Source organism: Halorubellus salinus, assembly GCF_020567525.1.
GTDB lineage: Archaea > Halobacteriota > Halobacteria > Halobacteriales > Natrialbaceae > Halorubellus > Halorubellus salinus.
Window position 1 is genome coordinate 275732 of sequence record NZ_JAJCVI010000004.1, and the last position, 57671, is coordinate 333402.

Consider the following 57671-nt stretch of genomic DNA (forward strand, 5'->3'; position numbering starts at 1 on the left):
CGGAGTCCACCCAGTGCACGTTCACCTCCACGCCGGCGTGCAGGCCGGCGTGCTTGAGCGCCTCGTTCACGCTCATGTACGCGTCCTCGAGGTCGTACTTCCCGACGAGCGCGACGTCGACGCTTCCGTCGCGGTCGCGCGTGACGAGGTTCCGCCACGTGTTGTCGCGCTCGGGGACCGACAGCGCGCTCCCGAGGAGGTCGAGTTCCTGCATGACGTACTCGTCGAGGCCTTCCTCCTCGACCATCAGCGGGACGTGATAGATGTCCTCGACGTCCGGGTTCGAGAACACCGCCTCGGTGGGGACGTCACAGAACAACGCGATCTTCTCTTTGGTCTCGGCGTCGAGCTTGTCCTCGCAGCGCCCCACGAGGATGTCCGGCTGGAGTCCGATGGACCGGAGTTCCTTCACGGAGTGCTGGGTGGGCTTGGTCTTCTGTTCGCCGTTCTTCGAGTACGGGACGAGCGTGACGTGGGTCAGCAGGAAGTCCTCCTCGTCCTCCTCGTGCGCGAACTGTCGGAGCGCTTCGAGATAGGGCATCCCCTCGATGTCGCCGACGGTGCCGCCGATCTCGACGATGCAGACGTCCGTGCCTTCGGCGGCCTCGCGGATGCGGCGCTTGATGTCGTCCGTGATGTGGGGGATGACCTGCACGGTCTTCCCGAGGTAGTCGCCCGAGCGCTCCTTCTCGATGACGTGCTTGTACGTCTTCCCCGTGGTGACGTTGTGGTCGAACGTCATGTCCTCGTCGAGGAAGCGCTCGTAGTTCCCGAGGTCCAGGTCGACCTCGCCCCCGTCCTTCAGGACGTAGACCTCCCCGTGCTGGTAGGGGTTCATCGTGCCGGCGTCGACGTTCAGGTACGGGTCGACCTTGACCGCGGTCACGTCGAATCCGGCGTTCTTGAGGAGACGGCCTGTGCTCGCGGCGGTGATACCCTTCCCGAGCCCGGACATCACGCCACCTGTTACGAAAATGAACTTGTTCCCGAGCGTCGGGTCGTACTCGGTGTCGGACTCCTTCGGCATACCGAGTGTGCGCGAGGCCGCCCCAAAACCATTTCGGAGCACCCCCGGCGTGGCGCTCGTTGCCACGGTGGCCAAACGCCTACGTCGACGCGGGGAGACGCTCCGAACATGGACGTTCGTCCACTCCGGGACGACGAGGTCGGGGCGCTCCACGACGACTGCTGGCTCCCCTTCGGGCTCGAGATGCAGGAGCTCGACGCGCACGACGCGCTCGCCGACGACCTGGACGCGGTCCGCGACGCGAACGTCGCGTACCGCCGCGACCAGCACGCGAGCGACGACTCGCTGACCGTCGTCGCCGTCCCCGAGACGGACGCGGAGCGACGACCGCCCGAGCGCGCCGACGCGCTCGCGGCCCCCACCGTCGACGACTCGACCACCGTCGCTGCGGGGACGCTCGACGACCCGGCGCGGTTCGCGGCGTACGCGTTCGCCGAGGTCGGGTCGAGCCCGCCGGTGTTCGCGCGCGGCGACCCACTCGTGGTACTCGAGGTGTACGTCCGCCCCGAGTACCGCGGCGACGGCCTCGCGGGTCGCGTCATGGACGCCGTCGAGGCCTGGGGCGCCGACCGCGGGTGCGAGCGCGCGGAACTGCACGTCAGCGCCCGCAACGAGACCGCCCAGCGCCTCTACGAGGCACGGGGCTACGAGGTCTTCATGCAGAAGCGCCGGAAACCGCTCTGAGAGCCGGCACCGTCGAGTGGTTCCCGATGCCGTCCGTCAGTCGTCGTCCGCGACGCCGCCGCCCGACGACCCCCCGCCGTCGTCGACGTGCTCGAGCGGCGCGCTCTGCCAGTACTCGTGGGTGTCGTCCGTGCGGAAGCACGCCGCGTCGTGGTTCGCGCCGACGTCGTAGTCCGGCGGCAACTCCCGCTTGCAGGCCTCCCTGGCGTGCGGGCATCGCGTGTGGAACCGACAGCCACTCGGCGGGTTCCGCGGCGACGGCACGTCGCCCTCGAGGGTGCCGCCGCGACGCCCGTACTCCTCGACGCTCGCGCGCGGCACGCTGTCCAGGAGCGCCTGCGTGTACGGATGCTGTGGGTCCTCGAATATCTCGTCGACCGGTCCGGTCTCCACGACCTTCCCGAGGTACATCACCGCGACGCGGTCCGAGATGTGCCGGACGACGCTCAGGTCGTGTGCGACGAACAGGTACGTGAGCCCGAAGTCGTCTTGGAGGTCCTCGAGGAGGTTCAGGACCTGCGCCTGCACGCTCACGTCGAGCGCGCTCACGGGTTCGTCGAGCACGATGAACTCGGGGTCGAGCGCGAGCGCTCGCGCGATACCGATGCGCTGGCGCTGCCCGCCGGAGAACTCGTGGGGGTACCGGTCGACCTGCCGCGCCGACAGCCCGACGCGCTCCAGGAGCTCCTTCGCGCGAGCGGTGCGTTCCGCGCTGTCCGCGAGCCCGTGGATGCGGAGGCCCTCGGTGACGATCTCGCCGACCGTCATCCGCGGGTCGAGGCTCGAGAACGGGTCCTGGAAGACGATCTGGGCGTCCTGCCGGAACTGCGTTCGCTCCCGCGAGGTCATCTCGAAGACGTCGTCGCCGTCGAACCGAACCGAGCCACCGGTCGCCTCGCGGAGCGCGAGCAGCGTCTCGCTCGTCGTCGACTTCCCACAGCCGGACTCGCCGACGAGCCCGAGCGTCTCCCCGCGCTGCACGTCGAAGGACACGCCGTCGACGGCCCGTACCGCGCTGGGCTCCCGCCCGAGCAGGCGGTCGAACAGCGTGTCGTTCTCGAAGTAGTACTTCTCGAGGTCCTCGACCTCGACGAGGGCGTCGTCAGTCATCGGCGGCACCTCCCTCGGCGGGCGCGTCCGTCGCCTCGGGGTCTTCCTCGAAGTAATCGTCGGGGAGCGCGGTCGCCGGGTCGTACTCGCCGTCGGCGAGCACGCACCGCGCGGTGTGGTCGGGGTCGCCGTCGACCGGGCGTTCGGCCGGACGTTCCAGACAGGCCTCCATCGCCTTCGGGCAGCGGTCCGCGAAGTAACAGCGGTCGGGCATCTCGCTGTCGACGAGGTTCGGGACGTTCCCCTCGATGGGCTGGAGTCGCGGCGCCGGGTCCTCGACGTCCGGGATCGAGCCCAGTAACCCCTGCGTGTACGGATGCGTCGGTTGCTCGAAGACGTCCGCGAGCGATCCGCGTTCGACGACCTCGCCGGCGTACATCACGCCGACGCGGTCGCACATCCGCGCGATGACGCCGAGGTCGTGCGTGATGAGGACGACGCTCATCCCGCGGTCGCGCTGGATGTCCCGCAGCAGGTCCAGTATCTGGGCCTGGATGGTGACGTCGAGCGCCGTCGTCGGCTCGTCCGCGAACAGGACGTCGGGTTCGCCGGCGAGCGCCTGCGCGACCATCGCCCGCTGGAGCATCCCGCCCGAGAACTGGTGGGGGTACTCGTCGGCGCGCTCCACCGGGTCGGGGATACCGACCTGCTCCAAGAGTTCGATGGCGCGCTCGCGGCTCGCGTCGCTCGTGTACTCGCGGCCGGGGACGAGCGTGTCGACGATGAGCTTCCCGAGCCCGTACCCCTGGGTTCGCGAGCGCGTGCTCCGGGGGTTCGCGGACGCGCGCCGCTGCACCTCGACCGCTTCGGCGATCTGTTCGCCGACCGTCAACGACGGGTTGAAGCTGCTCATCGGGTCCTGGAAGATCATGCTGAACTTCGGGCCCCGCAGCGACCGCCGGACGCCCTTCGGGAGCCGTCGGAGGTCGACGAAGTCGCCGTCGACCGCGTCGGGCGTGCGCTCGCGGAACTCCTCGGCGAGGTCGGGTTCCCGGAGCCATACCTCGCCGTCGGTGACGCGTCCGGGCGACTCGATGAGGTCGATCGCCGACAGCGCCGTCACGGACTTCCCGGAGCCGGACTCGCCGACGATACCGAGTATCTCGTCCTCGCGGACGTCGAAGCTCACGGACTCCACGGCGTTCACCTGGCCCTCCTCCGTGAAGAACCGCGTCGTGAGGTTCTCGACGCGCAGGCGGTCGCGCTCGTGGCCGGTATCCCGGTGCGCTCGCGGGCTGGCGTCGCGCTCCCGGGTGGAGTCCCGCCCCGCGTTCGGCGTGACGTCGCGCTCGCCGGGTGATTCGCGGCTCATACGCCACCCTCCCCCTCGATACCGGGGTCGAGCGCGTCCCTGAGCCAGTCACCGACGAGGTTCAGGCCGACGACCGTGATGACGATCGCCAGCCCCGGCATCGCCGCGATCCACCACGCGGTCGACTGGTACTGGCGGCCGAGCGCGATGTCGAACCCCCAGGAGACGTTCGCCGACGAGAACCCGAGGAACGACAGCGCGCTCTCCAGGAGGATGATGGCCGCTATCTGGATGGTGCCGAGCACGAGGATGGGCGTGATGGCGTTCGGGAGGACGTGCCGGGCCAGTATCTTCGCGTCGCTCGCACCGAGTGCGCGAGCGGCCTTCACGTACGACTGCTCGCGCAAGCTGAGGGCTTCGCCGCGCGCGACCCGCGCGAACCACACCCAGTTGACGAGCGCGACGACCACGATGATGGTGCCCGGCAGCGTCGTGGTCTCTGGCATCCCCGTCGGGAGCCCGATTGCGGACCGAACCGCTTCCGAGAGCCCGCTCTGGACGAACGGGTCGGGGATGGACTGTTCGAGCGAATCCCCGAGCACGCCGATGAGCGCGATGGCGAGGACGATGGAGGGGAACGCGAGCATCACGTCCGCGCTCCGCATCAGGACGTCGTCGACCTTCCCGCGGTAGTAGCCGGCGACGAGCCCGACGCTGACGCCGACGAACATCGCGAGCGCCGTCCCGAGGAACCCGACGAGCAACGACACCCTGGCGCCGTATATCAGTCGGGAGAGGATGTCGCGGCCGTTCCCGTCGGTCCCGAGCGGGTGCGCTATCGTCGCGTTCTCGTAGACGGTCCGGTTCTCCGTGAGTATCTCGCCGTCCTCGAAGACGACGCTCCCGTTCTCCTGCACCGGGACCTCCTGGACCGTCGCCTTCGTGAAGCCGAGCGGCGGGAGGCGTGCCTCCTCTAAGTTCTGCGTGCCCGGTTTGTCTGGCGCGACCAGTGGCGCGAACACCGCCACCAGGAGCACGATGACGACGACGACGATGCCGACCTTCGCCAGGGCGTTCCGGTTCAGGCCGCGCTTCAGGCTCCGGACGGTGCGTGGCGACACCAGCCCACGCAGGCCGTCACCGAAGGGAAGCCTCGCGAACAGCCAGCCGAACAGTTCCGAGATCATACGTGGAGTAGTTCCGATATCATGCGTGGCGTAGTTCCGCGTTCATCCGTCGAACCCCACCCGCGGGTTCACGTACGAGTACAGCGTGTCGACGACGATGTTCACCACGACGAACCCGACGGAGATGACGATGAGCGACCCCTGCACCATCGGCCAGTCCCGCGAGTTGATGCTGTTGATGAGCACCTGCCCGAGTCCCGGCCAGTCGAAGACGAATTCCGTGATGACCGCGCCGCCGATAAGCGTCCCGAGCTGGAGGCCGACGACGGTGATGATGGGGATGAGCGTGTTCCGGAGGACGTGCCGGTAGCGCACGAGCGACTCCGGGAGGCCCTTCGCTCGCGACGCCCGGACGTACGTCTTCCCGAGTTCGTCGAGCATCCCGCTGCGCGTCAATCGCGTGATGAGCGCCGTGAAGTACGTCCCGAGCGTGATCGCGGGGAGCGTGATGTACCACAGCCACGTCACGAACCCGGCCCCGGCTGCCTCGAGCTCTCCCGAGAACAGGAAGGTGAGGACGGCCGGGAGGCCGATGGCGCGCTGGCTCGTCGGGAACCAGTTCAGCTGGACGGAGAGGATGATGATGAGCATCACGCCCAGCCAGAAGTTCGGCGTGCTGATGCCGGCGAGCGAGAACAGGGTCGCGCCGTAGTCCGGCGCCTCGTGGCGGTTCGTCGCGCTGACGACGCCGAGCGGGATGGCGATGATGACCGCGACGACGGTCGCCGCGACCGCGAGTTCGAGCGTCGCTGGGATGGACCGCGCGACGCGCGCGGTGACCTCGGTGCCCGTCGTCAGGGACGTGCCGAGGTCGCCGACGGGGATGCCGCTGATGAACTCCCAGTACTGGACGTGTAGCGGCTCGTCGAGCCCGAGGTCCGCGACGACCTGCCGTCTGACCTCCGGGTCGACGTCCGGCGGCAGCAGGACGTTCGCGGGGTCACCGGGCGCGATGACGCGCAGCCCGAACACGATGGTGACGACGCCCCAGACCACGAACGCGCCCTGCAACAGTCGCTTCGTCAGGAACCGAGCGAACGACATCGAGTTACTCGGCGGGGCTCATCGCGTAGGCGTCGATGCGCTCGTCCGACCGGGGCTCCCAGTCGACGCGAGAGCTGACGCCGTAGACGCTGAACTGCTGGTTGAGGAAGATCCACGGCGCTTCCTCGTGCGCGAGCGCGTTCGCCTCCTCGAGCGCGCTGATGCGTTCGTCGCCCGTCGAGTTCCCGGCGGTCTCGAGCAGCGAGTCGAACTCGTCGTTGCTCCAGGACGTCAGCGCGCCGTTCGTCGACAGGAGCGCGGTCATGACGAGCGCGCCCTCGAACGTCGCTTCGCCCCACCCGATGAGGTACCACGGCGGTTTGTCCTCGATGTTCCCGGTGAGGAGTTCGTCGACGAGCGACCCGAAGTCGCGCTGGTTGACGGTCGCAGTGACGTTCGGGAGTTCGTCGATGTAGCCCGCGACCGCTTGCGCAATCTCGAGGTCCTTCAGGTACCGGCCGACGGGCGTGTTCAGTTCGATTTCGACGCCGGCGTGCCCGGATTCCTCGACGAGGCGTTCGGCTTCGTCGGGGTCGTAGGGGTACGGGTCGACGTCGTCGTTGTGCCCGACGAACTCCGGCAGCGTCGGCTGCCCGGTCTGCGCACCGAACCCGCCGAGGACGTTCGAGACGATGCTCTCCAGGTCGATGGCGTAGTTCATCGCCTGCCGGAACTGCTTCGAGGAGAACGGTTCGACGTCGTACCGCATCGCGTTGTAGATGATGCGCGTGCTCGGCGCGGCGGCGACGCTCCCGGCGTCGCTGTTGTTGATGCGGTTGACCTCCTGCGGTGGGACGTTCACGATGACGTCGGTCTCGCCCTGGAGGAGCTGGTTGACGCGCGTACTGGACTCGCTCGCGGCCTCGAACGTGAGTTCGGAGACCTGCGCGGGGTCGTCCCAGTACTCCTCGTAGCGCGTGAGGACGACCTGTTCGTCCTGCGTGTAGCTGTCGAGCTGGAACGGCCCGGTGCCGTTCATCTGCTGGCCGATCTCGGACTTCGACCGTTCCTCGACCCAGGACTGCTGCATGATGTCGCAGTACGTCGCGAACTCGCTGAACACGATGGGGTTGAGGCCGTCGAGCTCGACGCGCACCGTCGTCTCGTCGACCGCTTCCGCGCCGCTGACGCCCGCGAGCTGGTCGCTCTGCGGGCTCGCGAACCCGACGGACTCGTCGACGATGCGGTTGATGCTGTAGGCCGCGTCCGCGGCGACGAACGTATCGCCGTTGTGGAACGTGACGTCCTCGCGCAGCTGGAACTCGGCGGCTGCTTCGCCCTCGACGCGCGACCAGTCGGTCGCGAGCGCGGGCTGGGCTGCGCCCTCGGCGTCGCGCGTGATGAGGCCCTCGTAGGCGTGCAGCATCACGACGTCCGTCGGCGTCTCGCGGTGGTCGTGTGGGTCGAGCCCGGAGGGCATGTTCCCCTGCGTGACGCTGACGGGGAAGTCCGGGAGGTCCATCCCGTCGTCGCCGTCGCCGCCGTCGCCGCCGTCGCCGCCGTCGCCGCCGTCGCCGCCGTCGCCGCCGTCGCCGCCCGTGGTGGTGTCCTCGCCGCCCTCGTCGTCGTTCCCTCCCAGGCAGCCGGCGAGTGCCGCCGCAACCGCGGTGCCGCCCGCGTACTTCAGGAAGTCGCGCCTTCGGGTGTCATTCTCTGGCATGTCCCGTACTACCGACGACACGGATATAAAACCACCGTAGGAATTGACCGGCGGCTCCGGCCTCTCCCCCGACTTTCGACGACATCTTCCCCGAACGAAAACACGAATCGTCGGTCTCGGGTGTCGCCCGCTCTCCCGGCGAGCGGTCGTGCATTCGGGCGCGCCACCCTGTTCGAGGAACCCGCAGCGGAGAAGCAGTTATGTCGCTCCGAGCGCGAATACCGTCGATGCGAACGCACACGCTGGGCGAGGGCGAACCGGCGCTCGCGGTCGTCGTCGGCCAGCACGGCGACGAACCCTGCGGCGAACTGGCGATGGAGCGACTCCTCGCCGCCGACGACCTCCAGGTCACGGGCGCGGTCCTGTTCGTCGTCGCGAACGAGCGCGCCGCCGAGGCCGGCGACCGGTTCGTGGACGTCGACCTGAACCGCGCGTACCCCGGCGACCCCGACGCCGATGCCCACGAGGTGCGGCTCGCGCACGACCTCCTCGACGTCGTCGACGACCTGCCCGTGCTCGACCTCCACTCGACGGTGTCGACGGTCGAACCGTTCGCGCTCTACCAGCGACTCACGCCCGGGACGCGACGGATGCTCGAACGCACCGGGCTCGACCGCGCGGTCGACATCCGGACCGAAGCCGGCGGGATGACCACGCACGTCGACGGCGTCGCCGTCGAATGTGGCCTCAAGGGGAGCGCGGCGGCGGTCGACAACGCGGAGCGAGTGCTCAGGAACGTGCTCGCCGCCTACGGCGTCGTCGACGGCGAGGCGGCCGTCAGCGACCCGACCGTGTTCGAGGTGACCGGGCGCGTCGACGGCACGGGCTACGAGTTCCTCGGCGAGAACTTCGTCGCCGTTCCGGCGGGCACGCCGTTCGCACGACGCGGCGACGACGAACTCGTCGCCGACGACCCGTTCTACCCGGTCCTGATGTCCACTGACGGCTACGAGGACAGCGTCGGATTCCGCGCCACGCGACGCGGCCCGCTCTCCGAGCGTCCCGACGACGACGAGCGCGACTGACGACCCGGCGACGGCGAGCGCCGGGTCCCGATCACCACGACGCTACTCGCGCCTCGCGAGCCGGCGGCCGACGGCGGCGAGGACGAGACCCACGACGAGCGCGGCGAGCCCGGCGATGGCGAGCGTCGAGTCGACGGTCCCGACGCACTCGGGGTGACAGCCCTGCGTCGGGACGCCGGCGGCGAAGACCGCGCTCGCCGGTGCGACGACGAGCCCGACGTACAGCGCGGTCCACCCGAGTTCGGTACTCGTCTTCGAGAGCAGTGACGGCATTCGACCCGACGGTTCGCGGCCGGGACTTGTGGTCGTTGCGGTCGGGACCGCGACGCCCGTCGGCACCGAAGACGGCCGCCGGCCACCCGAACCGTGATGCTCGCCGAGCGCGTCTCTTGAAGCATGCAGGATTCCATCGCGACCCGGCTGGCTGGCATCGAGGTCGGCGACCTCGTCAGGTGGAACGACCGCACCGCGCCGGAGGTCGTCGAGGACGTCAGCGCCGATCACTTCGACGTCCGGACGTCGCAGCACGACTACTATCGGTTCTACGTCGAGGAAGGCGTGGTCGAGAACCGGGGGACCGACGAGCGCGCTCGCGTCGAGTCCTTCGAGGTCGTCGGCGACGTCTGCGACGTCGACCTCTGGTAGCGCGCCACTCTGCTTTCGAGTCCGCGGCGACGACCGACGCTACGCCGTGACGCCCAGGTGCGTCGCGAGGAACTCGGCGGCGTCGACGCCGACCTTCTCGTGCTGGCCGACGAAGTGGTGGTCCGAGCCGTACTTGACGACGGACTGCTGGCAGCGCTCGGCGGCCTCGACGACGGGGATGGAGTCCGCGACCTCGTCGCGTTCGCCGTACCCGACCTGGAGGGGACAGGGAAGGTCCTCGACCACGGCCGAGGCATCCAACTCGTCGCCGAGCCGGCTCGCCGGAGCGAGGACGGCAGCAGCCTGGACGGGGACGTCGACGCTCGCGGCGGCGAGGATGGCGATCGCACCGCCGAAGCTGTACCCGTAGACGCCGACGGCGTCGTAGCGGTCGGCCGCCCACCGGAGCGCGTTCCGGGCGTCCTCGCGTTCGCCGTAGCCGTCGTCCCAGTCGCCGTAGTCGAACCGGAGGCAGTCGACGCCGTGGTCGGCGAGCGCATCGCTGGTGGCGGTGAGTCGGCGGTCGCTCCGGGCCCCACCAAGTTGCGGGTGTGGTGGGCACGCGACCACGCACGCGGTCGCGTCCGTCCCGGCGACGTCGAGGGTCGCGCGGACGTCCCGGGCACCCGGGACGAGCACGACGTCGGAGTCGGTCATGTCGACGCCATACGTCCGGTCGACCCTTGAACGCCCCGGGTCGTGCCCGGAGCCGTCGCGTGGCGGGTCCGTACGGTGCCGAGGCTGTCGCGTGGAGTCGAACCGGGTGCGGCCTCCTCTCTCCCTCATGGAGGAGGCACCCGGCCGCCCGCGTCCTGGCGACGCTGCGGTCGCAACGGAGCTGCCCCCGTTGCAGGGGGGTCTATGTGACGTCCCGCAAAATCCCCCGAGCATGGACTATCATGTTCATAGTCAACATGTAACGCGTTCTTCCTTTGTGACCGACGCATACCCATTCGAAACCTGACGCTTTTAAGGTCGTGGCTGCTAGGAAACGGGTATGGGAATCCTGTCTCGGGCATCGTACATCATCCGGTCGAAACTGAACTCGATCCTCAACCGCGCGGAGGACCCGGGGGAGACGCTCGACTACTCCTACGAGCAGATGCGCGACCAACTCCAGCAGGTCAAGAAGGGCATCGCGGACCTCACGACGCAGAAGAAGCGCCTGGAGATGCAGAAGAAGCGCCTCGAGGAGAACGTCGAGAAGCACAACGACCAGGCTCGCGAAGCCGTCAAGCAGGACCGCGAGGACCTGGCGCGCAAGGCCCTCGAGAAGAAGAAGTCGAAGATGAACCAGATCGAGGAGCTGGAGTCCCAGATCGCGGACCTCCAGAACACCCAGGACCAGCTCGTCGAGAAGAAGGAGACGTTGCAGCAGCGCATCGAGGAGTTCAAGACCAAGAAGGAGTCGATGAAGGCGCGCTACGAGGCCGCGGAGGCGAGCGCGCGCGTCAGCGAGGCGATGACGGGTGCGGGCGACGAGATGGAGGACGTCGGGCGCTCCATCGAGCGTGCAGAGGAGCGCACGAACGACATGGAGGCTCGTGCCGCTGCGATGGACGAACTCCACGACTCGGGGGCGTTCGAGGACGTCCTCAGCGACAAGGACTCCATCGACCGCGAGCTCGAGCAGGTGTCGACGGATTCGAGCGTCGACGCGGAGCTGGACACGCTCAAGGCGGAGATGGGCAAGAGCGAGCCCGCGGAGACGGAAGCCGAGACGGAGACGGAGACGGAGGCGGCCGACGGTGGGGGCGCGAGCGAGGACGCCGGCGGCGAGGTCGCGGACAGCGAGGTCGAGGCGGAACTCGAGGAACTGCAGGACGAGGAGCAGTAGCGACCCGTTCCACGGACGCGGTCCCGGGACGCGTTTCGCGGCGTCGATTGGCCGGACTGTTTTGACGGACGCGGTCGAACTGTGGAGGCATGAGCGACGACCCCGAGCAGCCGAGCGACACGATGCGCGAGCGCGCGGCGGCGAGTTCGCGGAAGCTACGGGTCCTGATGGGCGTGAACCGGTGGGTGCTCGCGTTCGCCATCGCGGGGTTCGTGTTCGCGACCGTCGTCGTCGTCGGCGTCGTGCATCCGACGGAGGCCATCCGGATGCTGCGCACCGGCGACCCCGTCGAGACGCTGTTCCAGGCGTTCGTCGGCGCCATCATCACGGGCGTGACGCTCGTGCTGACGTTGAACCAGCTCGTGCTCTCCCAGGAGCTCGGCGCGGTCGGCGATCAGCGCGAGCGCATGGAGGGCGCGATGTCGTTCCGACGGGACGCCGAGGACGTGTTGTCGTCGGCGGCGGCACCACCGGAGCCGTCGGCGTTCCTGCGGTCGCTCGTGGACGCGAGCGCGGACCGGGCGGACGCGCTCGCCGACGCGGTCGAGGACGCGGACGCGAGCGACGAGTTCGTCGACGCCGTCGACTCGTTCGCGAGGGACGTCGCGGGGAACGCGAACGCGGTCGGGGACGCGCTGGAGGGCGAGCAGTTCGGGACGTTCGACGTCATCTTCGCGGCACTGGACTACAACTACTCGTGGAAGCTGTACGCCGCACGGCGACTCCGGAACGAGTATGCCGACGAGTGCACGGACGCGGTGAACGCGGCGTTCGACGACCTCACGGCGGCCCTGGAGCTGTTCGGGCCGGCACGCGAGCACTTCAAGACGCTTTACTTCCAGTGGGAGCTCGTCGACCTGTCGCGAGCGATCCTCTACGCGGCGATCCCGGCGCTCGTGGCGTCGGTGTCGATGATCGTGTTCTTCGAGCCGGAGGCGTCGTTCCTCGCGGGGGAGACCGCGGGGTTGTCGCACGCACTGGTGGTGGTCGCGGCGGGGTCGACGGTGGCGGTGTTCCCGTTCGCCATCCTGCTCTCGTACGTCGTCCGCATCGCGACGGTGACGAAGCGCACGCTCTCCATCGGGCCGTTCATCCTCCGGGAGACCGACCGGAGCGCGGACCTGGACTGGGACAGTGCGACCATCGACGACGACGGCGACGCCTGAGTCGAGGCGGGTCGTCGCGGGCCGGTCGTCGCTCGCGCCTTTTTTCTCGCCGCGTCGGGTAGTCGACGTATGCGATTGCTGTTCGTGCACGTCGACGCGGTGGCGCTCTCCCGGGGCGACCGAGCACTCGACCAGGACGACGCGGGCGAGCGCGCGGCGACGGTACCGGCCGAGAGCGCGGTCGCGTCGGCGTCGTTCGCGGATGCGCTCGTCGCGTTCGCGACGGTCGAGTCGGGGGACGGGACGGCGGCGGGTGCGGTCCGCGCGGCGGCGGCGGACGCGGTCCGGGAGACCGCGGCGGACCTCCGGGTGGACGACGTCGTCCTGATGCCGTCGGCGCTCCTGAGCGACCGTGCGGCGCCGCCGGCGGCGGCCGCGACGGTGTGGGACGGGTTCCCCGCGGCGGTCGTGGGCGACGCGGGGACCGGGCGCGCGCCGTCGGCGGGGTTCGAGACGACGGTGGCCGGGTTCGGGTGGCGGTACGCACTGGACGTGGCGACGAAGGCGCATCCGTTCGCGACGGCCGCACGTACCGTCGACCCGGCGAGCGCGGCCGCCGTCGCGAGCGAGACGCGCGAGCGCTCCCCGACCGAAACCTCGTGGACGGTGGTCACGCCGGACGGTGGCCGTGCGGCGCCTGCGGCGTTCGTCGCCGACCACGGCCCAGCCGAGGGCGTCGTCCGCGCGATGCGTGCGGTCGTCCCGTCGCTCGACGCGCCGGCGCGGACGACGAGCGCGCCGTCGGGGGAGCGCCCGCCGGACCGCGGGGACCGCGCTCGTGCGCTCGGCGTCGCCGACCGCGACCCCCTGGACCCGGCGGCCCGGTTGCGGCCCGCCGGCGCGTTCGTCCGCGACCGGCTCGGGGACGCGGTCGCTGCCGTCGTCGAGGCGCGCGACCCGGCTCCGCAGCGCGTCGCCGGACCGCGTGCGCTCGACCTCGCCGACGACGCCGTGCGGGCGTACGCGGCGACGCTCGGCGTCGACGGGTACGGGGTGGCGCTCGCCGACCGACGGGTGCTCCCGGACGCGCTCGGCGCTGGAACGGCGCTCGCGACGCTCGCCGACGCGGGCGTGGGCGCGACCGACGCACCCGTGGCCGCGTTCGACGCGGACGCGCCGGCGCCCGCCGCGACCGGGTCGTGGTCGGCGACCGCCACCACCGCTGGCTTCCCGACGGCGGGGTCGCGCGCACCGGCGATCCATGAGACGTCCGCGACCGTCGCGGCCGCTCGCGACGCGGTCGCCGACCACGCCGCGCTCGCCGTCGCGCTCGCCGAGGCCTCCGGCCTCGACCCGCTCCCCGTCGTCACCGTCTCCCCGAGCTTCGACGGCGACGAGGCGTGGACGGACGCGCTCGCGGCACGCATCGACGCGCCCGTCCTGGTCCGCGTCGACGACGAGGCGCCCGCGGCGTGGCCGCTCCAGGTCGAGACCGCGGTCGCCACGCCAGAGGGCGACGCGCTCCGGACGGGCGTCGTTCGACTCGACGACGACGGCCTCCGGCAGTTCGCGCCCGACGTCGACCGCGTTCCCGTGGTCGTGCACGCCGCGCCCGCCGGGGCGCTCGACGCGACGCTGGCCGCCGTCTGCGACGCCAGCGCGCCCGCGATCACCGACGAGGATTCGGCCGCGGCCGCGAGCACGTCGACGCCGCTCCCGGACTGGCTCGCGCCGACGCAGGTCAGACTCGTCCCCGTCGCCGACGAGCACGTCGACCGCGCCACGGCCATCGCCGACGCGCTCGCAGCGGCCGGCGTCCGCGTCGACGTCGACGACCGCGCGCTCTCGGTCGGTGCACGCATCGGGACCGCGGAACGCGAGCGCGTTCCCCGATACGTCGTCGTCGGCGACGACGAATCCCCCGACGCCGCCCTGCCGGTGACCGACGTCGCGACCGGCCGGGAACGCGAGCGCGACGTCGACGACCTCGCCGCAGCGGTCGCGGACGCGGTCGCCGAGTCGACCGTCGACGACGCGGCGTCGACCCCACCCGCGACCGCACCTCGACCGAGGCGGCTGTCCGCGCGCCTCGCGTTCGACGACGCCGAGGAGTGAACAGCAGGCGCTGGGGAACGACCGTCCATCGAGAGCCCGGGCGACGACCGGCGGCTAATTCGAGCCGGCGCGACCCATAATCTTAATACTCCGACTTCGGATGGTTGCATCGTCATGCTCGACGGGTTCGTCACGGCTGGCCTCGGCGTGCTGCTGGCCGTGGGTGCGTGGGGACTGTACGCCGGGCGGTTCGACGCGCGCGGCGGCCGCGGGCAGCTGTTCGTCGACGACGTCGCGTACCTGACGCGCGCCGACCTCCGCGAGCCTTCGCGGCTCCTCGACCCGTCGAAGGCCGCGAACATCCTCATCGCGGCGCTCGAGACGCTCCTGCTCGTCATCGCGACCGTGACCGTCGTCGCGGTCGCCGCCCGCACGAACCCCGCGCCGTGGTTCCTCGCGGTCGCCGCCGTCGGCGTGCTCGTCGGCGGGTACCTCGTCTTCCGCGGCGTCTACGTCCGTCTCGGGTTCGCGGTCCCGGAGCCCGCGCGTACCGTGAACGCGTTCGGTGCCGGGTTCGAGCGCGTCGCCGGCACCGACGCCGCCGCGGACTTCACCGCCATCCACGACGCGATGGGGCGGACACGCGCCACCGGCGACTCCGACGCCGCGACCGCCGCCGTCCTCGCCGCGGCACGCGCCGACGTCGACGCCGACGAGTTGCGGGACTGGGCGGCCGACAGCGGCCTCGCCAGTCCCGCGTCCGTCGACGCGCGCGTCGACGACCTCGCGACCGCCGGCCTGCTCGACCCCGACGCGTTCGCGCTCGCCGACGACCGCCTCGCGACCGCCGACCCCGAAGACGTCGCCGCGGCCGCAACCACTGCAGTCGCCTGAATCGACCCGCGGGCTCGCTCGCCGTCAGCGCTCGACGGCGCCCGTGCCGGCGTGCTCGTCGAACGCGATGGCGCCGCCCTCGCGGACGGGGCCGTCGTAGGGGTCGTCGGCGAGCAGTAGCGACCCGTCGAGGTCGACGTGGTCGCACAGCGGCGCGAGGTGCGCGCCGGCGGCGATGGCGGCGTTCGATTCGACCATGCACCCGAGCATCGTCTCCAGGCCGTGCGCTCGTGCGGCGGCGAAGAGGTCGCGGGCGGCCTGCACGCCACCGCACTTCATGAGCTTGCACGTCACGATGTCCGCGCGATTCGCGATCTGTGGGACGTCGCTCGCGGTGACGCAGGACTCGTCGACCGCGATGGGGAGCGGCGACCGCTCGTAGACGTACCGGAGGCCCTCCGGGTCGGTCGCGGGGACGGGCTGTTCGACGAACTCGACGCCCGCGTCCGCGAGCCAGTCTGCCTTCCGCACCGCCTCTTTCGGGGTCCACGCCTCGTTCGCGTCCACGCGGAGGGTGGCGTCCGGCGCGCCCTCGCGGACGGCGTCGACGACGGCGCGGTCGCGGTCCGTGCCGACCTTCACCTTCAGCGTCCCGTAGCCTGCCGCCGCCGCGGCCTCGGCCTTCTCCCGGATGCGGTCGGTCGTGTCCAGCCCGATGGTGAACGACGTGTCCGGCGCGCTCGCGGGGTCGAGACCCAGATACCGGTGGAGTGGGACGTCGAGGCGCTTCGCGACGAGGTCGTGGACCGCGATGCTGACCGCGGCGCGCGCGGCCGGATTGTCGTGCACCGCGCGCTCGCATTCGGCCTCTATCCGGCGCGTCTGGAACGGGTCGACGTCCGCGACGGCGGCTTCGAGGTCGGGGAGCACCGCCTCGACGGTCGCCGCGGTCTCGCCGTAGTGGCGCGACGGCGCGGCCGCGCCCACGCCAACCACGGCGTCGCTCCCATCCTCACCAGTGGCGTCGTCGCGAACGCGAACGACGACGTTCTCCGCGACGTCCTGGCTCCCGCGGGAGATGGTGAACGTGTCCGCGAGCGGGAGGTCGACGCGCTCGACGTCGAACTCCAGGGTCATAGCACCGCCTCCAGGACGCGCTCGCGGTCGTCGTCGAACCGGACGAGGTCGCCCGCGGGCACGTCGAGCGCGGTCTCGTACGCCGCGACCGCGCTCCGGGCGTCGCCGTCGTCGTCGACGTCCACGGTGTTCAGCGCGCCGGCGACGACGTCCGCGTCGTGGACGGGCGCGGCGAGGGACTCGTAGAGGTCGACGTACGTCCCGGGCGCCTGGAGCGGGTAGTCCTCGTACCCGTGGACGACCTCGCGGCCGGCGGCGTGACAGAGCACGAGCGAGTCGGGTTGCGCGCCGTGGAGGATACCGCACGTCACGGCGGAGTACGCCGGGTGCGTGATGGACCCCTGGCCTTCGACGAACAGGACGTCGTGGTCGTCGCCGACCTCGAGCACCATCTCCTCGACCGCACCGGCGGTGAAGTCGCTGACGACGCGGTCGACGCACGTCCCCCAGCCCTCTATCATGATGCCGGTCTGGCCCGTCGGGACCACGGCGGCGTCCACCCCTCGGTCCTCGGCGGCGCGCGCGAGCTCCTCGGTGACGGTCATCTTCCCGACCGAGCAGTCCGAGCCGACCGTGAGCACGACCTCGGCGTCCACCTGGCTCGCGACGCCCTCCGCGACCCCGAGGTCCTCGGGTGGCCGGCGGACGTCGTCGATCTCGCAGTCGTGCTCGGCGGCGAGCGCGGCGAACTCGTCGTCCTCTGCGAGAAAGTAGTGGAGGCCGGAGACGACGTCGCCGCCGCGTTCGAGCGCGGCGCGGACGTCGCCGCGCCACGACTCCTCGAACCCGCCGCCGATGGGCGCGATACCCACGAGGAGCGCGTCCGCGTCCGGCGCGTCCGCCATCGACGCGACGATGGGGGCGTCCTGGACGCCCGCGACGTGGTCGCTGACGCGGTCGCCCGCGTTGTCGCGGTCGAGGACGGCGACGACGTCGTGGTCGCCGTAGCGGAGCACGCCGAGCGCGGTCTTCGCGCGCCCGGGGAACTGCTCGTGGGCGAGTATGACTAGCTGCATACCCCCGACGAAGACCGCCCCTCGCTTGAACCTTGTCGGTAGCGGCAGTGCTGCGTCGGCCGAGCGCTCGTCGGTCGACCCACTACGGCCGTCCGTCGGTCGACTCACCACGGCCGTCCGTCGGTCGACTCACCATAGACGTCCGCCAGTCGACGCGCCCGGCGACCGATTGCTGTCGCGTCCCCGACACTCGCCGTCGGACGTGGACCTCGCCCACGACCACCCTTCGGTACCACAGAGGCGTCGCGGTGATTACCGGAAACCCCAACCGGAATCGGCGAGAGGCTTTATGCCGTATTCTCTCGTACATCCTGTCGATTCGATGCTCGCGGTCCTCGCGTCGCCGTACGTCATCGGGCTCGTGCTGGCGACGGTGGCGACGCTGGCACTCGGTGCCGCCGCCTACCGGCACCGCAACCGGCCAGCGTCGCGGCCCTTCGGCGCGCTCTGCGTCCTCCTCGCCGCGTGGGCGGCGACGACGTGCGTCGGCCTCCTCGTCGAGACACAGGGCACGCGACTGTTCCTCGAACGCATGCACTGGGTGTACGCCGCGATGGTCCCCGTGTTCTGGCTGTGGTTCGCGTTCGAGTACTCCGGGTACGGTCCCGAACTCACGCCCCGCCGGTTCGCGCTCCTCGTCGCCCCGACCGCGGTCTTCGTCGCCGTCCTCTTCGCCGACCCCGGAACGCTCGTCTGGTCGTCCTACGAGTTCCGCGAGGTCGGCGGCCTCTACGTCGTCGACCACAACCTCGGACCGCTGACGCTCGCACTCAGCCTCTACCTCTTCGTCGTCACGTTCGCCGGCGCCGCCGTCATCGTCCGCTTCGGCCTCACCGCCGGCCACCTCTACCGCGACCAGACGGTCGCACTCCTCGTCGGCGTCGCCACGCCCATCGTCGTCTCGCTGTTCTCGATGGTCGACCTGACGCCCATCCACGGCCTGAACGTCACGCCGTACGCGCTCGCCGTGTCCGCGATAGCGTTCGGGAACGCGATGTTCCGCTACGAGTTCCTCGAGAACGCCCCCGCGACGCGCCGGTTCGGCCAGCACGTCGTCACGAAGAGCCTCCGCGACGGCGTGCTCGTCGTCGACGACCGGAACCGCGTCGTCGAATGCAACCCCGTCGCCGGCCGCATCCTCGACGTCGACCCGGACGACGCGCTCGGCGCGGAGATCGACGACCTCGTCGACGAGGACACGCTCGTCGACGGGACGTTCGACCAGAACGCGCACCTCTGGAACGCGAACGGCACGCGCCGGTACGCCATCGAGCAATCGCCCGTCGTCGACCAGCACGACCACGAGGTCGGTCGCGTGTTCGTGTTCCGGGACGTCACCGAGACCGAGCGCCGCGAGGAACGCCTCGCCGTCCTCAATCGCGTCCTCCGGCACAACCTCCGGAACGACATGAACGTCGTCACGGGGCGCGCTCGCGAACTCGGGGCGCGACTCGGCGGCGAAGACGCTGCGACCGCGAGGGAGATCGCGGCGGTCGCCGACGAACTCGTCGAACTCTCGCACAAGGCGCGGACCGTGGAGACGATAATGGCGAACGACGCCGCCGAGACGCGGTCGCTCGCGGCACTCGTCGGCGACCTCGTCGACTCGACGGCCCACGCGTATCCCGCGGTCACGTTCGACGTGGACGTCCCGGACGTCGCCGTCGCTCGAAGCACGGTCGTGTACGCCGTCGTCTCGAACATCGTCGAGAACGCGGTCGAACACGGCTCTCCCTGCTCCCGGCGTCCCGACGGGAACGCCGTCGAGCACGCCCCCGACCGCGACGGCACGTGCTCGGTCCGCATCGACGGCCGCGTCGACGGCAAGGTCGTCGAACTCACGGTCGCGGACGACGGCCCGGGCATCCCGGACGTCGAACTGGCAGCGCTCCGCAGCGGCGAGGAATCAGCGCTCGAACACGGCAGCGGCCTCGGCCTCTGGATCGTCGCATGGGGTATCGAACGCCTCCACGGCACCGTGTCGATAACGGTCGACGACGGCACGTCCGTCACGCTCGAACTCCCCATCGCGGGAACGTCGCGCGACCCCGAGGCGGACGACGACCGCTGGCGCGGCGACGACGGCACGCTCTAAGGTGGCAATCAGTGGCGACGACGGCACGCTCTAAGGTGGCAATCAGTGGCGACGACGGCACGCTCTAGGGTAGCAATCAGTGGCGACGACGGCACGCTGTAGGCGGGAGCGGTGAGCGAGTCCGTCGTCACGTGCCCGTCAGATCACGCGCAGCGTCGTCGTGAAGAACTCGTAGTACGCGTCGTCGAGCGCTGGTTTCGGGTCGCCGCTGGCGTCGACGGCCGCGGTCGCGGTCGCGTCGACGTCGAGCGCGTCCACGAGTCGGGCGTCGCCGACGACGTACAGTCGGTCCGCGTCGACGTCGCGGATGGCGGCCTCGCAGTCCGCGAGGTGCTCGTCGATCTGGGCGTCGCGGCGACGCTCGAAGCGCCCCTGCGAGAACCCGCCCTTCGAGTGGTCGCCCTTCACGTCGCTCCGGAACCCGTGGAATGAGCGGCGGTCGTGGCCGTCGTACTCGCCGACGGCGAACACGCCGGCGCGGACGAGTGCGAGCGCGAACGACCCCGTCGGCCGCACCCACTCGTCGTCGACGCGGAACTCGTCGCCCCACTCGCAGAACGCCTCGGGTGGCGCGGGGACGTCGAGGGTCGCACTCACGAGCCCGGCGTCGTCCACGACCGCGAGACACGGCGCGGCGCGTTGCACGAGCGCGGCACGGTCCCCGAACGCCTCGGCGACCGCGTCCGGGAGGTCGTCGTCGTCGACGTACGCCGTCAGCGCGCCTTCTTCGCCAGCGTTCACGCTCCGGAGGCGCGCGAGCACCGCGTCCAGGCGCTCGCCGCGTACCGTCTCGACGCGCCGGTACGACAGCGACGCGTCGCCGTCGCGGTCGCGTTCGCGCGCCACCGCTCCCTCGAGCTGCGCGATCTTGTCCTCGAGGCGGTTCACGCGCTCCTCGGCGTCCTGGCGCGCGCTCGCCGCCTCCGACCGCCGGCGCTCCTCGGCCTCGTACTGCTCGCGGAGCCGTCGCTTCTCGTCCTCGAGCTCGTCGATGCGGTCCTTCAGGGCGGCGCGCCCGAGCAACTCGTCGAGCATCATCTACGACGCCGGCGGCCGGCGCCTTGACGCTTCCGGGACTCGGGACGCGAGACCGAGCGACCGGACGGCGGTACCGGTCGTCCGCGTACGGACCGGGAGCGATCCGGTCAGGTGCCGGTCGGGCCACCCGGGCCGCGCGGACCACGCGGCCCGCTCGGTCCGAACCGCGTAGCGCCGTCGCCACTGCCGTCGTCGTCGTCGCCGGTCGTCGGGCGCGTGAACCGCAGGAGCTGTTCGGCGCGGTCGGCCTTCGCGAGGAACACCTCGGTCAACGTCGGTGGATTCCCGACGTCGAGCGACGAGAGCAGTTCCTCCGGTATCGCGAGTGTCTCCGCTGGCACGCCGTCGTCGCCGTGTACCGGGAAGTGCGCCGTGTCGAGCTTCATGACGAGCGACTCCGGTGTCGACGCCGTCGCGTCGGTGGTGTACAGTTGCTTGCTGACCCGTTCGTGCGTGGTACGCTCGATGAGCGCACGCTCCTCGCGCGACGGCGTGACGTACAGCCGCCCGAGGTAGTAGCCGCTTGAGAACTCCTCGAACATCTCGCAACCTAGTCCATGATACTTGTTACCAAAAGCCTTCCGGGGGGTTCGGGACTCGAAACGCCAGACGGAACCACCGACGAGTCGAGCGGTCGCGACCCCAGGAACGGCGCTCTCGGTCCAACCGGCGCGCCTCCACGCCTATCCGACGGACCACGCGACCGGAACCCAGCACCCGAACACCGACTCGCCGCACCCGAGCACCGACTCGCGGTACCCGAGCACTGGGTCGCCGTCGGCGTGGCCGTCGCCAACGAGCGGAATCGACACCGCACGTCGGGTTGAACGCTCCTGAACGGTCGAGTGCGCACCCGAAACCGACGTGAACGGTTCGAAACGAACGACCTCCTTTTAGGGTGTGGCAGTCCTTCGACGAAGTGATGAGAACGACCCTCGCCGTCTCCCTCGTGCTGGTCGCGGTCCTCGGCGCCGTCTCCGTCGCCGCGGCCGGCCCGCTCGGGCCTGCCACCGTCGGGAGTCAGGCGCCGGCCGTCGGCGACACCGGCGGGACGGCACCGAACGGGAGCAACGCCAGTATGGGCGCGGAGGTGTCCGCGTTCATGCAAGCGAGCGCCTCGGACGCGAACGCCTCCGTCGACGAGGGGATGTTCGCCGCCGAGTGGAATCAGAGCAACGCGAGCGCCAACGCGCTCGTCGACAAGCGCGCGAAGACCCTGGAGAGCCGCCTGAACGCGCTCCAGAACCAGAAGGAGCGCTTGCTCGCACAGAAGGACAACCTCAGTGACGTCGCGTACACCGCTCGGATGAGCGCGCTCGCCGCTCGCATCGACGCGCTCCAGAACGCGCTGAACGCCACGAGCGACCGCGCCCGGATGGCGGGCGTGAACGCGACGCGACTGGACGAACTCCGGACGAACGCGAACAACCTGACCGGGCCCGAGGTCGCCGCCATCGCGCGGAACCTCAGCGTCGGCGTCGGCGGCCCGCCCGCCGGCACGCCCGGGAAGGGTCCCGGCGGCGCCGGTCCGCCCGGGCAGAACGAGACGACCGGGAACGGCGCACCGACCGCGAACGACTCCACGCCCGGGAACGGCACGCCCGGCGGGAAGAACGGCAGTACCGGCGGGCCAGCCGTCGAGAACCCCGGGAACGACACCATCCAGGGACCGACGACGAACGGCTCCGACGGGAGCGTGACCGCGGGAAACTCCTCCGGCGGTGGACCCGGTGGTAGCGGAAGCGACGGCGGCAGTGGGAGCGGTGGCGGGAACGGGAACGGCAGCGGGAACGGTGGCGGGAGCGGGAACGGCCCGAACGCGCTGACCGCGACCGGCGGCGAGCACGCGCCGTCGCTGTACCAGCGAATCGCCGGCCGGCGCTGACCTTGCGCGGTCGCCGACAGCAGACATTCTTTTACGCGCTCGCCGTCAACCCATAGCTGAATGGATTCCGCGGCCTTACTGGACCTCCTCGGGAACGAGAACCGACGGCGCATCCTCCGTCTACTCGCCCGGAAACCGTGCTACGTCACGGAGATAAGCGAGTACCTCGGCGTCTCCCCGAAGGCCGTCATCGAGCACCTCCGGAAGCTCGAGACCGCGGGCCTCATCGAGAGTCACACGGACGACCAGCGCCGGAAGTACTTCCACATCGCGCGGAACCTCCGACTGGAGGTGAACGTCTCGCCGTACGGGTTCGCGACGAAGAGCGCGTACCCGGCGTCGAAGTCCCTCAATCTCAACCGGTGCTCGCACCTCCAGCTCGAGATCCAGGACGCGGACGAGGACCACAACACGGACGAGCTATTGGGCGACCTCGCGCGCCTGGAGGAGCTGGAGAACGAACTCTCGCTCGCCCAGCGGTACGTGCAGGGCCGGATGACCGACGTCCTCGAACGCATCACGGAGGCCGTCGGTGCGGGCCAGGACTCGGGGATGTACGCGGACGTCCTCACGGCCGTGAAGCAGGAAGCGCGGAGCGTCGTCGAACTCGCGAACGCGGTCGACGCACCGCCGGGGATGGTCGAGGAAGTGCTCGTGGACCTCCAGGAGAACGGGCTCGTGACGCACGAACCCGAGGGCTGGACGCTCGCCACCGACGACTAGGCGAGACGGTCGAGGAGCGCGAAGTAGCGGGGGTGTGCGTCGTCGTCGTAGTACTCGCGAGCGACGCCCATCGTCGCGGTGACCCCCAGGAGCGTCCCTTCGACGACGGCGAGGAGGCCCACGACGGCGTCTGGGAGGCCGCCCAGGAGGACGACGAACGCCGTGAACCCGAGGAGTGCGACGACGACGCCGAGCGCGTGGTCGCGGACGACGCCGCGAGTGCCGCGCGTCCCGGTACGCGACGTGATCGAAGCGCGCGTCCGACCGCAGTCGGAGGACTGCCATCGGTGGGACGAGAACGGGGAGGGCGACGCCGAGGTAGGTCGTCGCGGTCGCCTCGACGCCGAGTGCGTTCGCGGCGAGCGCCGCGGCGCGGACGACGACGACGACCGCGAGGAGCGTCGCCGCCGCGAGCGCGAACGCTCGCCACGGGTCGAACTCGTACTGCTCGTGCGTGACGTCTGGCACGCGCCGGAATTTGGCTGACTGCGGAAAATACGCTTCGCCTGCGAGACAGGTCCGCGTCTCGACGCGACTACCAGCCGGGGACGTCGTCGTCGCCACCGCCGCCTTCGACGTCGGCGGTGAGGCCGGCGCGGAGGTCCCGCCCGAAGTAGTGGCCGAGGAGCGCGACGAGCATCGTCGCGACCGTCGAGACGGCGAGGATGGGCACGCCGATACCCGAGAGCGTCACGAACATGTTCGTCGTGACGAGCGCGACGAGGAACCCGACGACGCCGCTCGCGACGAGCGTCTCCGCGTACCGGCTGTCGCTCGCCCCGAGCCCGTGCGCGAACGCACCGACGCCGACCCCCAGCAGGCGCGCGAGCCCACCCACGAACGGGATCGGGATGAGCCCGCCCGCCATCGCCCCAGCGAACACCAGCACCGCCGAGATACCCGCGCTCTTCGGGTCGAAGTACTTCCGGAACCCACGGTCGTCCGTCGCCGCGGCCGCGTCCGCGCTCGCCGCCGACCCCTGCTGTGCACTCCGCTCACGACTCCTCGAACCGGCGTCCAGGTCAGCCATCGCATCGTCGAGAGCCGCATCACTCGCAGACGCGTCACCGGACGTGCCCGCGCCACCGCTCCCGGCGTCGTCCATCCCGCTGAGGATGTCGTCCGTCTCGGACAGCAACTCGTCCGTGGACTTCTCGACGGTCTCCTCCTTCGACCCGTCGCTCATACCCACCTCTTCCTCTCGAACCGGCATGGGCCTTTCGCACAACCTTTCTTCTGCGTCGGGTGCGCCTGCGGCGCACCGCTCCTTGAAAAAACGTTGCTGAAAAAAGGCCGCTCGCGCTCTCCGAGCGCTCGCGGTGAGTGCGCCGAACCGCACCGCTACCGCAATAGCGACCGTACCGCACCGCTACCGCAATAGCGACCGTACCGCGACCGCATCAGCGACCGCACCCGGGTTTTACGCCTCGCGTAAACTTCGGGTGGGTGGTCGCGTGATGGGGGACGAGTGGGAGGGTTCGGGGCGTGCCGCGACGCGTCCCCGACGACTGCGGCCAAACGAGTGGCTTCAAGTCCACGCACGCGGTACCGCGAGGTATGAATCCAGGCGACCGCGTTCGCGTCGACCGCGCGGACCAGACGTACGAGGGCGTGCTGTTGCCGTCGAGTGACGCGGAGCAACTCGTCGTGAAGCTCGACGGCGGCTACAACGTCGGCGTGACGCGCGAGGACGCCGACGTGGACGTGCTCGAGTCCGGCGTGTACGACATCGAGGGCGACGAGCCCGACGAGGGCGAATCCTCGACGATCGAGTTCGACGAGGACCTCCCTACCATCAGTCTCATCTCCACGGGTGGGACCATCGCGTCCACCGTCGACTACCGCACCGGTGCGGTGACCGCGCAGTTCGACGCGGAGGACGTCCTGCGCGCCGTCCCGGACCTCGCGGGGCGCGCGAACTACCGCGGGCGCGTCGTCGCGAACATCCTGAGCGAGAACATGGACCCCGGCATCTGGCAGGAGCTCGCGCACGCCGTCCACGAGGAGATCGAGAACGGCGCGGACGGCGTGGTCGTCATGCACGGGACGGACACGATGCAGTACTCCGCGTCCGCGCTCGCGTTCATGCTCGACACGCCCGTCCCGGTCGTGTTCACGGGCAGTCAGCGCTCGGCGGACCGGCCGTCCTCTGACAACGTGATGAACGCGGTATGTGCGGTCGAGGCCGCCAAGAGCGATTGCGCTGAGGTCCTCCTCTGCATGCACGCGAGCGAGAGCGACGACGACTGCGCGCTCCACCGCGGCACCAGGGTCCGGAAGAACCACACGAGCCGCCGCGACGCGTTCGAGACCGTCGGCGCGGCACCGCTCGGCGTCGTCGACTACGACGCCGCCGCCGACGAGGACCCGGACGCTGTCACGTTCCGCCGCGAGCACCAGGCACGCGACGGCGTCGACCTCGACATCGAACCCGCGCTCGCGTCGGACGTCGAACTCGTGAAGTTCACGCCCGGCATGGACCCCGCGTTCCTCGAGTACTGCGAGGGCAAGGACGGTCTCGTCGTCGAAGGCACCGGCCTCGGGCACGTCCACACGGACCTCATCCCGACGCTGGCGTCGCACGTCGACGACGGCACCACCGTCGTCATGACGAGCCAGTGCCTCGAAGGCCGCGTCTGCGACCGCGTGTACGACACCGGCCGCGACCTCCTCGACGCCGGCGTCGTCGAAGGCGAGGACATCCTCCCGGGGACGGCGAAGGTGAAGCTCATGTGGGTGCTCGCGAACCGCGACGACCCCGCCGCGGCAATGGGAGCGGACCTCGCCGGCGAGATACAGGAGCGGTCGGTGCCCTGGGAGTGACGATGCCCGACGACGAGGGGCGGACCGACGGGACCGACGCGACGACGAATCTCGCGACCGACGGGACCGACGCGACGACGAACCTCGTGGCCGACGGCGGCGTCGAGGCGACCGCGGCGGCGGACGCGACGTACCGGCGTGCGACCCACGACGACTACGACGACGTCGAGGCGTTCACCGCGGACACGTGGAGCGACCGCGACGGCAGCGACTACATCCCGCGGATCTATCACGACTGGATCGAGGCCGACGACCCCGACCGCCACGACCAGCAGTACACGTGCGTCGCCGAGGTCGACGGCACGGTCGTCTCCATCGCCCAGACCGTCCTGTTGAGCGAGCACGAGGCGTGGTGCCAGGGGATGCGGACCGACCCCGACTATCGCGGCGCGGGCATCGGGAAGGAACTCACGCACGAGATGTGGGACTGGGCGCGCGACCACGGCGCGACGGTCGCGCGGAACATGGTGTTCTCGTGGAACATGGCGGGCCTCGGGCACTCGCGCGGCGTCGGGTTCGCGCCCGCGACCGAGTTCCGCTGGATGCACCCCGACCCCGACGCGGACGCGACGATACCGGACGGCTACCGGCTGTCGAGCGACGTGAACGCGGCGTGGTCGTACTGGACGGCGAGCGACGCCCGCGCGCACCTCGGCGGCCTCGGGCTCACCGACGAGGAATCCTGGGCGGTCAGCGAACTCACCCGCGACTCGTTCGCCACCGCGGCCGACGACCGCGAGCTCGTCGTCGTACAGAGCGACCGCGGAACGCACGCCGTCTCCTATCGCGTCCGGGACTTCGAGCGCGAGGACGACGACGGCGTCGAGCAGACCTACGCCGAGTACGGCGTCGCCGGCTGGGACTCCACGACAGCGCTCCGCGCGCTCGTCGCCGGAATCGCCCGCGACGCCGCCAGCGTGGACGCTACCACGACGCGCGTCCTCATCCCGGAGACCGCCCGCCACGTCTCCGACGCGAGCCTCGTCCGCGCCGGCATCAGCGACGAACCCGACTTCGTCATGGCCGCCGACCTCACCGCCGACTACCGGAACGACGCACACCTGGGGTGAACTCGCGATTCGACGCGCGTCCGCGTTCGTCCGGTCGGCGTCCCCCGACCGCCGTTGGCGGAGCCGTTAAGCGCCCGTAGCCCGCGGTCTCTGACGTGACCGACGCGCACGAGGAGTCGCTGCGTTCGCTGCTCGCTCGCGGTGCGAGCGCACTCGCCGTCGACGTCCGCGAGCGCGACGCACCCGTCACGGGGCTGGTCGTCGCGAGCACGCTCGTCGTGTTCGTCGTGCAAGCCGTCACCGCCGTCCGCCTGAACGCGCCCATCGGGGTCGTCACCGCGTCCGTGTTCGTCAGCGAACCCGTGCTCGCGTGGGTGCTCTCCCCGCTCCTGCACCGCGACGTCGGGCATCTCGTCGCGAACGTCGTCGTCCTCGCGTTCGTCGGGACCGTCGTCGAACCGCACTTCCGGCGCCGCGACTACGTCGCGTTCCTCCTCGCAGCCGCCGTCCTGGCGGCGCTCGGCGGCTACCTCTCGAAGGCCGCGTTCACCGGCCGGCCGGTGACCGCCTACGGCGCGAGCGGTCTCGCGTACGCCGTCGCCGGATACGCGCTCGGCGTTCCCGTCGCCGGCGTCCCCCTCGACCGCGACGCGCTCTCGATGTACGGCGTCCTCGACCGCACCACGCCCGGGGAGCGCGTCGCCGCCGTCTTCGGCATCGCTGCCGGCGCGACCGTCCTCGCGGACGTCGCCACCGGCCCGTACCTCGCGTTCGACTGGCTCAACGGCGCACACCTCGTCGGGTTCCTCGTCGGCGTCTGGACCGCGTGGACGCACCGTCTCCACCGGCGGAACGGCCGCGGCGGCGACACCTGACCCGAACGCACGGACGCCGGGAATGTCGCCGGGTTTAATCTCCGAGCGCCGGCATGACTCGGATATGAACCGCGAGGAACTCGCCGCCAGCATCGACCACACCGTCCTCGGCCCGGAGACCACGCTCGACGACGTCCACACCGTCCTCGACACCGCCAGCGAGTACGGGATGAACGCGTGCATCCCGCCGTGTTACGTCGCCGAAGCCAGCGAGTACGCGCCCGACGTGACGCTCGCGACCGTCGTCGGGTTCCCGCACGGCCAGCACGCCCCCGCTGCGAAGCTCGACGAGGCGACGCACGCGTGGGACGACGGCGCCGACGAACTCGACGTCGTCATCAACGTCGGACGCCTCAAAGCCGGGGACGTCGACGCCGTCGAAGCCGAGCTCGCGGACCTCGTCGCCGCCGTCCCCGTCCCCGTGAAGGTCATCATCGAGACCGCACTCCTCACGGACGACGAGAAGCACGCCGCCTGCGAGGCCGCCGAAGCCGCCGACGCCGCCATGGTCAAGACCAGCACCGGGTTCGCTGACGGCGGCGCCGTCGTCGAGGACGTCGAACTGATGAGCGAGTACCTCCCCGTCAAAGCCAGCGGCGGCGTCGGGGACTACGCGACTGCCAAGGCGATGTTCGACGCCGGCGCCGTCCGCATCGGCGCGTCCTCCGGCGCCGCCATCGTGGACGACTACGACGCGACCGAGTGACAGTCAGTAGCGTCGACGACTACGACGCGGCCTACTGAGAAATGCCTCGATCCTCCCGCTCGCAGCCGCCTACCATCGATAGCGGCATCGTCGGTCGAAACCGCCACCGTCACTCGACAGCGTCAGCGCTCGCCGCTGGCGACTGCCGGTGCTGGTCGACGCGACTGCCGGTGCCGGTCGACGCGACGGTCGAAAGAAAGAACGCGTGGAGGGCGACCGGGTGGTTACTCGTCGCGACGCCGGAGGCGCCCGAGCAGGAGCGCGGAGACGGCGGCGACCGCGGCGAACGCCGCGGACGCGCCGAAGCCGGGCAGGCCACTGCTCCCGCTCTCGCCGGCGTCCGTGCCAGTGCCGGCGGTCGTCGTCGTCTCGGGCTCCTCGATGCCGAGGTAGTCACGGGCCTCCTCCTGGTCCATCTTCGGGAACGACTGGGACGCCGGGTCCCAGTCACCGGGGAGGTGGACTTCGGTGTCCTCACCGACGGCCTCGTGCGCGCGAACGTCGCTTTCGGACGCGTTCTCGCCGAACGCCCCTTCGACCGCGACGTACGCCTTCGAGTCCTCGCCGAGGTTCGCGTTCATCGACGCGATGTCCCCGCCGAACTCGTCCTGCATCACGGAGCGGAACGACGTCATGTTCTCGAAGCTCGCACCAGCCTGGAACGTCACCTCGTCGCTCCCGACGTTCACGTTCATCTTCGCCTTCTCGAACTCGGAGCGCTGGAACGCTTCGACGAACCGCTGGACGTTGTCGGTGTTCGACCCAGTGCTCGCGGAGTCAGCGGACTCCATGAAGTTCCCGAGCGTCTGGTCGACGAGGTTCTCCTGCTCGACGCTGTACTCCATCTCCGCGACGATCTCCTCGCCCTCGGTCTGGGCGGTCGCCGAGAACGACACCGAGCCGCCCGTCGGGACGTCGCGCTTCTCCAGCTCCGAGAGGTACGCCTCGTAGTTCTGCGTGTTGAACTGGAACGACCCCTGGACGCGGACCGCGTCCTCGCTCGGCGAGGAGAGCGACCCGTCCCAGGAGTACGTCTGCACGAAGTCCGAGGCCTTCATCGCCTCGTACTGCTTGCGCGCCGTCTCGATCTGCTCGGTCACGTTCTCGTCGTCGCTCGCCTCCTCCGCGAGGTCGAGGCCGGCGTCGACGAGCGGCTCGTACTCGCTCAACTGGACGTCCCAGGACGCCTGCATCGACTTGCCCTCGGCGTCGAGTTTCGCGTGCACGCGGTCGACGTTGAGCTCCGCCACGGCGTCACCGACCGCTTCGGCGGTCTCCGTGGACACCTCGACGTCCTCCGCGTTCGTGATCGACTGCGCGACCTGCTGGCCGAGCGCGTCGTCGATGTTCGAGTACACGATCTGGTACTCGATGTCCAGCAGCATCCGGCCGTCGTCGGCCTCGGTGAACGAGTAACTGGACACGCGCACGTCCGCGCTCCCGCCGAGCGCGGTCGCGATGCTCGCGTACTGCTGTTCGATGGTCTCGGTCGCGTTCTCCTCGCTGTCCCACTGGCTCGCGAAGTACGACGACACGTAGTACTCCTCGGACGCCTGCAGGCGGTACTGGTTCGTGCCCTCTTCGAGCGTGTACTCGCGGTGCTGGACCATCCCGAGGTCCTCCGCGTACTGGACGTTCGCGGATCCGCTCGTCGAGAACTCGTTCGCGGCGACGGACATCTCGCCGTCGGTGGACGCGGACTCGACGGTGGAGGTCATCGAGTACTCGCTGTCGTCGACGTACGTCATGTCGAAGTTCGCTCGCGCGGACGCGTCGGACTCGGTGCGTTTCGCGCTCACGTCGACGTCGAGGCTCTCCAGGTTCTCCGGGCGCGGCGCCTGGAACGAGCCGTTCCCGGCGAGCGAGGACGGCGTCAGGACGACCTGTGCGCCGCCCGTGACGTTCGTCTCCTCCTCGAGGTCGTCGCGGACGAGCACGTGCATCAGGCCCTCGGTGACGTTCAGGCCGAGGTGGCCGGTTGCGGTGGATGCGGTGCCGTCCATGCTGTCGTTCTGCTCGTACACGAGGACGGCGTCGCCGTTCTCGTGCACGAATATCTCGTCTGCCGATTCGACGGTTTCGTTGTCCGCCGGCGTCGTCGCGTCGACGGACGCCGCGGCTGCCCCGCTCGAGGGGGCTGTCGTCGCGCCCGCCAGGGCGGTCACGCTCGCGGCGCTCGAACACACGATGAGGAGCGCCACCAGCAAGGCGGTGGACGACCGTAGTTTGTCGGGGAGTTCCATGCACTAGTTCGTAGCACTGGGTTCCTATAATCGTTTCCCGTTTGACATTCGTTGCGGTGCGTTCACATGATGCGTGGGACGAGCGGATGAAAACATCCTGCGAGCGTGGTCGCGGTTCGAAATCGCGCTCGGCGTTCGCGCGCGTCTGGCCCACGAACCCCACCCGTCGTATCGGAATGCGAGAACCTTCTGTCGCGCGCTGAACCGGTAACCGCTGCTGGTTCCCGGTGACGCCCCCGCACCGGCTGCCCTCCCTCGCTCGACGTTCGCATTCGTCGCGACACGCGGCGGCATGCGGCCGCACGTGGCGACACGTAGAGACAGGCCTGCGGTCGTCGCCCGGCGCGTGCCAGTGCAGCGCGCACTCGCGGCCGCCAGCGAAGGGGTATCGTCGCGCTTTTGGTCGCCCGACGGCAAACACGCGTAACTGGCATGGCCCGGTACCACATCGAGACGTACGGGTGTACCTCGAACCGCGGCGAGAGCCGTCAGATCGAGAGCGCCCTCCGCGACGCCGGCCACTACAAGGTCGACTCCCCGGACGAGGCCGACGTCGCCATCATGAACTCCTGTACGGTCGTGGAGAAGACGGAGCGGAACATGCTCCGTCGGGCCAAGGAACTCGAGGACGAGACCGCGGACCTCATCGTCACGGGCTGCATGGCGCTCGCCCAGAGCGAGGAGTTCCGCGAGCACGACGTCGACGCACAGATACTCCACTGGGACGACGTCCCCGAAGCAGTCACGAACGGCGAGTGCCCGACGCCCGGCCCCGGGACCGAACCCGTGCTCGACGGCGTCGTCGGCATCCTCCCCATCGCGCGGGGCTGCATGAGCGACTGCTCGTACTGCATCACGAAGGCGGCGACCGGGAAGATAGACTCCCCGCCCGTCGAGGAGAACGTCGAGAAGGCGCGCGCGCTCGTCCACGCCGGCGCGAAGGAACTCCGCATCACCGGCCAGGACACCGGCGTCTACGGCTGGGACGACGGCGAACGGAAGCTCCACGTCCTCCTCGACCGCATCTGCTCGGAGATAGCGGGCGACTTCCGCGTGCGCGTCGGGATGGCGAACCCGAAGGGCGTCCACGGCATCCGCGAGGAACTCGCGGCCACCTTCGCCGAGCACGACGAACTCTACAACTTCCTGCACGCGCCCGTGCAGTCCGGGAGCGACGACGTCCTCGGCGACATGCGCCGCCAGCATCAGGTGAGCGAGTACGTCGAGGTCGTCGAGACGTTCGACGACGCGCTCGACGAGTGGACGCTGTCGACGGACTTCATCGTCGGGTTCCCGACGGAGACCGACGCGGACTTCGAGCAGACGATGGCGCTCCTGCGGGAGACGCGCCCGGAGAAGATCAACGTCACGCGGTTCTCGAAGCGCCCCGGGACGGACGCCGCGGACATGAAGGGTCTCGGCGGCACCGTGAAGAAGAAGCGCTCGAAGGCCATGTCGGAGTTGAAGATGGACGTCGTCGGCGAGGCGTACGACGCGATGGTCGGCGAGCGCCGCGAGGACTGCCTCGTCGTCGAACAGGGCACGGGCGACTCCGTGAAGTGCCGCGACGCGGCGTACCGCCAGATCATCGTCCAGAACGCGAGCGAGCACGACCTCGAACCCGGTGACTTCGTCGACCTCGAGGTCACCGGGCACTCGACGGTGTACGCGTTCGCCGACCCCGTCCGCAAGCGCCAGCCCGCGGACTGACCCACCACCACCACCGGTTCGACGGACGTCGATATCACCTTTCGACGTGTTTTTGTCGTGCGAGCGAGTCCCACGTCCCATGACCGACACGGACCCGCGTCGCAACCTCGCGCGCCGCATCGCCGGCGAGGTGACGCTCTCGACCGACCCGGGCGCGACCATCCGGAAGTGGCGAACCGACTTCGACGTCAGTCAGACCGAACTCGCGAACTCGCTCGACGTCTCCTCGTCGGTCATCTCCGACTACGAGAGCGGCCGCCGCGAATCACCCGGCATCGGGTTCGTCCGCCGCGTCGTCGACGGGCTGCTCGACATCGACGAAGCACGCGGCGGCGACCGCATCCGCCAGTACGCCCGCGTCGTCTCCGCCGGCTTCGACAGCGACGTCGTCGCCGACCTCCGCGAGTACCCCCGCACCGTCGCCCTCGACCGGTTCTACGACGCCATCGACGCCACCGAGGTCCAGGCGGGCGACGCCGACCGCGTCAGCGGCCACACCGTTATCAACTCCATTGCCGTCATCACGCGCCTCTCCAGCGAGGAGTTCTACCGCCTCTACGGCCAGAGCACGTCGCGCGCCCTCGTCTTCACCGACATCACGCGCGGCGAGAGCCCGCTCGTCGCCCAGCGCGTCGTCACCCCCACGCCGAACGCCATCGTCCTCCACGGCATCACCGAAGACGACCTCTGGGAGCACGCCCCCAAGCTCGCACGCGCCGACGGCCTCAGCCTCGCACTCACCCAGCAGGACCCCGACGAGATGCTGGACGCGCTCGCCGGACTGCCCTGAGTCATAGATTGAGCAGCTCGAACCCCATCACTGTGTTCAGCGGGCCATGACAAACCGTCAACCAGTATCGAGTAGTCAGACGACTGGAGTCCATCATCACGTCCGGAGCTGGGAGGTGACGATACTTTCTCGTCGGATGGTGTGAAAGTTCGCGTTGCCCGTCATCCCGCGGTCGCCGAGCTACGAATGCAGAGATACGACGCCAACACGAACGAGACTGACGGAAGCTACGAAAACATGGCCTCGTGAATCAGAACGTTTCTGACTCTCGACTGTCACTCCTCTTGGTTCGTCTTGACAGCTGGTTCCAAATATTCGATATCGATGTATGCGTACTCGACACCGAGGTCCGGCGGCTGGTAGAAACGTTTTCTTGGCATGAACTCGACCTGGGTCACGCCTCCTCGGACTATACCGAGTATATTCAAAATAACAAAAAATAGACGAGGCAAAGTTTATAATATATTTTCTCATACATAATATAGAAATACTGCCCTTCTCTCCTCAAACATCCATATATCAGTGATACAATAAAAGTAGCAAAAAATCGATTTCTTTGGCTACCAGTTCTGTCGTATGGGTTCCGAAGAAACTACTACCAATACTTCTATTTTATCAGGTTCTCTGATATGCTTCGGGACATTACTGGGAACGATGCCTATAATTGGTCTCTTCGTCCTCAATCAAGAACAGTCAATTATCGATAGACCGGAAGTTCTTGTCGGTGCTGCGCTGCTCGCGATTACGATTACCGCTTTGACGATCTATACTCGGTCGGATGCGGTCGAATCTATCATTCACGATGCCGACGCTTCAGAGACCATATGGGGAGAACTCATCAGTTACACAGTACTCTTGATTGCTGCATTTATTGTGACTAGTTTCGTACTCATTCCTATACAAACCCGCCTCGGACATCCGGAACTGACGAGCTTCGTTCAGCTCTCCCTCTGTACGGGTATCGGACTAGTTATCATCTCCTTACACCGGAACAAACGGATTGAACTCCCGAGCTGGATTACTGCAGCCCAGTGGGGATTCTGGGATCACTTTGCGCTGTTCGGCGCCGTCACTGCACTGACGGTCATCTATTCGAACACCGTGTTCGACCCGACGAGTGGACTACTAGCTGGAACTGGCCTCCTATTTGGGGCCACCGCGGTGCTTTTAAAAATAAAAACCACGGTTGATAATCGACCAAACTCTTCGTCGACTGCATCCTAATTGTACGATTGAATCTCTTCGCCAAGATAGGGCAACGGGCGACGTGTCGGTTTTAATGGTCTTTCGGAGTGTTTGATGGCTTCTGACTGTGTCTCTGGTGCAGCGTTCGAATGCGATATTGTTTATCTGTCCCTGACAGATATTTATCTGACACGTGGTCTGCTTGAACGGATTGTCCGCTATTCCACGTACGTGTACTTCCGTTCGCCCATGCGGCCCCAGCCGTCGAACACGAACTCCGCGCTCGGCGTCGTGAACTCCTCCAGTTCCTTGTCCATGTCGTGATTGTGGCGGTCGTGGACCTCCTCGTACTCCGCCCAGGAGAGGTCGTAGCGCGCCGCCACCTGCTCGTCGACGTTCAACGCCGCGATCTCCTCGCGCCAGCCGTCCTGCACCGTCTCACCGTGAATCTCCGCCTGCGCACCGGAGCCGTACGACGCCACGAGAAGGTTCTCGCCCGTGACGTCCACGTCGTTCTCGTACGCCGACTTCAACGCCGCGATGCGCGCCACGTGCACCGACGCCGTGTACCAGTTCCCGACGTCGCGCGCGATCGAGAGCGTCGGGTCGACCGTCGCGTCGTACCAGTCCCGGTACTGGTCGGTGTCCTTCAGCGCGCTCATGTACTCGCGGACTGCCTCCTCGTACGCGCCGTCGTCGTCGAAGCTCTCGCGGCGCGGCTGCCGACCGATCTCCCCCGCGAGCGCCTCCTCGTGCTCCGTATCGCGAGTGACGTGCCGGTACGCGAGCGCCGCCGCCTTCCGGACCATCCCCGGGAACGGCGTATGGAACGGCGCGTACGCGAAGTCCTCCAGATGCACGTCGCCCGCGACGCTCTCGTAATCCTCGAGCGCCTCACGCATCCGCGCGAGATACACCTGCACGGAGCGCTTCCCGTCGACACTCGGGAACTGCTGGTTCGGCTTCAGGAAGTCCGTCTCGTCCGCACTCCCATAGCCCTGCTCGGTACTGAGCTCCACGAGGTCCGGGTCCTCGTCGATGAGGAGCGCCACCGCACCCGCGCCCTGCGTCGCCTCACCGGCGTCACCGCGCGCGTACAGCGCCGTATCCGTCGCCACGACGATCGCCTTCCTGCCGCGATTCCGGCCCGCGCGAATCCAGTTGTACGCGTCGTCGATCGACTGGGTGCCCGCGATGCACGCGAACTTCCGCTCGCCCTTGTTCGCGTGATGGAAATCACCCTCGTACACCTGCTCGAGACACCCAGCGATGTACGTCGAGATCGGCTTCGAGTTGTCGAAACTCGACTCCGTCGCCACGTCGATACGACCGATGTCGTCCGGTTCCAGGCCCTTCCGGTCCATCAGGCGCTTCGCCGCGTTCGCGCCCATCGTCACGATGTCCTCGTAGCTATCCGGGAACGACGACGCCCGCAGCCCGAGCCCCTTCGTGTACTTCTCCGGGTCGTCCCCCTTCTCCGGCGCGAACGTCTCCGCCAAGTCGAGTTTCAGATTCCCTGTCCACAGCTCGACCGCGTCGATACCCACGCTTGTCATACCCCCTACTCGTCGCGGCCGCTATTTGGGCGTGTCGATGAACAGTTCGACTATCGTCGAAAGCGGTGGGGTTTCAGATGTCGTCGATGACGACGGTAATCGTGCGTCCGTCGGAGAGTCCCAACGTGACCGTAACCGTGCTCCCCGCGACGTTCACGGCGTCGCCGTTATTCTTCCGGAAGTACGCGAGGGTGACTCTCGCGTCCTCGCCCGTGCCGATTTGGGAAGACAAGTCGAGTTGGTACGTCGTACCCAGGGTCATCGTGCCTTCACGGTAGCCATCTCCCGACGGGCTGGCGACGTAGACCTCAACGGTTCCAGGGGCAACCCCAAAGGCGGTCTCTTCGAGTTCTCCTGCAGGGCCTCCGGATACTGAAACCGTGGCATTCTGGACGGTCACCGCCGAAGTGTCGTCGTTCGAGATAGTGAACGACAGACTACCGGTCCCCTCATCGTTCGTCGAGCCGCTCCCCGAGACGTAGTTCAGACCGGAGCGGTCGAGGTCGTTGACTGTCACGTTCACCGTATCCGTACTACTGCGGCCCCTGGCGTTGGTGGTCGTCAAGGTGACCTCGACCTCCTCGTTCCCGGTCACGTCGACGCCGCTGGCGTCGAACGTCGCGGCCGGCGTGGACGTGTCGGCATCCGTGACACTGACCGGGAGGTCGCTCGGGTTCCGGGTGACTGCCCATTCGTAACTGGTGACAGATCCACCGGGACTGGAACTGGCACTGCCGTCCAGCGTCGTCGTCGACCCCTCGTCGACGACGGTATCTGGACCTGCTTCGGCGGCGGGCCCAGCGACGAGGTCCATGGTGAACGTCTCTGTCAGCGTCCCGCCGCCTTGCACGCGATACGTGACGGTTATCGCCACCTCCTCGCCGGTCATGTTGACGTTCGTGGGGCCGGACTGGTCGTAGAACTCGTAGATGTAGAACCTCGCCTCCGAGCCGCTGGACATGACGGGGTTCCCGTTGTTCACGCCCGCACTGTTGTCGAGGTCCACGACCAGTCCACCCGCAGGCACCGACTGGTACTCGGTGTCGAATAGCTGGTAGTCGACGTACCCGTTCCCCGTGTCCGCGAACACCACTATCTCGTTCACCTCCGGTTGTCCGTTGGCGCCGCCGAGCTTGTCCGAGAGCCCGTCGATAGAGTCGTTCAGCGGGTCGATGGTTACCTCGAGAAGCGTGACAGGCTGGGAGTGACCGTTCGAGAGGTTGAACTCGATGCCGCCCCGCGGATCAGTGTCGATACTCCCGGAGTTGTCGCCACCTTCCAGTGCCACGCCGTCGCCGACGTAGTAGAGCGTGCCGGACGTGGACTGGACGGTCACGGTCCTCGTCGTCGTCGACGTCGCGCCCTCGTCGTCGGTCACAGTCAACGTCACTTGATACGTCCCCGTCGACGCGTACGTGTGCGTCACCGACTCTCCGATCGCGGTCGTGCCGTCGCCGAACGCCCACTCGTAGCTTGTGATGGAACCGTCGACGTCCACGCTATCTGCGGCGTCGAACGTCACCAGCGTTCCGGCGTACGGCGACGGCGGCGAGAACGACACGTTCGCGGTCGGCTGACAATTGTGCGCGCCCGCGGACACGCAGATGTCGTCGACGAACCACGAGTCGTCGTAGGTCGTGCTCGTCTGAACGATGCGAACTGCAAAGTTCGAATGGAGCGCGTTCGGGTCGGTCAACGTTGCCGATACCTGTTGGTATGGTTCGTTCGACCCGGTCGCTGCGATGGTCTGAACGGTCGTCCACGTGCCGTCGCTGGCGCGATACTGGACGAGTAGGGCCTCGCCGGACTCTGGCGGGTCGCCACCCGGCTCGCCCTGTTTGACCGCCAACGTGACGTTCACCGAGGGTCTGCCCGACGTGTCGAGCACAGTCGAGACGATACCGCCGTTCGTGCTGACGTCAGCGATGTGGACCGCCCGAGTCGGGGAGTTGGAGACAGTCGTTCCGGTGGCGACAAACACCTCACCGGACGGTGCGTTCACGCGCGACCAGTTCCCGTTGGCGTCGAGTGACCGGCCACCCTCGAAGTCGTCGTGGATGCCGACGCCAGGTTCGTCGACCGTGACCGTCCGTGTCGTCGTGTTCGTCACGCCCGCAGCATCCGTCACGGACAGCATCACGGTGTACGTTCCAGCGTCGTCGTACCCGTGACTCACAGTCTCGCCGGTTCCGGTCGTTCCGTCCCCGAAGTCCCACTCGTAGGTCAACGCATCCCCGTCCGGGTCCGTCGTCGCGCTCGCGTCGAACGCGACATCCTCCAGGGTCGTCGGATCCGACGGCGTCGCCGTGAACTCGGGTTCAGGGTGGCCGTTCAGGCGCTCGATCATAATCGCTCCCACTTTCGGATTCTGCGGCCCCTCGTATGGGAGGTCGATGTCGAGCGTCCCGTCGGTCACCGTCACGTTGTACGTGAGGTCCAGGCGGGTATCTGGGCCTACCTCGTCGTGGATACTGAGATCGTTCCGCCGGGTCGTTCCCTCGAGCGCAACGTCGAACACCCGCGGGTTCGACGGCGATATCGGGTCGTAGATCTCGGCGAACTTCAGCGTGACGCGGTACTCGCCGTCGGGCACGGCAACCTCGTACTCGAGGCTCGAACCGGCGCTGTACGCCTCGGTCTGGTAGAGAGTATCGTCGACGGTACCGTTTACAGTGTCGGCTGTCTCGTACGTCTGACTTCCACCGTCGACCCGCGAGATGCTCGAACCGTCCGCGTCATCGTACGTGACGCCCTCGCAGGACGTGTACGTGTCCCCGCCGGCGTTCAGCGTCGCGACGACGGTCCGCGGTTCGGGGTCGACCTCGACGGTCGCGGTCGTCGACCGGCGCTCACCGTCGGTACTGATGGTGGTTACCTCGACGGTCCGCGTGCCAGCGCAGTCGAAGACGTACTCGATGCTCGAGCTCGTGGTGTTGACGACGTACCCCTCCCCGAGGTCGAACACGTAACGTTCGATGGACGCAGAGCGGTCGGTCGAGCCGCTGGCGTCGACGGTCACCGCAGTCTGGGTCGTCGCCGGGTCCGGCGATAGCGAGAGATCGGTGACGAACCGGGGCGTGAAGTACGATCCCTCGTCGGTCGCCGACCAGTCGCCGGGCTCGTCGTTGTCGACCGGCGTCCCGTTCGCGTACGTGTCACGGACCGCGACTTTGCCGGCGGTACCGCCGGAGAACGTGAAGCTCCAGCCGTTTGACGTCGACGCGCTACCGTACGCGAACTCGTCGACGACGCGGCCGCTCGTCGTGTTCACGAGTTCGAGCGGCTCGCCGCCGTTCGCGAGAACGCCGTTGCCCCCCGGCTGGAACTCGACAAGCGTGACGTCCGAGGGGACGACCCACTGGTCGCGGAACGCCGTCTCGTTCCTGACGAACCAGACGACGTCAGCGTTCGCTGGCAAGTTGGCGGCGGCGCTCCCGACGCCGCTCTCGTCGTCGCGCACCACCCAGTCGCTCGTGTCCCTCACCTCGGAGACGTTCACCGCGATGAACTCGCCGTCGCTGTCGTCGAGCGCGTCCGGGTTCGGTTCGACGGCGGTGATGTATCCCACTCTTGTCGGGTCGGCGTCTTCGACGACGATGCGAATCCGGTCGCCGGTTCCGCCACCCGTGACGTACACGTACGCCCACCCCCGCTGGTTCACGGTGAGGTTCACCGAGCCGACAGCTGCATCGTTCGACCGCGACGTCGCGTTCTTCACCGTGAGCACCCGCTGGTCGCTCACGCTGAACTCGACCAGCGCACCCGAGAGCCCGTCAGTCGTCGCGTTCAACTGCACCACGGACACCGAGCCCCTGTCGACGGTCAGGTTCCCGTCCTCGATCGATAGCTTCCCCGACCGGCCTGCGATCTCGCCGGGACTCGGCCACGCCACGGTGTACGTTCCCCCACCGATTCCCGAATTACTGTCGTCGCTCGATTCCCCGTCCGCGACGGTGAAGTTGACGAACGCGGTCGATGCCTGGTTTCCTCCGAACGAGGACGACCCGCTCCGGTTCACGCGCACGGAGACGTCCTGATCGCCGTCCACGTCGTCGACGGCGTACGTCAGTGTCACCTCGCCGTCGGGGTCGGTCCGGAGGTTCGTGAACGTCCGCTTCGACGCCCCGTCGGCGGAGAGCTCCCCGGGGCCGTCGAGCGACACGTTCACCGTCGCGTTCGACACCGGGTTGTCGAACCGGTCGCGGACCTCGAAGGTGACGCGGTGGTCGCTGCTCTCGCGGACCGTCGCCGTCCGGCCGTCGACCACGGTCACGTACGCCGGCGGCTCTCCAGCCTCGGGCGCCGACCCGACGCGGACCTTCGACAACTGGAGGTCGTACGTCTCGTTGCCCTCCAGGGTCAGCACGAGGAGGTCCCAGTCCTCCGGGCCGATGTTCGCGGGCTTCACGCTCACGTTCTTCACGTAGGCGTCGTCGTCCGGCGCCCCGCTGAGTTCGCCCGCGAGGCGGTCCTTCCACGTCGCCTGGTCGAGGTTCGTCGGCACCCGAATCTGTATGGGACCCCCGGAGTCGTTCCGGACCCGCACCGTCGTCGGCGACGCCGACGCCGGATACAGCTGGAGGTCCGTCGGCGCGACCTCGCCGCTCGACGCCTTCGAGTACGAGCCGTTCACGGTCACGAGCGAGATGTCACGGCCATTCACGAGCCCCTGGTCGGCGTGCTGCCGCCAGAAGCTACCGTACCTCGAGTACACGAGCGAGTTCTCGTACACGATACGCTCGGGACCGCCGTCATACGCCTGCAGCGCGGGGTCGTACACGAACGCCGCCGTCGAGAACGACCTGTTCGCGCCCGTCCAGTAGTCGTTCTCCTCCTCGTCGACCGCGGTCGCGTTCGTCACGTTCGTCGCGAACCCATCCGCGCCACTCCCCACCGTCCGCAACCGCCCACCCGTCGGCGGCGGATTCACGAACAACGTCCGGTCCGGGAACCGATTCCCGAGCGACACCCCCACCTGCTTCGTCCCCGACCCGGACCCCATCGACCCGACCGTCGCCCCCAACTCCTGCATCTGGGACTGCACCTCCTGCACGTGATTGAACTCCACGCGCTCGTTCTGCTGGGGAACCACACCCACCTGCCAGCCGACCGCCGCCGTGATGAGCACCCCGAACAGGAGCACGAACCCGATGGTCTCCGACTGCGCTCGAATCCCGCCAAACCCTCTCTTCGCTTGCCCCCCCAACACGTCACGCTACCCCTGCGATACCTGAAGCTGCCGAGATACGATTCCCGTCTTCGTCACGGACGTATCCCGTAGCCCCACTGGTCGTCACATACCGGAGATAGCCGCTTTGCCCGACGTAAATTACGTCCTCGACATTATCCCCCGTGTAGTCGAACATCGCAATCGGTGCACCACCCACTGGCTTGTCGGCGGGTGAGAGTTGGTCACCTTGCCCGTTAGAATCGAGTTCGTACAACCACGGCGTTGAGCTTGCTCTGTAGACGATACCTTCGTTCGCCGTGATATCGACGGAGGGGTCACTAATCGAATGTACAGAACTCGGTGCGACGGTAGTATCGTCGATCGTATTTTTATTTTTGTTCTGTGGCTTGAGGTGCTTGACATTGCCGTCACCAGCGACGAAGACGATGTGATTCTGTCCGCCACTGAAGCTAGCTGTCCCAGCGACTGCCTGTGCAGAGATGGTCCCGGTGTCGTCCTTGATATTGGTATAAACGACCTGCGCGTTCCCGTTCCCGTCTACACGGTGCAAGTTATCATTGCCATTCACGAAGTACACGTACGGTCCGCTGCCGCGGTACGTGCCCACCCCGATTCGCGCCTGCTTGGCGGTCGTCCCACTGGCACCGTCAATCAGCGTTTGCACTTGACCATCCAAATCAATCATCTTGAGGTCGTTATTCCCCGTCACGAACGGGACTTCGACCTTTCCGTCACCGTCTAGGTCTGCGTTCATCGGGCCGATGGCCTTCACCGTCCCCGTCTTCGCTGGATCGTACGCCTTCACGACTCCATTCTGTCCAACAGTTCTGAGTTCTCCGCTCTTCGTAAACACGATACCGGGTTGAGCCATCGCTGCCGAGATGCCAGTCACGCGCAGCGTCGTCCGGTTTCCGCCGGCGCCGCTGGAGGCGAACACGACGACGTCGCCGTTCTGGTTCAGGACGACGTCGGTGCTGTTCTCGCCGTTCCCCTGCGTCTCGCCGTTCTCGGGGTCGACGGTCGCGATCGTCGTGTCGTTCACCGCCCACGACACGCTCGCGCCGACCGCCGTCGGACTGGTGCCCATCGTGACGTTCACCGTCGACAGCTGGCTGCCGTCGACGACGCACGTGCGATTCGTCGGCCAGTTCGGACAACTTACCGCGCCCGCAGGCGTGTTCGTCTCGGAGACCTTCACGAGCGTCACGTTGTACGCGCCGTTCCCGCCACCGCCGCCGCTGGCCTTCGACACGGAGACGTTGAACGTCACCGAGGTCGACTTCCCGGCGGCGTTCGAGAGGGAGACGTTCACGCGTGCGTCGGTCTTCGCGTCCGGTGCCTCGTACGTGAACCCGACGCGACCGTCGTCGCCGGTCTCCGTCCCGTTCGGCTCCACGATACTGCCCTCGTCCCGTGACGCCCATTCGACTCTCGCGTCCATCTCGACGCCCGACAGGGGATTGTTGAACTCGTCGCGGACCTCGACCGTCAGCGTCTCCTTCGCGCCTGCGGTCGTCGACACGTTCTTTGCGGACCCCGTCGTCACGTAGCGGTCCGCGGGCTCCGCGTTCACGTTCGTGCCGACGCCTGCCTTCGCGAGCGACAGCGAGTACGTTGCACTCGGGTCCATCACGAACTCGATGCGGTAGGCGTCAGTGCCCGAGATCGGGCCAACCGGGTTCACGGCGTCGACGTACCCGCCGCTCCCCGACATCTCACCGGCCTCGGTCAGTATCGTCTCCCAGCGAGTGGCCGCGTCCGCGAGCGAGTCACCGAGTCGCGTGACGACAGAGATCGTTACTGGGTTCGATGACGTTCCCTCGACGCTAACCCGGGTCGAGGACGCGCTCACCGGGCGTACCGTCACGGACGCCGCTCCGCCCTGCTCGTCGTACGAGCCGTTCAGTGCGGTCAACGAGATGCGTCGCCCATCGAAGAGCGACTGCGAGTTCACGACGATGTCCTCACCGTTCGGGAACTGGTTGTAGACGAGCGAGTTCGACACGACAGTCCGCGGCGCTTCGCTGTAGACGTTGTAGTTCGGGTCGAAGACGAACCCGCCACTGCGATATGTCTGCGTCGTCGTTCCATCCCAGAAGTCGCCCGTCTCGCCGGTCGCCGCCGCGTTCTCGATCTCGATAGTGAACGCAGGATTCCCGGTGCCGAACGTCCGCAGTCGCCCCGTCGGCCGCGGCGGATTCACGAATATCGTCCGCGCCGGATATCCCGTCGACGACTCCACGACGACCGTCCGCGCACCGCCCGCCGTCGGCGTCGACCCGACCGCACCCTGGAGGTCCGCGAGCTGTCGCTGGACCTCCTGGTTGTGGTTGAACTCCACCTGTTCGTTCTGGTTCGGGACGACCGACGCCTGATAGGCGGTGATGGCGATGATGACGAACGCGAACAGCACTATCGCTCCCACCTGTATCGCCACTGCACGGTCGTCCGAACCGAACGGCATTACGAATCGATAACCAGTGCGCAAGTAAAACCCTTGTTGCAGATTCCCCGGACCGTACGCGGGCAAACGGCGTCTGTCAACCGAACGCGTCCGTACTGACGGTCCCCAGTCCGGCGACCGCGCGGTCGCCGCCTCCCGGCGTCCCGGTCAGTCCTCGGCCTCGTCTTCCTCGACGACCTCGGGGTCCTCCATCGCGCTCTGGAGGCTCGCGAGCCCGTTCAGCCAGTCGGTGACCGGCCCGAACTCGAGGTCGTCGCCGACGTTCGGCGTCAGCTCGCCGCCGTCGATGATGCGCGTCCCCGCCTGCGCGAGGTAGCCGAGCGCCGCCTCCATCTCGTCCTGGCTCTCCGCGTCCACCGCCGCCTGTACGTACTCCTCGACGCTCGCGTCCTCAGCCGGCCCGCTGTGGACGTACTCCTCGGCGGCGTAGAACACGACGACGAGACTCGTCTGCACGCTGTTGACGAAGAATAGCTTCTCCTCGTCGTCGAACCCCGGGTCCGCGAGCACGATCTCGTGGATCTCGCCGACCTTCTCCAGCGCTTCCTCCTCTTCGATCTCGCCGTCGTCGTACGCGGCGACGACCTTCGCCACGGCGATGGCGGCGTCGTCCTGCATGAGGTCGAGGACGCGCATCGAGTCCTCGTCCTCGGGGTCGAGCTCTTCGTCTTCGATGCGGTCGATCCAGTTCTGCCAGCGTTCGGCCGAGTAGAACTCGGTCGGGGGAGTGCTCATGTGAGAGACTACGCCGGGCGACTGAAAGACCTTTCTCTCGGCGGCGTCCGTGCTGGCGGCCCGCACGCCACGACCGACGCGGACCGTAGCCGCGGCCAATCCACCAGGCAAACACGACGACGCGGAACCAGCGACCTATGGGTCGCCGGATGCCGGATCAGTCGGTGTGGTCGAGTGCAGTGGCGCGGAACCGGCGACCTGGGGGTCGCCGGATGCCGGATCAGTCGGTGCGGTCCAGCGTCGCTTCGGTGTCGACGTCGTAGACGAGCTTCGGGGTGTCGACGTGCGCGCGCCGCATCGCTGCGTCGTGGCCTTCGTCGAGGAGCCAGCGGACGCGTCGCGGCACGGTCTTCGGTCCCATGACGGCGCCGGGTTTGTCGGGGTCGTCGACGAAGTCGGTCTCCATGAGGAACGGCGCGTCGCGTTCGACGGCGACGCGGAGGCGGTCCTTCTCGCTCATCACGCTCGGGACCGGGCCGGCGAGCTCGCCGAGAGCGTAGTGCTTGACGACGCGCGTGCGGTCCAGCCCCTCGGCTTCGGCCCAGTCGGCGACCTCGGTGAGGTCGTCGCTCCCCTCGGTGTGGAGTTGGACGGCGCAGTCGAGGTCGGCGCCGTGCGCGAACGCGGACCGCATCACGGCGTTCGAGGCGTCCCAGACGGCGTCGGTGACGTCGTAGTGCGGGCGGCCGGACTTCAAGCCGAGTGCGCGCCCGTCGGCGACGAACTCCGCGGCGACGTCGATGCCCGCGGTCATTAGGTCGCGCGCACCCGCTGGGTCGTAGCCGTCGTCGACGAGCTGCGAGACGAGCCCCGGGTGGACGCCGAGGATCGGCCACGCGCGTCCGTCGAGGACGTCGGTCGCGTCGGCGACCGCGTCGACGGTCACCTCGAACACCCGCTCGAAGTCGTCCTCGTCCGCGGGCAGGTCGTCGAGGACGTGCCAGGACGGCTTGTTCACGACCATGAGGTGCGTGCCGCCGAGTCGGTGGAAGTCCTCGACGGCGTCGATGCCACGACCGTTCGCCGGGTCGAGATGCATGTGGTTGTCGAGGACCGGAATGTCGAGAGACTCCATGTAGTTCACCAGACGTGTGCGGAGCGGTTCAATAATATTGACGATTCGCACGTGATAGGCGCGCTGTCTGGTCATCTCCCGACGACAGCTGTCTATCAGATTGTGTTACCATACTATTATTTTTAGTCGTTCTGAACAAAATTTAAATACGGGGCGTCCTACGTGGCTGGTGGGCATGGCAGACCGTAGCAACCCGCAGACGAATCGGCGTACCTTCCTGAAAGCAACCGGCGTCGCAGCGAGCACCGCAGCGTTCGCGGGCGTCACCCAAGCGACCCCCGGGCGCGAACCGGGCCCGAAGACGGGCGAATGGGTCGTCCTGACGAGCGCCACGACCAGCATGGCGACGGCCGAAGCCGAAGTACAGGCCACCATCCCGGACCAGGCCGACGTCACGCACCGGAACGAGACACTCGGCTACATGGCCGTCGAGTCCCCGACGCCGGGAACGGCGTCGATGGACTCCCCGGTCGTCGAGGACCTCGAACGACTCCCCTTCGTCGAAACCGTCGAGCGGAACGTCACGTACCACGCGATGGCGACGCCGAACGACGAACTCTACGACCAGCAGTACGCACCCCAGCAGGTCCGTGCACCGACCGCGTACGACACGACCGACGGGAGCGAGGACGTCACGATAGCGATCGTCGACCAGGGCGTCAAGTACGACCACCCCGACCTCCAGAGCCGCTTCGGCGCGGACAAGGGCCAGGACTTCGTCGACTCCGACGACGACCCGATGCCCGAGTCGACGAGCGAGGAGTATCACGGCACGCACGTCGCCGGCATCGCGTCCGCGACCTCCGACAACTCGACGGGCGTTGCGGGAATCTCGGACTCGCGACTCATCTCCGGGCGTGCACTCGGCACGGGCGGCGGCGGGTCGCTCACCGACATCGCCGACGCCGTCCAGTGGGCCGCGGACCAGGGCGCGGACGTCATCAACATGAGCCTCGGCGGCGGCGGCTACACGGACACGATGAAGAACGCCGTCTCCTACGCAGTGAACAACGGCGCGCTCCCCATCTGTGCCGCGGGGAACAACGGCGACCCGTCGGTCAGTTACCCCGCGGCGTACGAGGAGTGCATGGCCGTCTCCGCGGTCGACTCGAACGAGGACCTGGCGTCGTTCAGCCAGTACGGCGACAAGTGCGACGTCGCCGCCCCCGGCGTCGACGTCCTGTCGACGTGGACCGAGTACAAGAGCCAGTTCGGCGGGAAGTACAACAAGATCAGCGGGACGTCGATGGCGTGTCCCGCCGCGTCCGGCGTCGCGGCGCTCGGTCTCGCCGCCGCGGGCGGCAGCGGCGCGCTCTCCCCCACGGAACTCCGTGCACGCCTGAAGAACACCGCGGTCGACGTCGGCCTGAGCGAGCAGAAGCAGGGCGCGGGCCGGGTCGACGCGGCGAACATCGTCGACGCTGCCGGTGACGGTGGCGGCGGGAACACGGCACCGACGGTGTCGATCAACGCCTCGTCGACGACCGTCGACGTCGGGACCGCCGTCGAGTTCGACGGGTCCGGGTCCAGCGACTCGGACGGCTCCATCGAGTCGTACGCGTGGGATTTCGGCGACGGCGCGACCGCGACCGGCGCCAGTGCGACGCACACGTACGACAGCGCGGGCGACTACACGGTCACGCTCACCGTCACCGACGACGACGGCGCGTCCGCCTCGAACGCCATCGCCGTCACCGCCGAGTCCGGCGGCGGCGGTGGCGGGTCCTGTGGTGACGTCACCGAGACGCCGAGCGTCGACGGCTCGCTCTCGGGGTACTGGGACGACGCGAACTACACGTACAGCGCCGCGACCAGCGACCCGTGCCAGGTATCGTTCGTCCTCGACGGTCCCTCGGGCGCTGACTTCGACGTCTACGTCACGTACGACGGCCGGACGCCGTCGACGTACGACTACGACGCGCGCGCCGCCACGTACGGCGCCGACGAGACGCTCACCGTCGAGGACGTGAGCGCCGGCCAGGAGTTCGGTATCCTCGTCGACGCCTACGACGGCAGCGGGAGCTACACGCTCTCCGTCGAGGAACTCGGCGCCTGAACACCTACAGACGCGTCGGTCTCCCCAGCCACGGTCGACGCATCCCTCTCGTCGACCGTTCGTTCGTCCCGCGTTCCACCGCTCTCGCGGGACTCGTCGCTGACTCGACGACCCGTCCTGGACTCGACGACCCGTCGCCACGAGCGAGCTCGTCGGGTTCGACGTCGTTCCCACGCTCCAGTCCGCTGTTCCGTTCTCCGGTCAGCACATCGCTCTGGTCAGCACATCGTCCTGCTTCGCGCACGCTCGCACGCGACATCTTTAGTATTAAGAGCTGGTGAATGATACCGAGCGTTGGTGATGGGGTGGTGGGTGGTTGGCGCTCCAGTGGCGGTGGACGTCGCACAGACCTGGTGACATGTTGTCCGGTTCTGGGTGCCGATGCGGTCGGTCGTCGTCTGACGTCGAGGTCGGGCGTCCCCCTCGCGATCTTGCGCGCGCGCCAGGTTCACACGGCCGTCCGCGCTGGAGCTTGCAGACATCTCCACGATTTCGTGTCTGCAGGCTATCATGCTGCTCGACGCGTTCGTGATAGCTGTGTGTCAGTATCACGCGCACTGATTCCCGTCTATGCTCCGCTAATCCGGTGCAGGCACCGTGAATCAGCACTTCGTTTCTCGTAGTTTCAAAGCACGCAATCAAATAATTCGTCTACAGCAAGCGCTGATAATAGTTTCAAATCGCTATTGATTTAGCTCCAAATGAGGAAAATATAAATACATGGCTGCCAAGTGCTGTTCTGTGTCATGACAGGCGATGACAACCACTATTGGGCGCGACGAACCTTCCTGAAGACCACGGCCGCGGCGGGCGCCGCAGCGACGGTCACCACGACCGTCTCCGCAGACGGCGTGGAGAAGGTGCGACTGAACTTCGGTATGGCGAACACGGCGTCGATGTCGACGGCCGAAGCGGAAGTCCAGGCGGAGACCCCGGGTAACTCCGAGGTCTACCGACGCTCGAACGAGCTCGGGTTCATCTCCATGGACATCCCGAAACAGGCCGCCGAGAACGTCAAGGAAGCCTTCGAGAAGAAGGACAAGTTCCGCTACGTCGAGTTCGACCAGCAGCTTCACGCGCTGGAGACGCCGAACGACAGTCTCTACAATGAACAGTACGCCCCCCAGCAGGTCCGTGCGCCGAGCGCGTACGACACCACGCAGGGCAGCAGCGACGTGACCATCTCGGTCGTCGACCAGGGCGTCTACTACGACCACCCCGACCTCCAGGACCGCTTCGGGTCCGTGAAGGGCAAGGACTTCGTCGACTCGGACAGCGACCCGGCGCCGGACTCGATGGCAGACGAGTACCACGGCACGCACGTCGCCGGCATCGCGGCCGCGACGACGGACAACGCCACGGGGATCGCGGGCATCTCCGACTCCACGCTCCTCTCGGGTCGGGCACTCTCCGAGGAGGGCAGCGGGTCCACCGCCGACATCGCGGAGGCAGTGCGCTGGTCGGCCGACCAGGGCGCGGACATCATCAACATGAGCCTCGGCGGCGGCGGCTACACGGACACGATGAAGAACGCCGTCAGCTACGCCGTCTCCAACGGCGCACTCCCCATCTGCGCGGCGGGGAACGACGGCTCGGGCTCCGTCTCGTACCCGGCGGGCTACAGCGAGTGCGTCGCCGTCTCGGCAGTCGACTCCAACGAGGACCTGGCGTCGTTCAGCCAGTACGGCGACAAGTGCGACGTCGCCGCCCCCGGCGTCGACATCCTCTCGACGTGGACGGAGAACGTCTCCCAGTTCGGTGGGAAGTACAACAAGATCAGCGGGACGTCGATGGCGTGTCCCGCCGCATCCGGCGTCGCGGCGCTCGGCCTCGCGGCCGACTCCTCGCTCGGTCCGAACGAACTGCGCTCGCGGCTGAAGCAGACCGCGGTCGACATCGGTCTGAGCGAGCAGAAGCAGGGGTCGGGTCGCGTCGACGCGAAGAACATCGTCGACGCCGCCGGTGACGGTGGCGGCGGCGGTGGCGACGGGAACACGGCGCCGACGGTCTCGATCAACGCCTCGTCGACGACGGTCGAGGCGGGGACCGCGATCGAGTTCGACGGCTCCGGGTCCAGTGACCCGGACGGCTCCATCGCGAGCTACGACTGGGACTTCGACAACGGCGCGACCGCGACCGGCGTGACGGCGACGTTCACGTACGAGAACGCGGGCACGTACGACGTCCAGCTCACGGTCACCGACGACGACGGGGCGTCCTCGACGAGCGCCATCGACGTGACCGTCGAGGAACCCAGTGGCGGCGGTGGCTCCTGTGGCGACACGTCGTCGTCCGCGAGCGCCGACGGCTACCTCTACGGCTACTACGACGATTCCTCGTTCACGTACGCCGCCAGTCTCGACGACCCGTGCCAGGTCACGTTCGACCTCGCGGGGCCGTCCGGGGCTGACTTCGACCTGTACGTGACCTTCGACGGGCGGACGCCGTCGACGTACGACTACGACGCGCGCTCGATCACGTACGGCGCGGACGAGCAGATCGTCGTCGACGACGTCGACGCGAACCAGGAGTTCGGTATCCTCGTGGACTCCTACAGCGGCAGTGGCTCGTTCAGCATCTCGGTGGACGAGCTCGGGAAGTAATCGACCGCGGACCGAGCGGATCGGTCCGACACGGCGGTGGCGTCGGCGCGGGGCACCGACGCCGTTCTCTCCGTTCTCACAGCACGCGTAGCGACGCCGTTCTCTTCGTCCTCACAGCACGCGCAGCGACGGGGTTCGGGTCGTACAGTCCGCGATAGCTCTCGCTCTCTCTCCTCGGTGGCTCGGTGATGTGGGGTCGCTCGACGGGAGCGGTCAGTCGTTGACGAGTCGCGCTTCGTCGGCGGCGTTGGACAACGCGTCGGACCGGCCGTGTTCGCCGGGAGCCATGGCGACGGTGTGGACGCCGTATCGGCCCGCGGTCTCGAGGACGGGCTTGAAGTCGGTGTCGCGGGAGACGACGATGAGCGTGTCGAGGGTGCCGTCGACGACCGCTTCGGTGGCGTCGATGGCGAGCTTGACGTCGACGTCGCCGCTCGTGACGACGACCTCGAATCCGCGGGCTTCTGCGGCCTGGATGAGGCCGGGGGTGGCGTGTTCGTCGAGGTAGATCCGCGAGTACGCGAGGTCGCCGCGTTCTCGACCGACGGTGCGGACGTCGTCGAGGTCGACGTCGAACTCGTCGCGGAACGTGTTCGGGCCGTCGACGAACACGCCGACGCGCGCGCGGTCGTCGCCGGGTGACAGGAATCGGTCGAGGAGGCCGGGCATCGTCGACGCTTGGGGGGTCGACGGCAAAGGCGTAGCGATGTGGCGGCCGCGGGCGAGCGCTGGTTCCGCGTGTGCGGTGGCCGCGAACTGTCGACGGAAGACTACGACGCGCGCTCGATCACGTGCGGTCCCGACGAGCAGATCGTCGTCGACGACGTCGACGCCGGCCAGGAGTTCGGTATCCTCGTCGACTCCTCCCGCGGTCGCGGTTCGTTCACCATCTCGGTCGACGAGCTCGGGAAGTAACCTGCGACGCGCTGTCGTCCGCTCCCATCCCCGTCTGTTGCGGTTCGAACCGACGTGTGCGTCGTTCCGTTCTTCCCGTGGTTCGGGTCGTTCGACGACGCCAGCTCGTCTGTTAACGTGTGGTGCGCGCGATGTCGTGTGCGCTCGACGCGGCCAGTTTTCTGGATTTATCTTCTAAAATCACTACTTGCTCTGGTCAATCAGATTTACATAATGTTCGACCCCACCAAAATCCTTATATAACCATTAGAAATTGCCATTGGTAATTTTACATTCTTTCATCGATGTCCACAATCCTTTAATACAACCTTGCAGACCCTGGGCGTGCAGCATGGCAGACGATGGCATTCAACACCACGGGCGTAGAACCTTCCTGAAAGCAACCGGTGCAGCGGGCGCGGCGGCCGCCTTCTCGGGCGCGGCGGCAGCCACACCCGGACGCGACCCCGGACCGAAGGAGGACGAGGTCCTCGTCGGCGTCTCCGCGGGCCACGACCTCCGAAAGAGCGTCGAACAGCACGTCCCCGGCAAGGCCGAGGTCGTCCACCAGAACGACGACCTCCGGTACGTCGCGGTGAAATTCAAGGGCAGCGACACCGCACGCGAGAACTTCAAGGACGCGATCACGAAGAAGGCGGGCATCAAGTACGCCGAGGACAACGCGACGTTCCACGCGCTCGCGACACCGAACGACCCCCAGTTCGGCGACCAGTACGCCCCCCAGCAGGTCCAGTCCGACCAGGCGTGGGACGCGACCTTCGGTGACTCGGGCGTGACCATCGCGGTCATCGACACGGGCGTCCAGTACGACCACCCCGACCTCTCCGGGAACTTCGGTTCGGACAAGGGCGAGGACTTCGTCGACAACGACAGCGACCCGTACCCGGACGTCCCGAGCGACGAGTACCACGGCACGCACGTCTCCGGCTGTGCGAGCGCCGTCATCGACAACGGCACGGGCGTCGCCGGCCAGAGCAACTCCACGCTCATCAGCGGCCGCGCGCTCGACGAGTCCGGCGGCGGGAGCCTCTCGGACATCGCCGACGCCGTCAAGTGGGCCTCGGACCAGGGCGCCGAGGTCATCAACATGAGCCTCGGCGGCGGCGGCTACACGGACACGATGCAGAACGCCGTCAGCTACGCGACGAACAACGGCTCGCTCATCTTCGCCGCCGCGGGGAACGACGGCACGCAGGGCGTCTCCTACCCGGCCGCGTACAGCGAGTGCGTCGCCGTGTCCGCGGTCGACGACAGCGAGCAGCTCGCGAGCTTCAGCCAGTACGGCGACAGCGTCGAACTCGCCGCTCCCGGCGTCGACGTCCTGTCGACGACCACCGAGACCCGCGGCGGCTACGAGCAGCTCTCGGGCACCTCGATGGCGACCCCGGTCACCTCGGGTGTCGCGGGCCTCACGCTCGCGAAGTGGGACCTCACGAACAGCGAACTCCGCAACCACCTCAAGAACACCGCCGCGGACATCGGGCTCTCCAGCCAGGAGCAAGGCAGCGGGCAGGTGGACGCGTACGCCGCAGTCACCACCGACCCCTCGAACGACGGCGGCGACGGCGGCGACGGCGGCGACGGTGGTGGCGGAAGCGATTCGACGTCCAGTTCCAGCTCCGGTACCCTCGACGGGTACTGGGACTACGAGGACTACAGCTACGGCTGGAACTACGCCTCGCCGAGCCAGGTCGTCGTCGAACTCGATGGCCCGAGCGACGCCGACTTCGACCTCTACGTCAACACCGGCACGACGGCCGCGGCGTCGCCGTCGGACTACGACTACGCGTCGCGGTCCACGGACAGCCAGGAGTCCATCACCATCGACGCACCGGACGACGCCACGGACCTGCAGGTGGACGTCGACTCCTACAGTGGCAGCGGGAGCTACACGCTGACCATCACCGAGTACCAGTAACGACGCCGACAGCGCCGACTCGGTCGGCCCGCGGACCGAGCCGACCCCGACTCGGCCGCCCCGCGAGTCCGCGTGCGCTCGCGGAAGACCGCACTCGCCTGTCGACACACCCGACCGCGGCCGACCGCGTTCGGCGACGGTCGCACACGCACGCCGACCGCGTTCGGTGGCGGTCGCACACGCACGCAACCGACGCGCTCCGCGACGGGCGCGTGACCGGGTCATCCCTTCCTTCCTCACGCGACGACGCTACCGCGACGGCGTCCCGACCGCGAACCCGAGCGTTTTACCGGGACCGACGAGCTACCCTCGAATCGTGGGACTCTACGACCGTTACCTCGCGCTCCGCGTCCGCACCGTGGACGCCGCCGTCCCCGAGCACGTCGCGCTCGTCATCACCGAACGCGACCTCCTCGAACAGGGCGCGTACGACACGCTCAGCGACTTCTTCGCGTGGGCGTTCGAGTACGGTGCGACGGACGTCACGGTGTACGTGAGCGTCCTCGACCGCGCGGCCGCACCGACGCTCGCCCGCGAACTCGAGGACCTGGACGCCCCCCGCGAGGTCGCGGTCCGACAGCCCGACGACGTCGAACGCGCGGACGCCCCCATCACGGTCGGTATCGGCCTCGGCGGCCGTAGCGAGTTCACCGCCGCCATCCGCGACCTCGCCACGGCCGTCGACGACGGCGACATCGACCCCGAGGACGTCGACGAGGCCGCCATCGAGGACCGGCTCGTGTTCCCGAACGACCCGGACCTCGTCATCAAGACCGGCGCGGAACGCCTCAGCGACTTCATGATCTGGCAGAGCGTCTACAGCGAACTCTACTTCACGGACGTGAACTGGCGGGACTTCCGCGAACGCGACTACCTGCGAGCCATCCGCGAGTACCAGGACCGGAACCGTCGATTCGGCGAATGACCGCGCCTGAACCCGTGGATTCACCGAGCGAGTGGCGTATCTGGTGCCCGCTCGATAAGAACGTGCGCTTAACGTCCCCCTCCCCGTAGTGGGAAGTATGCAGATCGGAATCATCGGTGCGGGGAAGGTCGGTCGAACCGTCGCAGGGCACTTCGCGGCCGCCGGACACGAGGTCGCGATCAGTAACTCGCGTGGCCCGGAATCGCTCGAGGACGTCGCAGCCGACCTCGGTTCGAACGTTCACGCGGCGACCGTCGAGGACGCTGCGTCGTTCGGTCGCGTCGTCCTCGAAGCCATCCCCTTCGGCGAGTACGAGACGCTCCCAGTGGACGAACTCGCCGGGAAGACCGTCATCAGCGCGTCGAACTACTACCCCGACCGCGACGGCGAGATCGACTTCGACGGCCGAACGCACACCGAACTGATCGCCGACCACCTCGACGAATCGCGCGTGATGAAGGCGTTCAACACGATGCACCACGACACGCTCCGCGAGGAATCACGACCGGACGAGGACCTCTCCGACCGACTCGTCGTGTTCCTCGCCGGCGACGACGCGCTCGCGAAGGCGACCGTCGCGGACCTCATCGAGGACGCCGGGTTCGCGCCCGTCGACATGGGACGGCTCACGAACGGCCGCCTCATGGAGCCAGGCGCTCGCATCTACGACGAACCGATGACGCTCACGGAAGCGGAAGCACTCCTCGAACACCTCACGTTCTGAACCGACCGACGCGACCGACCTACCGACGACCCGACGCCGGACCTAACTCGACGCCAGAGACAACCCGACGCCGAGTCGACGCGAACGACGGCCGTAGACCGCCACCACGAACGTCGACGGCCGCCGCGGGCGTCGACGGCCGGCCACCCGTCTCGACGTCAACTGTCGGCGTCTTCGAGCGAAGAACGAGCTTCTCGGAACGAGCCGCCGCTCAGAGTTCGTTGAGCTTGCGCTTGAGCTGACCCTCGTACTCCTCGTCCGCACGGTACTCCTTCATCTCGAGGACGTTCCGTTCGAGCTTGTCGAGCGCGACGCGGAACGCGTTCTCCGCGCCGTAGCCCTCGCCGGAGCCGGCGACGCCGCCGTTGTCCGTCCGGATGCGGATCTGCGAGTAGATGAGGGGCGTCCCGCGGAGCTTCTCCTTGTGCTCCTGGAAGCGGACGTGGACGTGCAGGACGTCCATGTCCTGGTACTTGTCGACGACCTGCGTGATCGCGTCGCGGATGTCGTCCCGGGTGAGCGTGTCGAGCAGCGCGATGTTCGACACCTGCACGTCCAGGTGGTCCTCTTCGGTGAACGTGAGCGCGCGGAGGACGTCCGTCTTCGTGATGACGCCCTTCACGACGGTGTCGTCGTCGTCGGGCGTGACGACGAGACCGCCGAGGTCCTCCTCGAGCATCGTGCCGACGGCGCTCTCGACGCTCTCGCCCGTCGTCGTCGTGTGGACGGGACTCGTCATGATGTCGTAGACGGGGATGTCGAGCATGCGACTGGAGTCGCCGGCGCGACTCCCCGTCGTCATCTTCTCGTTGCTCCGGACGACGACGTCGGTGAGGTCGTGCGTCGTCACGATGCCCGAGAGCTGGCCGTCGTCGTTCTCGACGGGGAGGCGACTGATGCCGTTCTCGCGCAGGCGGTTGATCGCCTGCCCGAGCGTCCCGGACTCCTCGATGGTGACGGCGTCGTCGGTGTAGATGTCGGCGACGGTGAGCGCGTCGAGGTTGTGCAGGACGGCTTCGAGGATGGCGTCGACGGTGACGATGCCCCAGAGGGTCTCGCCCTCGAAGACGGGTGCGACCTTCACGCCGCCTTCGACGAGGACGCGCGCGGTCTCGCGGACGTCCTCGTGTCGTCGGACCTTCGGCGCCGGCGCGTTCCGCGATGGCTTGACGAGCGCGGCGACCTTCGCGTCGTCCTCGACGTGACTCTGCAGGAGTTCACGTTCGCTGAGTACGCCTTCGTAGGAGCCGTCGCGGGTCACGATGATGCCCTTGAGGTTGTCCTTGGTGAAGCGAGAACGGACCTTCCCCAGGCGCGTGCCGACGTCGACTTCGACGTAATCCTCGGTCGCGATATCAGAAATATTCATTCCACCCTGGATTTCGCTGGCATCACTATTTAACATACCGCCAAGGACGACTGGACGGGAACGACCGGAACGCCGCGAACCGACCGTCGTCCCGGCCCCCGCAGACCCGTCCGGGAGCGTGTCCGTGGACGGCCGTCGCTGTCACGTAAATCGACGCGTTTTAGCTGGTTCTCGCCCGTGCTGGTGGCATGAACCGACTCCGTCAGTCCGTGCACGACGCGCCCGTCGTCGAACGCGACGGTTACCGGTACCTCGTCCATCCGGTCAGCAACGGCATCCCGACGCTCGACCCGAAACTGATGCGCGAGGTCGTCAACGGCCTGCTCCGGCTCGTCGACTTCGAGGACGCGGACGTCATCGTCACGCCCGTGACGATGGGCGTGCACGTCGCGACCGCGCTCTCGCTGACCACGGACGTCCCGCTCGTCGTCATCCGGAACCGCGAGTACGGGTTCGACGACGAGGTTCCCTTCGAGCATCCCGACGGCGAGTACTACCTGAACGACGTGACCGCGGGCGACGACGTCGTCGTGGTCGACGACCTCGTGAACACCGGCCAGAGCATCGCAGCGGTCGTGGAGGCGATCGACGACGTCGGCGCGAACCTGCTCGACGTCGCGTGCGTCCTCCGGCGCGTCGAGTCCCGCGACGACCTCGCTGCCGTCGACGTGAAGCGACTGCTGGACGTCACGGTCACCGCGGACGGCGTCGAGATCGTCGACGACGCGTAAGCGGGGCCGCCGCACGGGCGAGCGTCGTCGGATGCCACTGTCCCCGCCGACTGCCGCTACCTCCTCTCTCCTTCCCCGCGTACCGCGGCGTAGGGATCCTCGCCGATCGACCGCAGCATCGACTCCCCACGCCTCCGGGCCCACACCTCCATCAGCGCGAGCCACGCGACGGCGAACGCGACGCCCATCCCGACGCCCCACGTCGCGGGGACCCGAGCGAGGAGCGTCATCCCGCCGCCGTAGCCGCCCGCGAGGAACGCGAACAGGACGAGGTCGCGAACGACCGGTCGGTCGACGAGCGCGCGCTCGAACCACGTCAGTTCCGGCGCGTCCGTGTCGTCCGCCGCATCGTCACTCTCCCCCGTCGTGTCGTCGCGTCCAGCCCCTGCGTCGTCGTCGCTCGCCACCCCCGGCGGCTCGCGGTCCGCGGTCGACGTCGTTCGTTCGTCTGCGGTTCGATCGGTTCCGTCGTGACGTCGGTCGGTTCCGTCGGCGTCGTCCGTCCTCACGCGTGTCCCTCGACGGGGCTGCACCGAAATACCGGGGTGGCGTTTGCAGTCCCAGAAACCGCGTGGTCGACGTGCGAGCGCCCGCTGCAAGCGTCGCCGCGACCGAAAACCACCCTGACTGTCGCTCCCGGCCCGTATCGCTCGCGAGCGACGGTCCCACACCCGTACCGGACCGAATTTCTAAGTAGCCACCCCATC

At 68.0% G+C, this 57671-nt stretch carries 49 protein-coding genes (1 of these 49 cut by a window edge); 25 read left to right on the top strand and 24 right to left on the bottom strand.

Features of this window, described 5'->3' with window-relative positions; all coding sequences use genetic code 11:
• On the bottom strand, positions 1 to 1027 hold the 5' portion of the coding sequence (pyrG, locus tag LI336_RS12630) for a CTP synthase (protein WP_227133493.1). It extends 677 nt beyond the left edge of the window; only the first 1027 of its 1704 coding nucleotides appear in the window; it begins with the start codon at positions 1025 to 1027; its stop codon lies off the left edge, out of view.
• Between the two features lie 108 nt (positions 1028 to 1135).
• Between pyrG and LI336_RS12635 the strand changes: the two genes are divergently transcribed.
• On the top strand, positions 1136 to 1711 hold the full coding sequence (locus LI336_RS12635; protein ID WP_227133494.1) for a GNAT family N-acetyltransferase: 576 nt from the start codon (positions 1136 to 1138) through the stop codon (positions 1709 to 1711).
• Between the two features lie 36 nt (positions 1712 to 1747).
• Here LI336_RS12635 and LI336_RS12640 read toward each other — a convergent pair whose 3' ends face one another.
• From LI336_RS12640 to LI336_RS12660, 5 genes are all read right to left on the bottom strand, one after another.
• Entirely contained in the window at positions 1748 to 2821 is a 1074-nt protein-coding gene (locus LI336_RS12640; protein ID WP_227133495.1) for an ABC transporter ATP-binding protein, read from the bottom strand.
• Entirely contained in the window at positions 2814 to 4133 is a 1320-nt protein-coding gene (locus LI336_RS12645; protein WP_227133496.1) for an ABC transporter ATP-binding protein, read from the bottom strand. Before LI336_RS12645 ends, LI336_RS12640 begins: the two co-directional genes overlap by 8 nt.
• Positions 4130 to 5197, bottom strand: a complete 1068-nt coding sequence (locus tag LI336_RS12650) for an ABC transporter permease (protein WP_368408384.1) — start codon at positions 5195 to 5197, stop codon at positions 4130 to 4132. The genes LI336_RS12645 and LI336_RS12650 overlap by 4 nt, the downstream gene beginning before the upstream one ends.
• A 105-nt stretch (positions 5198 to 5302) precedes the next feature.
• The gene (locus tag LI336_RS12655) at positions 5303 to 6304 is read right to left on the bottom strand and encodes an ABC transporter permease (protein WP_227133498.1); all 1002 of its coding nucleotides are present in this window, start codon (positions 6302 to 6304) and stop codon (positions 5303 to 5305) included.
• A gap of 4 nt (positions 6305 to 6308) precedes the next feature.
• Positions 6309 to 7964, bottom strand: coding sequence for an ABC transporter substrate-binding protein (locus tag LI336_RS12660; RefSeq protein WP_227133499.1), 1656 nt, complete (start codon positions 7962 to 7964; stop codon positions 6309 to 6311).
• A 227-nt stretch (positions 7965 to 8191) separates the two neighbouring features.
• Here LI336_RS12660 and LI336_RS12665 point away from each other — a divergent pair, with 227 nt between their 5' ends.
• Positions 8192 to 8989: a M14 family metallopeptidase gene (locus LI336_RS12665; protein WP_227133500.1), complete on the top strand. Its 798-nt coding sequence runs from the start codon at positions 8192 to 8194 to the stop codon at positions 8987 to 8989.
• A gap of 42 nt (positions 8990 to 9031) precedes the next feature.
• Here the strand turns inward: LI336_RS12665 and LI336_RS12670 are convergent, their stop codons facing one another.
• Positions 9032 to 9262, bottom strand: coding sequence for a hypothetical protein (locus tag LI336_RS12670; protein ID WP_227133501.1), 231 nt, complete (start codon positions 9260 to 9262; stop codon positions 9032 to 9034).
• 123 nt (positions 9263 to 9385) lie between these two features.
• Here LI336_RS12670 and LI336_RS12675 point away from each other — a divergent pair, with 123 nt between their 5' ends.
• Positions 9386 to 9634, top strand: coding sequence for a hypothetical protein (locus LI336_RS12675; RefSeq protein ID WP_227133502.1), 249 nt, complete (start codon positions 9386 to 9388; stop codon positions 9632 to 9634).
• A gap of 39 nt (positions 9635 to 9673) precedes the next feature.
• Here LI336_RS12675 and LI336_RS12680 read toward each other — a convergent pair whose 3' ends face one another.
• A complete protein-coding gene (locus LI336_RS12680; RefSeq protein ID WP_227133503.1) occupies positions 9674 to 10291 on the bottom strand; it encodes a dienelactone hydrolase family protein in 618 nt (205 codons plus the stop codon).
• Between the two features lie 340 nt (positions 10292 to 10631).
• Between LI336_RS12680 and LI336_RS12685 the strand changes: the two genes are divergently transcribed.
• The 4 genes from LI336_RS12685 to LI336_RS12700 all read left to right on the top strand — a co-directional run bounded on the left by LI336_RS12685 (position 10632) and on the right by LI336_RS12700 (position 15526).
• The gene (locus tag LI336_RS12685) at positions 10632 to 11471 is read left to right on the top strand and encodes a PspA/IM30 family protein (RefSeq protein WP_227133504.1); all 840 of its coding nucleotides are present in this window, start codon (positions 10632 to 10634) and stop codon (positions 11469 to 11471) included.
• An 89-nt stretch (positions 11472 to 11560) separates the two neighbouring features.
• The gene (locus tag LI336_RS12690) at positions 11561 to 12637 is read left to right on the top strand and encodes a DUF7972 family membrane protein (RefSeq protein WP_227133505.1); all 1077 of its coding nucleotides are present in this window, start codon (positions 11561 to 11563) and stop codon (positions 12635 to 12637) included.
• Positions 12638 to 12706: 69 nt separating this feature from the next.
• On the top strand, positions 12707 to 14692 hold the full coding sequence (locus LI336_RS12695) for a threonyl-tRNA synthetase editing domain-containing protein (RefSeq protein ID WP_227133506.1): 1986 nt from the start codon (positions 12707 to 12709) through the stop codon (positions 14690 to 14692).
• A gap of 114 nt (positions 14693 to 14806) precedes the next feature.
• Positions 14807 to 15526, top strand: coding sequence for a transcriptional regulator TbsP domain-containing protein (locus LI336_RS12700; protein ID WP_227133507.1), 720 nt, complete (start codon positions 14807 to 14809; stop codon positions 15524 to 15526).
• A 24-nt stretch (positions 15527 to 15550) separates the two neighbouring features.
• On the opposite strand, the gene LI336_RS12705 is transcribed toward LI336_RS12700, so the two are convergent.
• Together LI336_RS12705 and LI336_RS12710 are read right to left on the bottom strand one after the other, a co-directional pair.
• Positions 15551 to 16603: a dipeptide epimerase gene (locus LI336_RS12705; protein WP_227133508.1), complete on the bottom strand. Its 1053-nt coding sequence runs from the start codon at positions 16601 to 16603 to the stop codon at positions 15551 to 15553.
• Positions 16600 to 17619, bottom strand: coding sequence for an N-acetyltransferase DgcN family protein (locus tag LI336_RS12710; RefSeq protein ID WP_227133509.1), 1020 nt, complete (start codon positions 17617 to 17619; stop codon positions 16600 to 16602). The genes LI336_RS12705 and LI336_RS12710 overlap by 4 nt, the downstream gene beginning before the upstream one ends.
• A 322-nt stretch (positions 17620 to 17941) precedes the next feature.
• Here LI336_RS12710 and LI336_RS12715 point away from each other — a divergent pair, with 322 nt between their 5' ends.
• Positions 17942 to 19714 carry a sensor histidine kinase gene (locus LI336_RS12715; RefSeq protein WP_227133510.1) on the top strand — a complete coding sequence of 591 codons (1773 nt, stop codon included), beginning with the start codon at positions 17942 to 17944 and terminating at the stop codon, positions 19712 to 19714.
• Between the two features lie 138 nt (positions 19715 to 19852).
• Here the strand turns inward: LI336_RS12715 and LI336_RS12720 are convergent, their stop codons facing one another.
• Entirely contained in the window at positions 19853 to 20749 is an 897-nt protein-coding gene (locus LI336_RS12720) for a Vms1/Ankzf1 family peptidyl-tRNA hydrolase (protein ID WP_227133511.1), read from the bottom strand.
• A gap of 110 nt (positions 20750 to 20859) precedes the next feature.
• Positions 20860 to 21294: a DUF5802 family protein gene (locus LI336_RS12725; RefSeq protein ID WP_368408376.1), complete on the bottom strand. Its 435-nt coding sequence runs from the start codon at positions 21292 to 21294 to the stop codon at positions 20860 to 20862.
• 380 nt (positions 21295 to 21674) lie between these two features.
• Here LI336_RS12725 and LI336_RS12730 point away from each other — a divergent pair, with 380 nt between their 5' ends.
• Positions 21675 to 22637: an OmpH family outer membrane protein gene (locus LI336_RS12730; RefSeq protein ID WP_227133512.1), complete on the top strand. Its 963-nt coding sequence runs from the start codon at positions 21675 to 21677 to the stop codon at positions 22635 to 22637.
• Positions 22638 to 22697: 60 nt separating this feature from the next.
• Entirely contained in the window at positions 22698 to 23360 is a 663-nt protein-coding gene (locus LI336_RS12735) for an ArsR/SmtB family transcription factor (protein ID WP_227133513.1), read from the top strand.
• Here LI336_RS12735 and LI336_RS20200 read toward each other — a convergent pair.
• Entirely contained in the window at positions 23357 to 23482 is a 126-nt protein-coding gene (locus LI336_RS20200; RefSeq protein WP_264475416.1) for a hypothetical protein, read from the bottom strand. The two genes, LI336_RS12735 and LI336_RS20200, sit on opposite strands and share 4 nt — an antisense overlap.
• Positions 23483 to 23522: 40 nt before the next feature.
• On the opposite strand from LI336_RS20200, the gene LI336_RS12740 reads away from it, so the two are divergent.
• Positions 23523 to 23846 carry a hypothetical protein gene (locus LI336_RS12740; RefSeq protein ID WP_227133514.1) on the top strand — a complete coding sequence of 108 codons (324 nt, stop codon included), beginning with the start codon at positions 23523 to 23525 and terminating at the stop codon, positions 23844 to 23846.
• Positions 23847 to 23895: 49 nt separating this feature from the next.
• On the opposite strand, the gene LI336_RS12745 is transcribed toward LI336_RS12740, so the two are convergent.
• Positions 23896 to 24546 carry a DUF8526 domain-containing protein gene (locus LI336_RS12745; RefSeq protein ID WP_227133515.1) on the bottom strand — a complete coding sequence of 217 codons (651 nt, stop codon included), beginning with the start codon at positions 24544 to 24546 and terminating at the stop codon, positions 23896 to 23898.
• A 371-nt stretch (positions 24547 to 24917) separates the two neighbouring features.
• On the opposite strand from LI336_RS12745, the gene gatD reads away from it, so the two are divergent.
• From gatD to deoC, 4 genes are all read left to right on the top strand, one after another.
• On the top strand, positions 24918 to 26183 hold the full coding sequence (gatD, locus tag LI336_RS12750; RefSeq protein WP_227133516.1) for a Glu-tRNA(Gln) amidotransferase subunit GatD: 1266 nt from the start codon (positions 24918 to 24920) through the stop codon (positions 26181 to 26183).
• Positions 26184 to 26185: 2 nt separating this feature from the next.
• On the top strand, positions 26186 to 27253 hold the full coding sequence (locus LI336_RS12755) for a GNAT family N-acetyltransferase (RefSeq protein ID WP_227133517.1): 1068 nt from the start codon (positions 26186 to 26188) through the stop codon (positions 27251 to 27253).
• A 95-nt stretch (positions 27254 to 27348) separates the two neighbouring features.
• A complete protein-coding gene (locus LI336_RS12760) occupies positions 27349 to 28068 on the top strand; it encodes a rhomboid family intramembrane serine protease (protein WP_227133518.1) in 720 nt (239 codons plus the stop codon).
• A gap of 64 nt (positions 28069 to 28132) precedes the next feature.
• Positions 28133 to 28774 (top strand): deoxyribose-phosphate aldolase, encoded by a 642-nt coding sequence (gene deoC / locus LI336_RS12765; protein WP_227133519.1) that lies wholly within the window; start codon positions 28133 to 28135, stop codon positions 28772 to 28774.
• A gap of 224 nt (positions 28775 to 28998) precedes the next feature.
• Here the strand turns inward: deoC and LI336_RS12770 are convergent, their stop codons facing one another.
• Entirely contained in the window at positions 28999 to 31017 is a 2019-nt protein-coding gene (locus LI336_RS12770) for a hypothetical protein (RefSeq protein ID WP_227133520.1), read from the bottom strand.
• A gap of 432 nt (positions 31018 to 31449) precedes the next feature.
• Between LI336_RS12770 and LI336_RS12775 the strand changes: the two genes are divergently transcribed.
• Positions 31450 to 32727, top strand: a complete 1278-nt coding sequence (locus LI336_RS12775; protein ID WP_227133521.1) for a tRNA (N(6)-L-threonylcarbamoyladenosine(37)-C(2))-methylthiotransferase — start codon at positions 31450 to 31452, stop codon at positions 32725 to 32727.
• Between the two features lie 79 nt (positions 32728 to 32806).
• Complete coding sequence (locus LI336_RS12780; RefSeq protein WP_227133522.1) at positions 32807 to 33517, top strand: helix-turn-helix domain-containing protein; 711 nt, start codon at positions 32807 to 32809, stop codon at positions 33515 to 33517.
• 275 nt (positions 33518 to 33792) lie between these two features.
• Here the strand turns inward: LI336_RS12780 and LI336_RS20205 are convergent, their stop codons facing one another.
• Positions 33793 to 33915 (bottom strand): hypothetical protein, encoded by a 123-nt coding sequence (locus LI336_RS20205; protein WP_264475417.1) that lies wholly within the window; start codon positions 33913 to 33915, stop codon positions 33793 to 33795.
• Between the two features lie 178 nt (positions 33916 to 34093).
• On the opposite strand from LI336_RS20205, the gene LI336_RS12785 reads away from it, so the two are divergent.
• Positions 34094 to 34741, top strand: a complete 648-nt coding sequence (locus tag LI336_RS12785; RefSeq protein ID WP_227133523.1) for a hypothetical protein — start codon at positions 34094 to 34096, stop codon at positions 34739 to 34741.
• 179 nt (positions 34742 to 34920) lie between these two features.
• Here LI336_RS12785 and hmgB read toward each other — a convergent pair whose 3' ends face one another.
• The 5 genes from hmgB to LI336_RS12810 all read right to left on the bottom strand — a co-directional run bounded on the left by hmgB (position 34921) and on the right by LI336_RS12810 (position 45723).
• Positions 34921 to 36258, bottom strand: a complete 1338-nt coding sequence (hmgB, locus tag LI336_RS12790; RefSeq protein ID WP_227133524.1) for a hydroxymethylglutaryl-CoA synthase — start codon at positions 36256 to 36258, stop codon at positions 34921 to 34923.
• 73 nt (positions 36259 to 36331) lie between these two features.
• On the bottom strand, positions 36332 to 41401 hold the full coding sequence (locus tag LI336_RS12795) for a PKD domain-containing protein (RefSeq protein WP_227133525.1): 5070 nt from the start codon (positions 41399 to 41401) through the stop codon (positions 36332 to 36334).
• 67 nt (positions 41402 to 41468) lie between these two features.
• Positions 41469 to 43913 (bottom strand): hypothetical protein, encoded by a 2445-nt coding sequence (locus LI336_RS12800; protein ID WP_227133526.1) that lies wholly within the window; start codon positions 43911 to 43913, stop codon positions 41469 to 41471.
• A 147-nt stretch (positions 43914 to 44060) separates the two neighbouring features.
• The gene (locus tag LI336_RS12805) at positions 44061 to 44648 is read right to left on the bottom strand and encodes a DUF2150 family protein (protein WP_227133527.1); all 588 of its coding nucleotides are present in this window, start codon (positions 44646 to 44648) and stop codon (positions 44061 to 44063) included.
• Between the two features lie 220 nt (positions 44649 to 44868).
• Positions 44869 to 45723 carry a TatD family hydrolase gene (locus LI336_RS12810; RefSeq protein ID WP_227133528.1) on the bottom strand — a complete coding sequence of 285 codons (855 nt, stop codon included), beginning with the start codon at positions 45721 to 45723 and terminating at the stop codon, positions 44869 to 44871.
• Positions 45724 to 45898: 175 nt separating this feature from the next.
• Here LI336_RS12810 and LI336_RS12815 point away from each other — a divergent pair, with 175 nt between their 5' ends.
• Complete coding sequence (locus LI336_RS12815) at positions 45899 to 47779, top strand: S8 family serine peptidase (RefSeq protein ID WP_227133529.1); 1881 nt, start codon at positions 45899 to 45901, stop codon at positions 47777 to 47779.
• Positions 47780 to 48525: 746 nt separating this feature from the next.
• Positions 48526 to 50382 carry a S8 family serine peptidase gene (locus LI336_RS12820; RefSeq protein ID WP_303646370.1) on the top strand — a complete coding sequence of 619 codons (1857 nt, stop codon included), beginning with the start codon at positions 48526 to 48528 and terminating at the stop codon, positions 50380 to 50382.
• A gap of 213 nt (positions 50383 to 50595) precedes the next feature.
• On the opposite strand, the gene LI336_RS12830 is transcribed toward LI336_RS12820, so the two are convergent.
• Positions 50596 to 51051 carry an NYN domain-containing protein gene (locus tag LI336_RS12830; protein WP_227133530.1) on the bottom strand — a complete coding sequence of 152 codons (456 nt, stop codon included), beginning with the start codon at positions 51049 to 51051 and terminating at the stop codon, positions 50596 to 50598.
• Positions 51052 to 51090: 39 nt separating this feature from the next.
• Here LI336_RS12830 and LI336_RS12835 point away from each other — a divergent pair, with 39 nt between their 5' ends.
• From LI336_RS12835 to LI336_RS12850, 4 genes are all read left to right on the top strand, one after another.
• A complete protein-coding gene (locus tag LI336_RS12835; RefSeq protein ID WP_227133531.1) occupies positions 51091 to 51297 on the top strand; it encodes a hypothetical protein in 207 nt (68 codons plus the stop codon).
• Between the two features lie 331 nt (positions 51298 to 51628).
• Positions 51629 to 53215 (top strand): S8 family serine peptidase, encoded by a 1587-nt coding sequence (locus LI336_RS12840; RefSeq protein ID WP_227133532.1) that lies wholly within the window; start codon positions 51629 to 51631, stop codon positions 53213 to 53215.
• 316 nt (positions 53216 to 53531) lie between these two features.
• Positions 53532 to 54140, top strand: a complete 609-nt coding sequence (locus LI336_RS12845) for an undecaprenyl diphosphate synthase family protein (RefSeq protein ID WP_227133533.1) — start codon at positions 53532 to 53534, stop codon at positions 54138 to 54140.
• Between the two features lie 97 nt (positions 54141 to 54237).
• Positions 54238 to 54864 carry an NADPH-dependent F420 reductase gene (locus tag LI336_RS12850; RefSeq protein ID WP_227133534.1) on the top strand — a complete coding sequence of 209 codons (627 nt, stop codon included), beginning with the start codon at positions 54238 to 54240 and terminating at the stop codon, positions 54862 to 54864.
• A gap of 211 nt (positions 54865 to 55075) precedes the next feature.
• Here LI336_RS12850 and LI336_RS12855 read toward each other — a convergent pair whose 3' ends face one another.
• Positions 55076 to 56233, bottom strand: a complete 1158-nt coding sequence (locus LI336_RS12855) for a CBS domain-containing protein (protein WP_227133535.1) — start codon at positions 56231 to 56233, stop codon at positions 55076 to 55078.
• A gap of 188 nt (positions 56234 to 56421) precedes the next feature.
• Here LI336_RS12855 and LI336_RS12860 point away from each other — a divergent pair, with 188 nt between their 5' ends.
• On the top strand, positions 56422 to 56964 hold the full coding sequence (locus tag LI336_RS12860) for an adenine phosphoribosyltransferase (protein ID WP_227133536.1): 543 nt from the start codon (positions 56422 to 56424) through the stop codon (positions 56962 to 56964).
• Between the two features lie 56 nt (positions 56965 to 57020).
• On the opposite strand, the gene LI336_RS12865 is transcribed toward LI336_RS12860, so the two are convergent.
• Positions 57021 to 57473, bottom strand: coding sequence for an MDR/zinc-dependent alcohol dehydrogenase-like family protein (locus LI336_RS12865; RefSeq protein WP_227133537.1), 453 nt, complete (start codon positions 57471 to 57473; stop codon positions 57021 to 57023).
• Between the last annotated feature and the right edge of the window lie 198 nt (positions 57474 to 57671).

Bases quoted from the DNA above. Each gene is read 5' to 3' on its own strand.
- LI336_RS12745 (WP_227133515.1), bottom strand. From the start codon at position 24,546: ATGAGCGACGGGTCGAAGGAGGAGACCGTCGAGAAGTCCACGGACGAG.
- LI336_RS12860 (WP_227133536.1), top strand. From the start codon at position 56,422: ATGAACCGACTCCGTCAGTCCGTGCACGACGCGCCCGTCGTCGAACGC.
- LI336_RS12850 (WP_227133534.1), top strand. From the start codon at position 54,238: ATGCAGATCGGAATCATCGGTGCGGGGAAGGTCGGTCGAACCGTCGCA.
- LI336_RS12645 (WP_227133496.1), bottom strand. From the start codon at position 4,133: ATGAGCCGCGAATCACCCGGCGAGCGCGACGTCACGCCGAACGCGGGG.
- LI336_RS12815 (WP_227133529.1), top strand. From the start codon at position 45,899: ATGGCAGACCGTAGCAACCCGCAGACGAATCGGCGTACCTTCCTGAAA.
- LI336_RS12705 (WP_227133508.1), bottom strand. From the start codon at position 16,603: ATGACCCTGGAGTTCGACGTCGAGCGCGTCGACCTCCCGCTCGCGGAC.
- LI336_RS12725 (WP_368408376.1), bottom strand. From the start codon at position 21,294: ATGTTCGAGGAGTTCTCAAGCGGCTACTACCTCGGGCGGCTGTACGTC.
- LI336_RS12805 (WP_227133527.1), bottom strand. From the start codon at position 44,648: ATGAGCACTCCCCCGACCGAGTTCTACTCGGCCGAACGCTGGCAGAAC.
- LI336_RS12720 (WP_227133511.1), bottom strand. From the start codon at position 20,749: ATGCTCGACGAGTTGCTCGGGCGCGCCGCCCTGAAGGACCGCATCGAC.
- LI336_RS12665 (WP_227133500.1), top strand. From the start codon at position 8,192: ATGCGAACGCACACGCTGGGCGAGGGCGAACCGGCGCTCGCGGTCGTC.
- LI336_RS12810 (WP_227133528.1), bottom strand. From the start codon at position 45,723: ATGGAGTCTCTCGACATTCCGGTCCTCGACAACCACATGCATCTCGAC.
- LI336_RS12755 (WP_227133517.1), top strand. From the start codon at position 26,186: ATGCCCGACGACGAGGGGCGGACCGACGGGACCGACGCGACGACGAAT.
- LI336_RS12715 (WP_227133510.1), top strand. From the start codon at position 17,942: ATGCTCGCGGTCCTCGCGTCGCCGTACGTCATCGGGCTCGTGCTGGCG.
- LI336_RS12655 (WP_227133498.1), bottom strand. From the start codon at position 6,304: ATGTCGTTCGCTCGGTTCCTGACGAAGCGACTGTTGCAGGGCGCGTTC.
- LI336_RS12730 (WP_227133512.1), top strand. From the start codon at position 21,675: ATGAGAACGACCCTCGCCGTCTCCCTCGTGCTGGTCGCGGTCCTCGGC.
- LI336_RS12770 (WP_227133520.1), bottom strand. From the start codon at position 31,017: ATGGAACTCCCCGACAAACTACGGTCGTCCACCGCCTTGCTGGTGGCG.
- LI336_RS12785 (WP_227133523.1), top strand. From the start codon at position 34,094: ATGGGTTCCGAAGAAACTACTACCAATACTTCTATTTTATCAGGTTCT.
- LI336_RS12710 (WP_227133509.1), bottom strand. From the start codon at position 17,619: ATGCAGCTAGTCATACTCGCCCACGAGCAGTTCCCCGGGCGCGCGAAG.
- LI336_RS12700 (WP_227133507.1), top strand. From the start codon at position 14,807: ATGCTCGACGGGTTCGTCACGGCTGGCCTCGGCGTGCTGCTGGCCGTG.
- deoC (WP_227133519.1), top strand. From the start codon at position 28,133: ATGAACCGCGAGGAACTCGCCGCCAGCATCGACCACACCGTCCTCGGC.
- LI336_RS12660 (WP_227133499.1), bottom strand. From the start codon at position 7,964: ATGCCAGAGAATGACACCCGAAGGCGCGACTTCCTGAAGTACGCGGGC.
- LI336_RS12775 (WP_227133521.1), top strand. From the start codon at position 31,450: ATGGCCCGGTACCACATCGAGACGTACGGGTGTACCTCGAACCGCGGC.
- LI336_RS12695 (WP_227133506.1), top strand. From the start codon at position 12,707: ATGCGATTGCTGTTCGTGCACGTCGACGCGGTGGCGCTCTCCCGGGGC.
- gatD (WP_227133516.1), top strand. From the start codon at position 24,918: ATGAATCCAGGCGACCGCGTTCGCGTCGACCGCGCGGACCAGACGTAC.
- LI336_RS12690 (WP_227133505.1), top strand. From the start codon at position 11,561: ATGAGCGACGACCCCGAGCAGCCGAGCGACACGATGCGCGAGCGCGCG.
- LI336_RS12820 (WP_303646370.1), top strand. From the start codon at position 48,526: ATGACAGGCGATGACAACCACTATTGGGCGCGACGAACCTTCCTGAAG.
- LI336_RS12855 (WP_227133535.1), bottom strand. From the start codon at position 56,233: ATGAATATTTCTGATATCGCGACCGAGGATTACGTCGAAGTCGACGTC.
- LI336_RS12675 (WP_227133502.1), top strand. From the start codon at position 9,386: ATGCAGGATTCCATCGCGACCCGGCTGGCTGGCATCGAGGTCGGCGAC.
- LI336_RS12680 (WP_227133503.1), bottom strand. From the start codon at position 10,291: ATGACCGACTCCGACGTCGTGCTCGTCCCGGGTGCCCGGGACGTCCGC.
- LI336_RS12800 (WP_227133526.1), bottom strand. From the start codon at position 43,913: ATGCCGTTCGGTTCGGACGACCGTGCAGTGGCGATACAGGTGGGAGCG.
- hmgB (WP_227133524.1), bottom strand. From the start codon at position 36,258: ATGACAAGCGTGGGTATCGACGCGGTCGAGCTGTGGACAGGGAATCTG.
- LI336_RS12840 (WP_227133532.1), top strand. From the start codon at position 51,629: ATGGCAGACGATGGCATTCAACACCACGGGCGTAGAACCTTCCTGAAA.
- LI336_RS12685 (WP_227133504.1), top strand. From the start codon at position 10,632: ATGGGAATCCTGTCTCGGGCATCGTACATCATCCGGTCGAAACTGAAC.
- LI336_RS12670 (WP_227133501.1), bottom strand. From the start codon at position 9,262: ATGCCGTCACTGCTCTCGAAGACGAGTACCGAACTCGGGTGGACCGCG.
- LI336_RS12635 (WP_227133494.1), top strand. From the start codon at position 1,136: ATGGACGTTCGTCCACTCCGGGACGACGAGGTCGGGGCGCTCCACGAC.
- LI336_RS12780 (WP_227133522.1), top strand. From the start codon at position 32,807: ATGACCGACACGGACCCGCGTCGCAACCTCGCGCGCCGCATCGCCGGC.
- LI336_RS12830 (WP_227133530.1), bottom strand. From the start codon at position 51,051: ATGCCCGGCCTCCTCGACCGATTCCTGTCACCCGGCGACGACCGCGCG.
- LI336_RS12640 (WP_227133495.1), bottom strand. From the start codon at position 2,821: ATGACTGACGACGCCCTCGTCGAGGTCGAGGACCTCGAGAAGTACTAC.
- LI336_RS12735 (WP_227133513.1), top strand. From the start codon at position 22,698: ATGGATTCCGCGGCCTTACTGGACCTCCTCGGGAACGAGAACCGACGG.